Origin of the sequence: Candidatus Enterococcus avicola, assembly GCF_047470845.1 — a bacterium.
Lineage (GTDB): Bacteria > Bacillota > Bacilli > Lactobacillales > Enterococcaceae > Enterococcus_D > Enterococcus_D casseliflavus.
Window position 1 is genome coordinate 1 of the sequence record NZ_JBLGTY010000013.1, and the last position, 56,085, is coordinate 56,085.

The window sequence follows — 56,085 nt, forward strand, 5'->3', positions numbered from 1 at the left end:
TGTGATATTTCCTCCAGTGTGTTTTCTTATATTTTACACACCTTATCTTTTCTGTCTAGTTAAGTGTAGCCTATTCATATGATAGATAAAGCCAGCAAAGGGTGCTCCGCCGACAGCTATAGGGTCCCTTTCAACAATAAACCTATTCTCGTCAAAAAAACCTCGAGTATCATTATAGTTATTGTCTAGCTTAAAAGCAAAAGCATCCCTCAATCCTCCAATTCCAAACGCATTGCCTTCGTGACCTCTTATGTGAGTCTCAGAATTGTGAAAGCCAAACGCCATCCCATCAGCACCATTCAGTTTAGCCCCTATATTAGCTCTACCTTTAAGCGTAAATGGCTGATCCAGACTAATTCTGTCTTTTAAGGTAACATAACCGACTGACCAAGTGATATCTTCTGTCAAGACTAATAGCCCAGTTTCTTCATTGTAAGTAGCAGTGCCTTGGACATCAAAGTGTTCTCTAAAATTGTTTTTGTCAATCGTCACTTCGACCATCTGATCACTTCTATCATCCACTTCCGCCTCTTTCGCTGCCTCATCCGAAGCCTCGTCTACTTCTTCCTCTGGTGCAGATTCCGCAGAATCATTTTCATCTTCGTCTTGATCAATATCTTCAATCACCGTGTTTTCAACTATCAGAAGCCGTTGTGACGCAGAATCGGCAACGATGATCTCATATTCTCCGATCGTATCCACAATAATCGGTAAGACAAAGGTGGTTTGTGGGGTCTCGCTGATCAGCTGCCACACACCTTCGTTTTCTGTTTCTACAGCAGTTAGCCCCTCAATCAATGATTCCTGATCGATGATTACTTGTTCAGGCAAAGCGAGGTCCACCGTTTCAAGGGCATCTTCTGAGTAGAAGATAAAATCTAGTACATGATCGACTTCTCCTTGGATCATTTCTTCTGGAAAAGAAATTTCTCCGATTACGTCTTCAGCTGATTTTTCCTCTTGCTCATTCTCTGGGGTCCACGAAAAAATCGTCTCGGCATTCATGATCGTGAACGTCGTAATCAGTGGGAGTAAGACAAGCAAAACCAGCAATCCTTTATTTTTTTTACGAAAAAATGAGTTCATCCCATTCACTCCTAAATGTCATTCTCTTGTTTGTTTAATGGACGCTATCCCCAGTCAGGGGATGCAACTTTTCCTTTTCGAATGATTTGTTTTAACACATATAAGTCAAGCGCGATAATTAGCAAAAGACCGCCTAGGATCACCCAATCCAATCGCTGAACGGTGTTAGTCTGAGGCAGTTCTCCCCCCGGCTTCACCGTGTCTTGCGGCGGACGTGGAACTGGTCCTGTTGGCGGTGACGGTACTGGGGGATCTAGCGGTTCATATACTCCTGTATACTGCACGGTCCCATCTGTTTCGGTTGATCGCAGCTCATTGCTGAAGCTTGTTATTGGAAAGCTGCAAGCGACCCATAAGACGAGAAAGCCTTTTAGAAGTTTTGCTCGAAAAGGCGCACCTTTGATGTTCATTCTCCCTCCTCCTTTTATAGAATTCACTTCAAAAACCATCGTTTTTGAGACGTGTTATTTTATTTTGAGCGATATTTTTAATAAGGCTGGTAAACCATGCTTTAAAATGGTTTTCTCCTGTATTTCTTGCAAATCCTTTTATAATCCCAAAAACGATGGTTTTCAAACATGTTCTATTTATTATATCGTTGTTTGACTTTTGATAAAATTCACATTCTTCATCGAATGGTGAATATTGTGAATCTTCGTTATCTTTCGTGGCTCATTCCTTCCAAAATACTCGTCATTCTATAAAAATCTATTGAAAATGACACGAATTCAAGTCATTTTTTTACTGCACACTTTATCTCAACCCTCATTCCCCCTTGCTTGTCACTTTACTTTTTTTCAAACAGCAAACTTTTCAAGTCGACTTTTAACGATACCTAAACCTATTTTTTTCTCTTTTTCCTAATAAAAAAACAAACAGCCGAATCATTCCATCAAAGGAATCCCTTTTGATGGAATGAAGCTGTTTGTTGATTTACATGTGAATAAAGAGAAAAATCCGTTTACAATTCTTCTGCTGTTAACGAAAACTGACGAACCGTCTCTGATAAAGCTTCCACTAAGAAAAGACAAGGGATTTGCGTCGTCAAATCTTCATACTTGTTGATGCGTTTTACATCAACTGAATAGTCCAAGACATAATCGGACATTCGTCCCAGAGTGCTATTGGCGTCACTGGTGATCGCTACCGTGGTGAAGTCTGGATTGTTACGAAACCCATTGACGACTTCAATGATCTCGGTAGTCGTTCCCGTGATGGAAAGGACGACGATCATATTATCCGAAGTATGCTTCAGCTTAGCAAAAATGGGGTACGTATTATCCACTAATGCATAGCTATTAAACCCAATCGTAGCAAAACGGCGGGCAGCGTATTCACACATGGAACCAGAGGCACCGATACCATAAAAAATGATGTTGTCGCATTCCAACATTCTTTCTGCGATCCGACGAATCTTTCCTTCAATATCTCGCGGAAAATGTTCAGCATTCAGGACATTCATGCTGCTATAAAAACTAACGGCATCTAATTCAGGAACTTTAAACTGGGTACGAAACTCCGTAAAGCTTTCGTACCCTAATTTACGGATAAAGCGCATGACCGAAGAAGCTGAAGTGTGTGATTCAAGCGCGATCTCCCGGACACGCATGTAAGGAATTTTATCACTTTGGCTGGACATGTAATGATAGATTGCACGATCGGTCTCTGATAACTCATTGAAATCGATTTTTCCAAAAAAAGACATGTTAAACGCTCCTATTTTTTTGTTCTCCTATCAATGTACCATAAGCTGGCAGAAACATCACAACTGTTTGACAAGGAACAATTCCATCGGCTGTTCAAATCCAGGTCTTGTCAAAAGTAACCCACCGGCATCTTGGTAACCGAGTTTGCGATAGAAATGCTGTGCCTGCTCGTCGACTTGTGTGGAAGTCAAGCAAAGAGCGTGGCCAGCTGCTTTTTGCTGTTGTTCCCAATAAGTAACCAACCGTTTCCCGAGTCCCTTGCCTTGATGCGCTTCTGCGATCACTAACATGGTACAAAAAGGAATCGTGTCCCAGAAAAAATTGTAGCGTAGCAACCCTACTGGCTGGTCGTCTGCAACTACAACATAAGCAGTTTTTTCCATTATCTTTTTGGCGAAGACTTCCGTTGGCAAGTGAGTATCCAAAGAAAACCAAAATGCTTGATCTGCAGCTACTGCCGGTCGAATCGTAATCACTGATGTTTCCTCCCTTCCTGCTGTCTTTTTTGTCTTATCTTAGAAAAATGTCTGTTTTAGTCACTTTCCGTCTTTTCGTATTCAGAAAGCAATGCTAAAAAGGCGTCGCCATACTTATCCAACTTATTTTGGCCAACTCCTTTGATCTGTAAAAACTCGATCGGTGTTTTTGGCTGGACTTCTGCCAGCTCTCGCAGTGTTTTATCAGAAAAAACCACATACGGCGGCAAATTTTGTTCTTGTGCGAGATTCAATCGTAAGGTGCGCAGTTGATCGAATAGCTCATCATCCACCACTAACTGTTTGACTTTGGTTTGTTTTCTATAAACTTTTGCTTTTCCAAGCAACACATCAATCCCCGCATTGGTCACACTTAACAACGGGTATTGCCCTTCAGACGGCAAAAGATACCCTGATGCTGTTAAATAATCGATCAGCTGATTGACTTCCTTTTGGGACCAATCTTTCATTAATCCATAAGTTGTTAACTTTTCAAAGCCCCACTGTTTGACTTTTTGATCGCCTGAGCCAGTTAGCACTTTCCCCACCAAGGCTTTCCCAAAGCGTTCGCCCATTCGTTTCACACATGACAACACTTTTTGTGTATCCACTGTGATATCCACTTGTTCTCTTTCATCAAGACAATTGCTGCAACGACCGCAATCGGGACCATCTTCTCCGAAATAACGCAAAATATAGCGCTGCAAACACAGTTGGGTATGTCCGTATTGGCTCATCTCCCGCAACTTCAAGTATTCGTTTTGGCGATAAAGAATGTCTGATTCGGATTGATCGATAAAGAATTGCTGGATCTGCATGTCTTGCGGCGCATAAAGCAAGATCGCATCACTAGGTTCCCCATCTCGTCCAGCACGTCCTGCTTCTTGATAATAAGACTCCAAATTACCTGGTATCTGGGCATGGATCACGAAGCGGACGTTGCTTTTGTTGATTCCCATTCCGAATGCATTGGTGGCTACCATCACTTGTAGGCGGTCATAGAGAAATTCTTCTTGGAAAAAGGAGCGCTCTTCTTCTGAAAGCCCGCCATGGTAATACCCGACTGACACGTGTTCATGCTTCAACAGGTGATAGATTCGTTCCACTTCTTTGCGGGTGCTGGCGTAAATAATACCTGATTGTCCTTGGTTCATTTTCAAATACGTCGTTATGTAGGTATCTTTTTGATCCTTGACGACTTGAAAAGCCAAATTTTCCCGCGCAAAGCCGGTCTTGACTTGATTTTCAGCTGGAATCGAAAGTAAATTTTCGATATCTTCGGCAACTTTGGGCGTAGCTGTTGCGGTAAGGGCTACGATCGTGGGCTTTTGTTCCCAATTGTCGATCGTTTCGGCGAGCCGCAGATAGCTCGGGCGAAAATCGTGGCCCCATTGGGAAATACAGTGGGCCTCATCAACGGCTAACAAAGCGATCGGCATCTGCCGCAGCGAATAGCGAAAAGCTTCTGAGTCCAGACGTTCTGGAGAAACGTACAGCAGCTTGATTCGTCCTTGGCGAGCTTCTTGCAAGCGTTGATTGATCTGTGCTCCGGTCAAGGAAGAATTGATGTAAGCAGCAGGGATCCCCATATCAACGAGGCTGTCTACTTGATCTTTCATTAAAGAAATCAAAGGGGAAATCACCAAGGTGACCCCATCCAGCAAGAGCGCTGGCAACTGATAACAAATCGATTTCCCGCCACCAGTAGGCATGATTCCCAAAACATTTTGTTGTGTTAAAATAGATTGAATAATCGTCTCTTGACCTTCACGAAACTGTGAATAGCCAAAATGTTCTTTTAAGACTGTTTGAATAGTTTGCATAATACCCTCTTTTCCATTTCCTTATTATACGCAATTAAGTACGCAAAGAAAACGGCATTAAGAGAACTTTCGCTTTTTATTCGCTTTTCATTGAAATCAACCAAAGGAGTCTTCTACTATGAAAAAAGTTGTGATTATCGGCGGTGGGATCATTGGATTGACCCTCGCCAATTATCTTGATAAAACCAAATTTGACGTGACTGTCGTTGATTCACTTATCGGACAAGCAACGTCTGCTAGTGCTGGCATCATCTCCCCTTGGCTCTCCAAACGCCGCAATAAAAAATGGTACCAGCTTGCACAAGACGGTGCCGCGTTTTTCCCACAATTGGTGCGGGATTTTGCATTAGATGAATCCATCTATGCCCCCTGTGGCACGTTGGTGGTGCGTCCCGAAAACGCGCTTCAGGAGCTAACAGATCTGGCTGTAAGTCGCCGCAAAGAAGCCCCAGAAATCGGCGAGATCGAGTTACTGACAGGACCACAAACCAAAGAGGCACTGCCATTATTGAAGGAAATGCCCTCATTACGGATCTCAGGGGGTGGTCGTTTAGATGGTCGTGCTTATCTTGCGCACGTAAAAGGAGTTGCCTTACAGCAGCAAGTGACTTTTATCGAAGAAAAAGCCGAGATTTTAAGAAAGGACAGCCACTGGCAAATCAAAGCAAAGGATCAACTCCTTGAGGCGGAGGTTCTTTGTCTGACAGCTGGACCTGGATTGTTAGACTTGTTATCACCTTTGGGGTATCACGTTGATATTCGTCCGCAAAAAGGCCAATTGCTTTCCTTTGCTGCCAACTTGCCGACAGATAATTGGCCAGTCGCCATGCTAGAGGGTGAAGGCGACTTGATCCCCTTCTCAAATGGTCAAATTTTATTAGGCGCTACGCATGAAAATGATGCTGGTTGGGATCTGACGCCTACGAAAGCTGCCAAGCAGCAATTGATGACAGGAATCGGTGCTTTTCTTGAAGATCCCGAAGCACTCTTTGCCACGCCTGTGACCATGCGCGTTGGCACACGTGCCTATACTTCTGATTTTGCGCCGTTCTTTGGGGAAGTACCTGATGAAACGAATTTGTTCGCCGCCAGTGGACTTGGTTCTTCTGGGTTAACGACCGGGCCTTATATCGGTTATCTCCTAGCCAATCGGATCAATGATGGACGATCTCAAACCAAAAACTTCTCGAGCTACACAAAACCGATGACAGAATATATCAAGAAGCGTCTTTGACAGAAGACTAAAAAACCACCAGAACCGCTAGGGTCTGGTGGTTGTCATTGATAGTCTTGCAAAATTACGGTACAGTCTTCTAGCTGATCGCTAAACATATTCTCCTGTTTCCCAATAATCGAGTAACATTTCATTGATGATCTCGCGATCCAGTGGTTCTCGGAAATCGTCATCAAAGGCATCTTCGATCGGAACGTCGCCAACAGCTTTGATACAAACTGGAACGACGGGATCTGGGTGATCTTCTGTGGTCAACACTTTTTCAATTTTGATCTTATGTGTCCAATCTGCCCCCATATCATAAATGTAGGTCATGGACTTGCAATACTGAAAATCTTGGTCAATACCGGAAGCATCCGTTGGTACGGAATTGCCTAAGCCGATCGATTTCGAACCGGCAATAAACAAGTACAAATGTTGATTCATCCACTCAAAGGCAATCTGGATCAAAATATGCAGCTGCTCATAAGTCAGCCCTGCAGGAATGATCAAACGACGCCAAATTGGCGGACGGTATCCTTCTAAATCAATACGGATCTGATAGGCGACTGGTCTATTCGCCGCTTCATCAAAGGCCGTATGTTTCGTTGGAAATGGGACGATTTTTGGCGAGATTGCAGCAATACGCGGGTCATCAACGGGCAATAGTTCATGTTCTTCAGGATCGGTGTCTTGAATCATCGCTAACATCGCTTCTTTCTTTTCAGCTGACCAAAACTGGGGTTTGGACATCCGTGCGAAAAAGATAGGTTGTTTTTCAGCCAATACAAAGGCGATTTCTTGGTATTGTGATTTGGTGATATGCTTTTCTTTATACATGCAGTAATAAAAGTCTTCAATGGCTGTTTTGGCAAACGGAAGAAAATTTAAACTGTACGGTACTTCTTGAGGCAGCATTTCGGTGTACACCGATTCGACAAAGACTTTGTCTTTTAATTTAGTCATGCCACCATCTGTTTCCGCGCAAAAGATCAAGTAAAAAACAGGATCTAAGTAGTGTTCAAGATCGTCGTCACTAACCACACTTGGTCCGCCATATAAATCAACGTGATCCATCATACGGTCAATCACTTTCGCTAATTTCTTCAATGTTTTTTCCAAAAAAATTCTCGCTCCTTCCTATCAAGTTTACTTTGACGAAAAGAGCGAGGATTGTCAATCTTTTTTTTAATGGGAAAGCATTTCCTGTGCAATTTCTAATCCGCTCATCCCAGTTGGATAATAGGTTGGCCAATGATCCATTTCTTCTAATAAGGCTTCATGACTATCATTGCCGAAGTAGATATGGAAATGATGGGACGCACTTGGTGCGATCATATGGTCGCTGAATTGGATGTATTTGAATGCCGCATCTTCGTCAGTGCTTTCAAACAAGAAACGTACGCCACGATTACCAGCGGAATAGTTCAAAATCTCTTTGCCAGTATACACATAATTTGCTTCTTTCTTCGTACCATCATCGAAGATAAACGTCATTGTATTGTCTGTGATCTTGATCTGAGCAACATCTGTTTGATAACCGGTCGTATAATACTCTTTGTATTCATCAGCCGTCATTTTCTTGTCCATTTTTGCTTTATAATCAAACACTTGGTCTAATGTTCCGTCTTGTAAAAATGGATACACGGATTGCCATTCCCCTGCCCAATCAGATAAGGGACGATCTTGAACATCTGCATCCTCGAAATAGCCGTTATAAACCGTTTTTTCTTTTTCGGCTTCCGCTATTTCTTTGTCATTTGCTACATCGGTCGTTTTTCTCAAGGCATCACGGTTTTGTTCCATGATCGAAATATAGTCTTCCCCGTTATCCATTTGTTCTTGGGTCAACCCTTCTAATGGATTCAAGACAGCCAGTTCGACACCTGCTTCTGAAGCTAACGTTCGTGCAATACTGTCTTTGGCATTTTCTTCAAAGTAAATCGTTTGGATACCTGTTTCTTGAACGAACTCTTTTAGTTCTGCGATTCGTGAAGCGGAAGGTTCCTCGCTTGGTGAAAGACCAGAGATCGGTACTTGGGTCAACCCATATTCCAATGCCAAATAACCAAAAGCTGCGTGCTGGGTCACGAAGTGATTTTGCGCTGGATTGCTAAACGCTTCTTCATAAGACGCATGGAGCTCTTGTAACTTCGCTAAATAATTCGCAGCATTTTCAGCAAAGGCTGTCGCTTTCGCTGGATAAGCCTCACTTAGTTGGTCACGGATCGCCTCTACTTGTTTCATGGCTAAGCTTGGTGCTAACCAAACATGGGGATCCAATTCATGGGAATGACCATCATCGCCATGATCGTGGTCATGATCATGATCCTCGTCTCCTGGAAGCAAGACCATTCCTTCTGTGGCTTTGACCACTGTCACATCGCCATCATTTAACGTAGCTTCAATCGAAGGAACCCACATTTCCATGTTTTCATTGTTGTAGACAAAGACATCCGCATCTTGGATCTTTGCCATGTCCTTTGCAGAAGGTTCGTAGTCGTGGGAATCAGTGCCTGCGGGCATCAATAATTCGACCTGCCCTTCCTCCCCTACGACTTGGCGTGTAAAATCATACATCGGATAAAACGTGGCCATGACCTGAATTTGTTCATTCTCAGAAGAGGCGTTTCCTGACTGCTCCGTAGCGTCAGATCCACCTTGACCACAGGCAGCCAATACGAGGGCTACTGCTGATAACATCGTTATTTTAAAAAACTTCTTCATTTTCTAACTACACTCCTTTTATTTTTCCTCTTTTTCTTTCCCTTGGTAAAATACTGATAAATCAATTACGATTTATAAAAACAAAACGTAACGTTTACGTTTTACCATCGGTTTTATACTTTACACAACTATTTGCAACCTGTCAACCGCTTTTTCACTTGTTTTTTTATATGTAAAAACCTTCATATGTACTACCACAGATATCAGTGAAGAAATTTCCTTGAAAGACTTGCTCTGCTGATTTTTTTCAATCGTCGAACATCTCTTTTTATTGTCCTTTACTGGGTCCTGTGCTACACTCGAGGGGTAATTGAATAGAAGATTATCCACTAGGGGCGCTTTATGCTGAGATAGACGTAAGTCTGGTCCCTTAGAACCTGATTTGGTTAGTACCAACGTAGGGAAGTGGCAGCGCATGATTTTTCGCGTTCCCTTTTTTCTGTCTACGTGTGGATAGAAAAAGGAGGAACGCTTTTTTTGTAGACAGAAAAACCATCGAGAGGAGAAGAGAAAATGACAAATGAACCAATCGCCTGTGCCGCAGGCGGGATCGATATCACTGGGTGCCGAGTGAGTTTGTACCCCATGAAAGACCACTTCGCGCAACAAATCGTAGCGAGCATTGAGCGGACGGATACAACAGCTGTTTGGCAGCAAACCGATCTGTTCAGCACCCTTTTCCGAGGGGAAGCCCCAAGTGTTGTCGATGCGGCAGCTGGGCTATTTATCAACGCTTACGAATCCAAGACACACCTCGTGGGTGAGTTTACTTTTTCTAAGGGCTGTCCTGGCGATTCTGCAGGTGACGCGTTTTTGAATGGAGAACAGGCACAACCCAATAAAGCAAGCAATCTTATGAATGGTACGTTTGACGTGGATTGTAAATACTCGTTTTATATATTTGGGGAAAACAATTATATGGAAGAGATCGCCACCATCGTCCAACTGGCAGAAACCTATGGTTTGGCGCCTCGCTCCGCCCATTATGTCACGATGCTGACGGGAACGGCCAACCAACTCTTTGGGTATTTTGAAGCGGCATTAGCGTATGCCCATGACCATCTTCCCCATTATGTGTTAGAAGCAACGGTCTCAGTCAACAGTCCTTCCAAAAAGAAGGCGGTGTCGCATGACTAAATGGGTCTTAAAAGATGTCATTATGGTGGGGATCGCTTCGTTGATTTTTGGCGTGATCTATTTGGGCGCTGTTCATTTTGGGCTGTTGTTAGGTACGCTTTTAACACCCTTTGGTTTGTCTGTTTTAGCGAATGAGTTTATTTTCGGGGTATGGTTCATGGCAGCGGCTTTTGCTGGCTATGTGCTGCGCAAACCGGGCGCAGCGACGATCACTGAGATGATCGCCGCACTTTTAGAAGTGTTTATGGGGAATTTTTATGGACCGATTATTTTTATCAGCGGATTTGTACAAGGGATTGGAACAGAAGCTGGCTTTGCATTAGGTGGCTACCGTCGCTATGGCTGGTTCCCTTTGATCACTGGTGCCATTGGCGCCACGATCACGAGTTTTCTTTGGGGGATCATTCGGTCAAATTTCGTTGATTTGCAATGGCAGTTGTTGGTGGTGATTTTTATTATTCGCTTGCTTTCTTCTTTATTCTTTTCCGCCTTTTTGGTGAAGATCGTCTGTGACCATCTGACACGCATGGGCGTTCTCAACAGTTACCCGATTGCTGAAGACCAAACCATTAGCGCCAAACGAGAAGCGGCATGAGCCTGCTCGTGAAAAACGGCTGCTTTTTCGTGGATCAAAAACGGCTTGATCTGACACTGTCTTTAGCCCCCGGAGAAACAAAAGGAATCTATGGTGCTTCAGGAACAGGAAAAAGCACTCTTTTCCACCTCTTAGCGGGGCTTAACGAGAAAGGGTTTGAAGAAGGAACCTATACGATCGATGACCGAACGCTAAACCAGCTTTCCATTCAAGAAAGAAGCACATCGATCAGCTTACTGTTTCAAAATCCAGATATGCAATTTTGTATGGCCACGCCTCGAGAAGAACTACTGTTTTGTCTTGAAAATCAATGTATTCCCCAAGCCGACATGCCAAAAAAAGTAGCGGAATCCTTGACGTTTTGCGAGATCAGCCATCTTGCCGATCAGCCCTTTACGACCTTGTCTGGCGGTGAGAAACAGTTAGTAGCATTGGCTTGTTGTCTGATTTTAAAGAGTCGCTACTTGCTTTTGGATGAACCATTTGCCAATTTGGACGCTGACACAAGTCAAAAAATCATTCGAAAACTGCGACAGCTCCAAAAGCAACATGCCATTGGCATCTTACTGATCGACCATCAAATCAAAGAAACTGCTGACTGGGTAGCTGAGTGGCTGCTGATTGAAGAAGGATTCAGATCCGTCGATCAAGAAAAGATGCGCACACTCGATCAGGAGCTGCGCAGGTCACTACCGCCTGTTGAGATTAAGAAACTTTCTGCAAAAGAACGGCTATCTTTTCAAGATTTTCGCCTGCCGATCCGTAACCAAGCGATTGTTTTTCCAAATCTTACCTTTGATAGTGGGACAATGATTGGGCTTACCGGACGTAGCGGCAGCGGCAAATCTTCGTTTTTAAAAGCGATCTTGCAGCAGCAGGCGTACTCAGGAACCATTCGCCTGTGCGGGGATCCAATCAAGAAGCATCCCTCCCCTTTTCGGTCCATCAGCTGGATCATGCAAAATCCGCAGGACCAGTTTTTGGCTGCTACAGTGGCACAGGAGCTTAGTCAAGGACGTGCAGCGACCGAGAGTGACAAACTGCTGGAAAAATTGCGACTACAAAACAAGAGCACTCAGTCCCCTTTTCTACTCAGCCAAGGCCAGCAAAGACGCTTGGCAGTAGCAGCTTTATTGCAGCGACCAGTCAAATTACTGTTGGTGGATGAACCGACCTATGGCCAAGATGTCAAGCAAGCTTGGCAGGTCATGCAGCTGTTAGCCGAAAAAGCCGCAAGCGGCACCTTGGTTTTGATCGTTAGTCACGATGTCTTATTATTGGAAGCATTTTGTTCACAAATCATTGATTTTAATCATTATGAAAAGGAGGACATAGATGCGCACCCTCAACCCGACAGTCAAGTTATTCGCCATTTTAGGACTCGCCTTACTGGTTTCTTTTCAAAATAATTTCAGATTGAATCTGCTACTCTGTGTCCTGTTCTTTGCTGTTTCTGTAAGCGAACGCACTTTGAAAAAAAGCCTTTTGCTTGTTTCTGCATTGACCTTGGCAGCTGTGGGGGTCTTTTTCACCGGACTCCTTTACTACCAGGACAACCAAAGTGGCTCCTCCTCAGCAGCAGCTATGCGCTATGGACTTGACATGGCGAGCCGTATCTATTGCTTTGGTATGTTGGGCAGTTCTTTCAGTGTATCGACCACGATCAATGAGCTGATTTATTCGCTACAGCAACAGCTGCGACTCCCTGCCGTTTTTGCCTACGGTCTGCTCGCTGCGTTTCAAATTGCGCCCATCATTCCAGCCGAGTATCAGAATATCCGTAATAGCATGCGTTCTAGAGGAATCCCCGTCAATCCATTTTCATTCAAGATGCTGATCCCTTTACTGGTCAAATCGATTCGTTGGTCTGAGCTCTTGGCGACTGCGATGCTTTCAAGAGGATTTGACAGCGAGGCAAAGCGAACCTACGCCAAGTCATTTCGCATCACTTTCGCCGATATGCTCTTTCTATCTTTTTGTCTGATAATCGGCCTCGCTGGAACACTGCTCTTATGAAGGGGAAAAAGAGAAAAAGCCAAAGAAACGGCAGTGTTTCTTTGGCTTTTTCCTTCTTATGGCTAAGAGATGATTGATTTTTTTATGGATCCAGATTTGATTTGATAGAGCGTTACAAACAAGGTGGTCACTAAAATATACATTGCGAAAAGGAAATACATGTTTTTAAAAAGCTGGATCGTCGTTTGATTGAGCCAAGCCCCTACTTTAGGGATATAAAAAATGGGTTGCCCAATCAATTGGCTTTTTTGGATTTCTTTTGGTTCCATCTGGCTTTGGTTATCACCGATCGCATAAAGCACCGATTGGTTTTCTCCCACTGCAACGATTCGCCGTGTGCGCATCTGTCTGCCATGATCGACATAATAGGTCACTTCATTACCAACGACCAAATTGTCTTCTGAAGCCTTTTTAACAAAAAGTAATGTCCCTTCGGAATATGTAGGTTCCATTGCATCGCTGTTAACGATGGCCATTGTGAAACCAAACGCATGAGGAATCACGACCGCTAAAACAGAAATCAGCATAAACAACAATACAAAAAGTGAGAGCATGATACTTTGTTTTGGCAAAAGTTTCATTTTCTTTTCTCCTTCTAAGGCTCAGTTTCTTTTTGATTCTATAACATATTTAAATTTTTTTCAAATATTTAAAAACGATTCATTGAATTTTTATGCGTATTTTTTCTGATTATTATTTGACTTTATTTTACTATTTATATTATGCTAAAGGCGATTAAAAAACATAGGAGAAAAAGTATGCTTTTTTTAAATAACAAGTTCTTTTTTAAACGTTGGATTCCCTTTATCCTACTCGTTCTATTTTTGCTAGGAAGCATCGGTTTTTTTCTTATACTCTTCCTATCTCCTACTTCTGATAACCATACCGTGGAGAAGAAGGAAGATTGGATTTTTTATGCGGAAGACAATCCTGATTCTACTTTTATTAGCCGTTATGTGAAATATTTACCTAGCGTAAAAGCCAATGAGCGATTTGTCATGCAGCGAAAAATGACCAACGAATACAAATATCCAACGATGCTGCTGATTGGCGATCATCAACACATGACCGTCTATCTGGATGATCAAGAAATTTATACCAATGAAGCTGCCGAACATTCATTGACCTTCAACCATCCTGGCAAAACCTTATCTTTTATCACATTGCCAGAGGATTACGTTGGAAAGACGTTGAAGATCTACGTGACTAGTCCTTTCGACACCTATTCTGGCTTTCCAGCCGAAGTCTTTTTCGGTCCTGCCAATGCATTGATCGGTTATGTTTTTAGTCTATCAATTTTGAATATCTATATCCTCCTATTTACCGGTTTTATTTGTATCCTTAATTTATTTTATCTCTTCGTTTCTTTTATCAACCAAAGAAAGCTGAAAGTCTCTTCCATTTTATTCAGTGGCTTTGCCTTAAGTGCAGGTTTAGAAGCAGGCTTCGGGGATCTGCTGGGTGGACTGCTTTTTTCTCCCATCGTGAATTCATTTATGTTAAATTTTCTTTCGATTATTACGCCCATGTTTTTGATTGGGTTTTACTACACAAACATGCACTTCGTACGTAAGTATTATCAGAAATGGTTGTTTGTTCACTACTCCTTCGGGATCTTTGCCATGTTTTTGGCACTTTTTCAAAAACAAAGTTTGCCAGTCGTCATGAACTATCTGTTTTTGTTAAACATCACCAGCACCTTTGTGACTTCGTTTGCGGCGATTTATGAGGCGTTAAAAAAGAATCAATTTTATGTCCTTTGTGCACCTTGGATCGTTGTCGCGGCAATCGGTCATGGGTTCTTGTATATCCAGGATATTTTAGTCCTCCCGCAATCTGACATCAATTGGCGCTCGATCATCTTTTTCTTACTGATACTTATTTTTACTTGTTATGGGTTCCTCGAACTCTTTTTTGCCAGTGAAGGCAAAAATAAGCAGATCGACACAGCAGACATCAAAGTGCGATTGTATGAAAATCAGCAGGCGATCGGTCCAGATCAAACGGCACAATGGCAGCAAGTTTTACAAATCATCAAAAAGAGAACCCATACCATTAAAGACATGTTAGAAGACGAACAACTAGCGGCTGCGTATGAAGGTCTTTGCGAGATTGAAGAAGAAATCAAGCAGCAGCTAACGATCCCTGCGGTTGAAAAAGAATCGATCACGACGATGCTGCTTGCTGATTATCAACACACTGCCGCTCAAAAAAGGATCACGCTTACCTGCGATGACCTCACGGAACCACTGGAACGATTGGAAGAAAATGATCGTCTGTCCTTGATCGCCCATTGCTTAGAGTACGCCATCCGCTACACCTGTTCGGTCACAGATCCTCAAAATCGCAGGCTTTCGTTGAAAGTGACTGACACAAAAGAACAGCTACATATCGACTGTCAAATGCCGCTTTTGACAGAGGATGAGGCAGAAAAACTGCAAACTGATGAAGTAAAACGACAGGCGATCCATACCGATGTGCAAATGCTGGAACAAATTTGTCTTGTCTATCAAGGAAGTCTGCGTATCGAGGATTCAGATGGTTTTCATTTTTTGCGTTTAACACTTGCCGCTAAAGCGGATCTGCTGTCTTTTGACTGACTGCCTTTTCTCCGATACGTTAAACGGTCTATTTTAAGAAAAAGCGAAAAAACTCTTGCTTTTTTCGCTTTTTCGCTTTAGCATGATAAAGAACAGCAACAAGCATTGGAATAGTAATTTTATGATGGTCTTAGAGAGTCGATGGCAGCTGAAAAATCGACACCCGCTGATAAAATGAACCTACCCAATGGCAATGACCGCAAAACGGTCGGTGGAAAGGCCTTATCCTTTACGAGTTGGATTATCCCGATCGATAATCAACAAAGGTGGTACCGCGAAATCCAAGCATTTCGTCCTTTTTTAGGACGAGATGCTTTTTTATTTTTTTAAGGAGGAAAAACAATGACACAAAAAAATGATTTTACAGAATGGTATATCCAAACGATCCAAAAAGCCGAATTGATGGCTTACTCCCCAGTGAAAGGTTCCATTATTTTCCGTCCTGACGGTTTCGAACTTTGGGAACATATTCAAGAGGAGTTCAATCGTTTCTTGAAAAAAGAAGGCATTCGCAATGCATACTTCCCAATGCTGATTCCGCAAAATTTCTTTATGAAGGAAGCGGATCATATCGAAGGCTTTGCCCCTGAATTACCTTGGGTCACAGAAGTCGGCAACGAAAAACTGGAAGAACCTTTGGCCTTGCGTCCAACCTCAGAAACCATGATCGGCTCTGCCTTTTCTGATTGGATCAACTCCTACCGTGACCTGCCTTATGAAATCAATCAATGGGCAAACGTCTTTCGTTGGGAAAAGAAAACACTGCCTTTCTTGCGTACCTCAGAGTTTTTATGGCAAGAAGGTCATACCGCTCACGAAAATGAAGAAGATGCTCGTCAACGCACCATGAAAGTCTTAGATGAATATGCCCGCCTTTGCGAAGAATTTCTAGCGATCCCTGTTTATCGTGGACAAAAAACCCCATCTGAGCGCTTTGCGGGGGCAGTAGATACTTATTCGATCGAAGCGATGATGAAAGACGGCAAAGCAGTCCAAGCAGGAACCAGCCACTACATGGGGACAAAATTTGCTGAAGCATTTGATATTACGTATTTAACGAAAGAAAACAAGCATACCCATGCCCACACAACCTCTTGGGGTGTCTCTACCCGCTTGTTAGGTGCCTTGATCATGACCCATGGCGATGAAAATGGTTTAGTTTTCCCACCAACCATTGCACCAACCCAAGTTGTGTTGTTACCAGTCGGTCCTTGGAAAAAGAATCCAGCCATCTTAGAAAAATTAGAAGAACTGTATGCCAACTTTAAAGCCAAGGGCATTCGTGTTCGTTTGGATGATTCTGATAACTCACCTGGCTATAAATTCAATGAATGGGAACTAAAAGGCGCTTGCTTGCGAATCGAATGTGGCCCAAGAGATTTAGAAGCTGGCAAAGTCATGGTCAAAGTCCGTGACTTACCTGACAAGCAAACGGTGGCGCTTGAGGAATTAGAAGCGTTTGTTGACCAAGAATTACAAGCAATGACTCCACGTTTATTAGCAGCTGCGAAGGAACGAAACAAAGAAAATGAGTACACCAACATCGATACATTGGATGAACTAAAAGCCCATATCGAAACGTGCAAACAAGAAGACAAAGTGACTGGTTTTGTTTTGATCGGTTGGGACGGCTCGGAAGAAACCGAAGCCAAAATCAAAGAAGAAACTGCCTTTACTACCCGAAACATTCCGTTTGAAGCGCCAATGGAAAAAACGGTCGATATCGTCAGCGGGAAACCTGCCAAACACACCGTTTGGATCGCCCGCGCATACTAATAAAAAACGAAGCAGCCAGATGGAAAAGGCTGCTTCGTTTTTTGATTAATAAATCAATGAAAGAAAATCTTCAGGCGTGATGTTGCCAAAATATTTTTTGACATCAATGTTGGCAATGACTTGTGCCAAATCTTCTTTGGCATAACGAGTACCGATCAGGGCTTGTTCTACATCTGCAATGTCCCCTAGGCCGAAAAAGTCGCCAAAGATTTTGGCATCTGTGATTTTTCCTTCTGCCACATTTAAACGAACTTCGATGGAGCCGATCGGGAATCGATGACGGCGTTCGATATCAAAGGCTGGTGATTTGCCGTAATTCCAATCCCAGTTACGATAATACTTATCGGAAATCTCATTGATCTTGACCCAATCCTCTTCTGTTAGTTCATAGGTTTTGACGTCTTCCACGGAATCGACACCAAAAATCTTCAATAAGATTTCTTGACGGAACTCTTCAGTCGTCATGTCTTGCTTCTCTTTTGGCAAGAATGGTTTGATGTTGGTCACTCTTGAACGGATCGATTTGATGCCTTTTGATTCGATTTTGTCTTTACGGACTTTCAAGGCGTTGACTACTTCATTGATATCACTGTCAAACATGATCGTGCCATGAGCAAACATCCGGCCATTTGTTGCGTACATCGCATTCCCAGAAAATTTCATGTCATTGATCACAAGGTCGTTGCGGCCTTTTAGTTGCGCCCCTTCAACCCCCATCTCATGTAAAGCTTGGACGATTGGTTTGGTCAGTTTTTCAAAATCTCTGAAAGAATTCCCATCGTCAGGCATAATAAAGCTGAAATTCAAGTTTCCGAAATCATGATAGACTGCACCGCCGCCGCTGAAACGACGAACGACATGGATCCCATGTTCATCCACATACTCCTTATTGATCTCTTCGATCGTATTTTGATTGCGTCCAATGATAATCGATGGTTCATTAATGTAAAAAAGTAAGATGGGTTCATCCACTTTCATTTCTTGAAGAAGAAAAATCTCGATGGCTAAATTGATGCGTGGGTCATTCAGTTCGTTCGGTACAAAAAGCATACTATTCGTTCCTCCTAATTAGATGATTTCAATTATTTTTTGAACAGCCGCCAATTCAACGGGGATCCCATTGGCAGCTAGTGCAGCCTCTTCTCGTAACTGTTCTAAATCACCGTGTTGCGGCAAATGCGTCAACATTAATTTTTTTACCTGCGCCGCATGGGCAATCTCGCCTGCTTCTTTTGACGTAAAATGAGCCTTGTGCCGCTCATTGCCTGCAAAAAGATAGGTATCTGCCAAAAACAGGTCAGCTCCTTGTGCAAACGGAACAAAAGATTCTAAGTAGCCAGAATCGCCTGTAAAAACAAAAACCTTGCCTGTACTTTTCTCAACAAATCGCATGGCGTAGCAAGTGACTGGATGGATCGTTTTCATAAAGGTAATGGTAAACGGGCCCAATTCCAATGACTCCGTTTGGAGGTAATCAATTCCTTGAGTCACTCCAGGCATCGTCAGGCTTTCAAAATGAACTGTGTCCTCCCCATGTCCGTAGATTGGCAAAACCTGGCGTTCTTCGTTTCCTGGATATAATTGCCAATAGTATTGCAATACCCCTAGATCCGCAATATGATCGTGATGGTAATGCGTCAGAATCACTGCATCTAAGTCTAAGGGATCAAGGATTTTTTCTAGTTGGACCAAGGTGGTGCTTCCCGCATCAAGCAGCAAATGAAAGCCTTCCGACTCAATTAAATAGCCAGTAGTCCCTTCACCATTATACGGATAGGCACCTAAACAACCTAAGACAGTTATTTTCACTTGTGTTTCCTCCTCTTTGGCTCAAGCTGGTTTTCTACTTCTTTTATGCTATCACATCTCAGCTGATTTGACTAAAATCCGACCATTTTTTTGCAAAAAAAGATCGAGAAAACGAGAAAAAAACGACGTCTATTGGTAGAACCCTATGAATGAGTTTTTTACTCTATCTGCAGGGAGCCAGACCAATGGGCCGTCGTCTTTTTTGTTTATCTGATCATCGCTCGTTGTTCATTGATCAATTCCTCATAAAATACTGCATTGACTGCATAAGCGTAGGCGTTTGCCCATAGCATCCCGATCATCAGTGCCAAAAAGCCGAGAATAAACCAACCAATCAATGATAACTGTAGCCAAATGTATTGACCCAGATGTGGACGCAAGAGCGCAAAGGCCACTTTAATTGACTGAAGAACCCCTAATTCCGGTTGATCATAGCGCAGATAGATCGCTAATTGGATCACACCAGTAACGACTTGTGACAAAAAGAAGAACAAAATGATGGCGAGAAAAGTCCCGAGTACAAAAGCCAGGGAGCCATTAAACATCGCCAAATCAATAGAGATTCCCCGATTAAAATTGAATACCAAGTCCAAATATTGATTGAGTCCTGATAAGACAAACTGCGGCAAGAAAATCGCAAAACTCAAAAGATAATTTAAAAGCGCGCTCACTAAATTTAGTAGCAAAAACGGTACATACAGACGCTTATCAAAGACTAGAAAAATATCCCCCACCTTGATTCCTCTACCACGAACCAGATAGAGCGCCATGATACTCAATGCTACCGAAAACGCAAAGAAGACAAAATTGTCCAAGATCAGATCGATCCAGCTCCCTGCATTGTTTGCACCAAAAGAAGTCCCAATACTACTAAAAAGCGAGCTGACCACCGCTTGTACCGCAACCGTCGCTAAAATACTTAAGACGAACGTTCCCCAGAATCCGCGCAAGGAGTTTTTGGCGGTCTCTCGAATCATTGTATTTGATCTCATAGACTCACCTTAATAACTGCGCAATGCTTTAACGGTCTTATCGTCTAAGCGGCGAACCACTTCCGTCACAAGCTTGACTGTATTGAAGTAGTCATCCTCATGAATGACAGAAGTATGAGAATGCAGGTAACGAACTGGCACGGTAATAGCGATCGAAGGGACCCCATCACGAGTCAAATGCATTTGACCAGCATCGGTTCCTCCACCAGTGATCACGGTATATTGGAAAGGAATTTCCATCTCTTCTGCGACATCGATCACAAAATTCAATAATTTCTTGTGAGGAATCATGGAAGCATCGAAAATCAGGACTTGTGGGCCTTTGCCTAACACAGAATCCGCTTCTTTTGGTGTCATTCCAGGTGTGTCCCCAGCGGTACCAGTATCTAGTGCGATCGCGATATCGGGATTCACTAAGTGAGTGCTTGTTCGCGCCCCTCTTAGGCCAACTTCTTCCATCACGTCACTGCCAGCAAACAAGCAGTTGGGATGTCCTTCGGCTGCCAAGGTTTCTAATACCCGCAGTGATACCGCCGTACCGATGCGATTGTCCCATGCTTTGGCTAATAAAAATTTGCTGTCGTTCATCCGTTTGTATTGGATATAAGGGGTGATCATATCTCCCGGACGGATCCCCCAGCCTTTGGCTTCTTCTTCACTTGAAGCGCCGATATCAATGAACATATCTTTGATATCATACGGTTTATTTCGAGTCTCTGGACTCAAGACATGGGGTGGTTTTGAACCGACGACACCGTGGATCAATTTGCCTTCATTGGTTTTGATCTCGACTTGCTGTGCCAGCATCACTTGCCCCCACCAACCACCAAGGGTCTGGAATTCAATAAAGCCTTTTTCTGTGATTTTAGTTACCATAAAGCCGACTTCATCCATATGTCCCGATATAAAAATTTTCGGTCCACCGCCATCACCAACATGTTTGGCAATGACACTTCCTAAACCATCAAAAAAGATATCTTCAGCAAAGTCTTTGGCATATTCTTTAAAGACTTCACGCACTTCCTCCTCATTCCCAGGAACCCCACGTGCAGTCGTTAGGTCTATTAAAAGCTGTTCTTCTTTTTTCTCCATCTTGCTTCCTCCTTTGTCTCATTGATTATGATTATACCATTCTCTTAATCTGGTGCCAGAGGGAAATACAAAAAGATTGGTTAAATGAAAAAACGATCCTCGTTTTGTCGTGATCCTCAAGATTAGATTTTTTGGTCTAACTTGTAAGGTTCGCTTCAATTCTAAGGATCGTTTTATCAAGAATTCAATCAAGTTTCAATTATTCGCAGACACAGCTTGACGGTAATCAAATAGGCAAATAGATAGACGACTGCTGCAACTGCCGCAAACAAATGAGCCACCCAATACCCAGGACTGTCGATGATTTGGGTGAAGGTATTGATGGCAAAGACGGCATGCAAGATCGCCAGTAGCGTACCTGGCATAAAAATCCAGATGTTTTGCCAGTAAACGAGTTTGCGTACTTCTTTTCGGGTGTAACCTAGTTTGGTCAATAATCGGTAATTGTGTTTCTCCCGCTCGGTATTTGAAAATTGCCGAACGATCAAACTGCTGGATGTCGTGATCAAAACGATCACACCTACAAATAATGACACAAACAAAACGATTCCTGCTTGCCGCCGCACGCCGCGCATCGTTGTAAAACGATTCGCTAAGGTCAGTCGATATGCGGTCATCTGGTTATTCTCACTGGTGGAATCTCGGGCAGTCTCTGGATAAAAACGCACGCTTTTTTGGTCATCGCTAAACTCATAGGTCAAAGGATGCGTCCACTCAATCGGCAGCTCTTCATCTAGCAGCTGAGTCAAGCTCTCCGTTTGCACCTTGTCTGTTTGTAAATAAGCAACGCTATAGGTGAAGCCCTCAACTTGCTGGTACGCATCATCTTGGATGACAAGGACATTCGGCAAGGAATAGCGCAAGGCAGAATCCCCAAAATAATCCTGTTCTGCTTGAATGAGTTTGAACGTATGTTGACTGCCGATTTTGACCTCATCGCGATAGGTGATAAACGAACGAGTCACATCGTATTGACTGTCAAAAAGCACCGCTTGTTTATCGGTACTCAGTTGAATATCCGGGGCATCGGGAACCAGTTTTCGCAGACGCTGATAATCAGAAAAAGCGACCAGATTCACCATGATATTTTCAATATTTTCGTCTTGCAACTCTCCAAGGTAACGGGTTTGAACCGTCATATTGGTCATTTTATAGGGAATCGATTGTTCGGCAATAATCGGTGTATCGGCTTTTTCTAAAAGGTCCCGCAAGGTATCTGCCTGCTCTTCTGACACTTGAAAGGACGTTGGATAAATGCGGTTCGTTGCTTGATAGTTTAATGAGATGACCCCCATCGTTCCTCCGATCAGGGAGATTGCGATCGCTGTGATGATCGTCAAAAGCGCATAGCTTTTCCACGTTCTTTGCAAGTAAGCCCGCACGTTATTGTAAGCAATCAGTTTCGCCCCTTTGATAAGACGTTTTTTCGGCTTACTCAAAAAATATAACAATGCCGGCAACGAGCAATCAAAAAAAAGATAGGTTGCCGTCACACAACAAAACAGAATCAATAAAGGAATCCATAAAATTGCTGAAAAATCTTGTGTGTACGTGATATAGTTGGTCCACGTTTCCCGCAGGGTCAAAGACAAATAGTAGCCTACCCCCAGTAGAATCAGACCTAGAACCCCCATTAATGAACGAAACGGGGTCATTTTCATTTTCTTGATCGGTAAGCGGTATTCAGTCTTGATCAGCTCACTCATTGGGGTACGCCATACAAAAAGGATCACTTGAATACTCAAAATAATCATCGCCGCGATAAAGACAAAAACCGTTGAAAAAATCGATTGGGGCGAATTAAAGAAATGACTCGTTAAATTCAAGCCCATCGCTCGAATCAAAATCATAGAAAAAAATTTCGAAAAAATAATCCCCATAAAGATGCCGGTCACTAAAGAGAAAAAGTTCAATAGAAACGTTTCCCGCAGCAACAGCCAAGCCAGACGACCTTGCCGCAGCCCCAAAAGCTGGTAAACACTGATTTCTTTTTGCCGCTGACTAAGAAAAAAATGATTGGCACTCAGCATAAAAAACAAGACGACAAAGGCAACCACACTGCTGCCGAATCCTAAAACCCCTTCAATGCGTATATCTTGCTGGACCCGTTGATTCAGCAGACGATCATTCATCAAGGCGTTAAAGGAATAGAAAATCATCACGGCGGTCATCATACAAATAAAGTACACCATATAGTTGCGAAACTGCCGTAAAAAACTCCGCCAGCCGATTTTAAACAACATGGCGCGGACCGCCTCCAATCGTTGCCTGCATATCGATGATTTTTTCAAAAAATTCCTGACGCCCGCCTTTTTTGACGACTTCTGCAAAGAAGACACCGTCTCGGATGAATAAAATTCGGTTGCAGTAGCTGGCGGTGAAAGGATCATGCGTGACCATCAAGATCGTCGTTTTCTCTTGTTGATTGATTTGCGCTAAATACCGTAACAATTCTGTCGCCGCTTTTGAATCAAGGGCGCCAGTGGGTTCATCAGCAAAAAGGACCGCCGGACGACTAATGATTGCTCGAGCAGCAGCGACCCGCTGTTTTTGCCCTACAGACAATTCTTCTGGGTAGCGATCTAACAAGTGGTCGATTCCTAACAAATTGGCCGTTTGTTCAATGCGCTCTTGGGTTTCACTCACGGGCAAACGATCAATGGCAAGGGGAAGCAAGATATTGTCTCTGGCAGTCAACGTCTCTAAAAGATTAAAGTCTTGAAAGATGAAACCGATCTGCTGACGACGAAAATCACTGAGGGCTTTTTCCGACATTCGGGTAATGTCTTTGCCGTTGATATAGATCGAGCCTAAGCTAGGTCGCATAATTGAAGACAACAGATTCATCAAGGTCGTTTTCCCAGCACCGCTAGGCCCCATGACCCCGACAAATTCTCCTTGATCCACTGCAAAAGAAAGGTTATCTAATACTTTGGTTTGATTGAAACGAGTGCCGTAACTTTTGGTTAGATGCTTCACATCAATCATATTTTTCACATAGAACCCTCCTTTAATAAAATTCTCTCCTTATGGTAGCATACTTTTTCATTGAATACTTCTGCTTCAAAACAGAGAAAAAATAAATTTAAAAAAGTTTTTTATTCATTATGTGAAACATGGAACAACCAAATCCTTAATCTTATCAGTTTTCTCAGAAAACATCCCAATGAATATACACCATATATTGTGTATATCCAATTTACCAACCCTTATTCACCACTATATATAGTTGCTCATTTCTACAATTTGTTTTATTATATTGAGGAAGATAAGGAGTGGTAGAAATGATGAACATTAAGAGAAATCCTGAGCAAGGGTTGGAAAGACAGTCCGCTTTGCGTCAGTTAAAAATCGTAAAACGTGATGGACGGCTTGTCGATTTTGATGATCAAAAAATTTACGATGCGTTAGTGAAAGCCCTAAGAAAAATCAATGGCGAGCTTTCTCCCATCGACCACGAAAAAATCACCGAGATCGTTGACAGTGTCGATCACGAGATCGCGGAACGTTTTCGTACGAATGTAAAAATCTATGAGATCCAAAATATCGTCGAGCATATCTTATTAGCAAAAAACGAGTATGCCTTGGCTGAAGAATATATCAACTATCGGACCCATCGTGATTTCGAGCGCAGCAAAGCCACAGACATCAACTTTACGATCAACAAATTGATGAATAAAGATCAATCGGTCGTCAATGAGAATGCCAATAAAGATAGCAATGTGTTCAATACACAACGTGATTTGACCGCTGGGATCGTAGGAAAATCGATCGGTTTGAAAATGCTCCCTCCTCACGTGGCAAATGCTCACCAAAAAGGCGACATTCATTACCATGACTTGGATTATCATCCTTACACCCCAATGACCAACTGCTGCTTGATCGATTTTAAAGGCATGCTGAATAATGGGTTTAAAATTGGGAACGCCGAAGTGGAATCGCCAAAATCGATCCAAACGGCCACCGCTCAAATCTCACAAATCATTGCAAACGTAGCATCGAGTCAATATGGCGGCTGTTCTGCTGATCGAACAGATGAATTATTGGCTCCTTTTGCTGAGTTGAATTATCAAAAGCATCTAAAAGATGCCGAAGAATGGATCGAGTCGCCTGAACGTCGGGAAGCTTATGCGAAGAGCAAAACGCGCAAAGATATCTACGATGCAATGCAAAGTCTAGAATACGAAATCAATACGTTATTCACCTCAAACGGACAAACGCCGTTTACTTCCCTTGGCTTTGGTTTAGGAACCAATTGGTTCGAACGGGAAATCCAACGAGCGATTCTCCAAATTCGCATCAACGGGTTAGGCAGTGAAAAGCGTACCGCTATTTTTCCAAAATTGATCTTTAGTATTCGCCGTGGCGTCAACTTGGCCCCTACCGATCCGAACTATGATATTAAAGAACTGGCTTTAGAGTGTGCCACCAAACGGATGTATCCTGATATTTTGAATTATGATAAATTGGTTGAATTGACCGGCAGCTTTAAAGTGCCGATGGGCTGTCGTTCTTTCTTGCAAGGCTGGAAAAACGAACGTGGCGAAGAAGTCAATGTCGGTCGGATGAATCTAGGCGTCGTAACATTGAATATTCCTCGGATCGCCTTAGAAGCAAATGGTGATCAAGAAAAATTCTGGACGCTGCTGGAAGATCGTCTGCAAATCGTCAAGGATGCTCTTGTCTATCGGGTGGAGCGCTGTAAAGAAGCCAGTCCTGCGAATGCGCCGATCCTTTATATGTATGGGGCTTTCGGTGAACGTTTGGATCGCAAAGACAATGTGAATGAACTATTCAAAAACAAACGTGCTACTGTTTCTCTTGGATATATCGGTTTGTATGAAGCTGCTTCGGCTTTTTATGGTGGAACATGGGAACAAGATCCAGAAGCAAAAGCCTTTACCCTAGCGATCGTGAAAGAATTGAAAGCTCATGCAGATGCTTGGGGCGATGAATACGGCTATCATTTCAGCGTGTATTCGACGCCTAGTGAAAGCCTGACTGATCGTTTCTGCCGCTTGGATACCGAAAAATTCGGTGAAGTTGAAAACATTACCGACAAAGAATACTACACCAACAGCTTCCACTATGATGTGCGGAAAAATCCGACACCATTTGAAAAACTTGATTTTGAAAAAGAGTATCCAAAATACTGTTCTGGCGGGTTTATTCATTACTGTGAATACCCAGTCTTGCAGCAAAATCCAAAAGCGTTAGAAGCGGTATGGGATTACGCTTATGATCGGGTCGCCTATCTTGGAACAAATACCCCTATCGATCACTGTTATGAATGTGGGTATGAAGGAGATTTCAATCCAACCGAACGGGGCTTCGAATGCCCACAATGTGGCAATCATGACCCAAAAAGTTGTGACGTCGTCAAAAGAACCTGTGGGTATCTTGGAAATCCTCAAGCTCGTCCAATGGTCAATGGACGGCACAAAGAAATTTCTGCCCGGGTCAAACATTTGCAAGAATAAACGAAAAAGGAGTGCTAGAATTCTTCTACACTCCTTTTCTTGAAGACCAATCCCTGTAATTCATGATAGAAAGAAGTTTTCTTATGAGAAATCCGAAACCTAAAGAATGGCAAGCCAAAGAATATAGCCAAAATTATATTGCTGATTACAAAGCCTTCAACTTTGTTGATGGTGAAGGCATTCGAAATAGTTTATACGTGAGCGGCTGTCTCTTTGCTTGTGAAGGCTGTTTCAACAAAGCGGTCCAAAACTTTCGCTATGGTACACCTTTTACGCAAGAACTAGAGGATCGAATCATCGAAGATCTGCGGCATGATTATGTCCAAGGGCTGACCCTCCTGGGCGGCGAACCTTTCTTGAACACAACAGTCTGTCTGAAAGTCGTTGATCGGGTGCGTGCTGAATTTGGGCACAGCAAAGATATTTGGAGCTGGTCAGGCTACACCTATGAAGAATTGCTTTTGGAAACACCCGATAAATTGGAACTTTTATCCAAAATCGATATTTTAGTCGACGGTCGTTTTGAACTGAGCAAACGAAATTTAAACTTGCAGTTTCGCGGCAGCAGCAATCAACGAATCATTGATCTTGCTGCATCTCGGGAACAAGGAAAAGCGGTTATCTGGGCAAAGTGCAAAGATGCTGAAGCAAGCTACGAACAAATCAAAAAACAAATTTAAAAACTAAAAACACCGTGCATCTTGAGGTGACCCCAAAAGTTAGACCAAAAAATCGAACTTTTGGCGGTCACCTCCTCTTCCTTCAAAGATGATGCACGGTGTTTTTTTATGTTATCTCAACTCAGTGACCAAGTTTTTTACAGGTACTTACTTGCTTCACGAATCGTCAAAGGCGCCAGACTTGTTTGATAGCGAAGCAGAAAGTCTTGGACCCACTGAGGATTCGTCTTGGCATAATCCCGTAAGCTCCAACCAATGGCTTTGTTGATAAAGAATTCAGAACTCCCCAAATTATTGACGAGGACCTCTTCAAGCAGTGGTCGATCCATCTGTTCTTTTTGCAGCAGTTGATGGAGTATTGCCACACGCCGCAGCCACAGATTTTCCTCAAGACTCCAGCGAAGCATTTCAGCTTTTAATGCTGGCAGTCGGCGAACTAGTTTTCTGACAACCTCACTTAGGGCATCCACGCTATCCCACCAAGCTTTTGTTATGACTAGCTTTTCAATTTTTGCCAGATCGATGGCCGCTAGAAACGGCTCCATCACCACTAAATAATCAATCGCAAGGTATTGGTGTTCCCGATAGCTGCTTTGCCAACAAAGATCGATAAAGCCCCAATCAACCGTTTTCGTTTGTTTTGCTGCTTTGAAGGTCGCTTTCTCCTGCTGGCGGCGCAACGGCGTAGGAATGCCTAAAAAATCAAACTGATGCCGCATGTAGGCGGCCATTTTTTCACTTCGCTCCTGATCAGCCAACCCCACCATCGTGTCATATACTTGATAGAGTGTCATTTTGCTCCTCCTCTTCTGCCTACTGCTCGTCAGATAGTTGCCATAAGGGCAGTACGATATTTTCATAGGTCAGTGGATCAAGATTTGTGACGGTGATCCCCAAAAGACGGATGCCTTTTTCCAGACCTAAAATTTCTTCCCAAATCAGACTTGCTTCGGAAAATAGCTGTTCTTTTTTATGAACATAGGTTGGCAAGGTCACTCGCTTGGTGATCGTAGAGTAATCACTGTAACGAACTTTCAACACGACCGTCTTGCCATGTTTTTGTGTGCGCTTCAGTGATCTTTCGACTTCTTCTGCGATAGCCCGTAACTGGCTCAATACTTGTTCTTCACTGGTTAATGGATTGCCGTATGTATGCTCTTTTCCAACTGATTTCCGTTCTCTCGTCACACTAACTGGGGAATCATGGATCCCTCTAACTTTCCGATACAAGGAATACCCCATTTTGCCAAATTCACGAATCAGCGCCATCTCACTCCAGCCATACAGATCAGCTCCTGTAAAAATACCTAACTCATGCATCCGCGGAACAGTTTTCTTCCCGATCCCGTGAAATTTATCAATGGGTAATTGTTGCAAAAAGGCCACTGCCTCATCTGGCATCACCACCGTCAATCCTCGTGGTTTATGATAATCCGAAGACAGTTTTGCCAAGAATTTGTTGTAACTGACTCCTGCCGAACAGGTCAGATGAGTCTCTTGCCAGATGTCTCGTTGAATCAAACGAGCGATCTTAATTGCTGAAGGACAATTGATCTTGTTGACTGTGACATCTAGATACGCTTCATCAATAGAAACTGGTTCGATGATGTCGGTGTACCGATGAAAAATTTCTCTGACTTGCTGGGACACTTCACGATACTTTTGATGATTTCCCGGTTTAAAAATCGCTTGCGGACAAAGCTCATAGGCTTTTTGCGCACTCATTGCCGAGTGGATGCCATATTGTCGTGCCAGATAATTGGCGGTCGTGACCACTCCTCGTCCGCCAGTATCACTTGGGTGACGGGCAATGACGAGGGGATGCTTGGCAAGCTCTGGATCATCCCGTTCTTCCACCGAAGCAAAAAAAGCATCCATATCAATATGAATAATTTTGCGGCTCGTATCATTTTTTAAGGGAAATTGCAGTTCCGACATCGTTGTTCACCTCACTTCTTATTATAAACGAACAGAGGTTCCCTATCAAGCAAGGAATCGAGGGAAGCACGCAAAAAGGACCAATCTTCATTGGTCCTTCCTTCTACATTCACTGCTTTTGCGGCCCTCTTCATGGTCCAAGAAGTTCTACTATAAGGCAGCTTCCCCTCGTTCATTAGTGCGAATCCGAATCGCTTCTTCCAACGGGTAGACGAATATTTTGCCGTCACCGACTTCATCTGTCCGACAGATCGATACAATCAGCTCAATCACCGCATCGACTTTTTCATCTGCTAAAACAAAACGGACATTTACTTTTGGTAAAAGAGTTGTGATCACTTCTTGGCCACGAATAAACTCTTTGAGGCCTTTTTGATTGCCACAGCCCAGCACTTGACTGACTGTCATGCCGCTGATCAAATCAGACTGATCCAAAGCGGCCTTTAGTTCTTCTAATTTTTCTTGGCGAATAATCGCTTCAACTTTTTTCATGACTGCTCCTCCACTCTTAAGAGTCTAACCCCATAAAGGTAGGATAGGCCGTTTCGTCATGTTCGACCCGATCCATCCCCACTGCTTCTTCTTGTTGCGATACGCGAATCGGCATTACCCATTTGATCAAAGTGATAATGACAAAGGATAAGATACCTGCAAATAGAATCGTAAATACGATACTTTCGGCTTGTGCGAGAAAAAGATCAACGCCGCCATAGAGCAATCCTGACCGTCCACCCACTGCTGGATCCGCAAAGATCCCCGTCATCAAACCGCCAAAGATCCCGCCTACGCCATGGCAGCCAAAGGCATCCAGCGCATCATCTAATCCTAGACGATGTTTGATGACAGAAATAAAGAAGTAGCAAAACGGACTGACTAAAGCGCCAATGATAAAGGAAGACCAAAGCGAGACAAATCCCGCACCTGGTGTGATGGCAACTAAGCCCACGACGGCTCCAGTACACGCACCAACGATCGTCGGTTTGCCCAACACGATTTTTTCGATCAGCATCCAAGAAAGCATCGCACTGGCTGCTGCCGTATTCGTGGTCATTAGGGCGTGGATCGCTAGACCATCAGCTGCTAACGCAGAGCCAGCATTAAAGCCAAACCAGCCAAACCATAAAAGGCCAGCACCTAGTACAACAAAGGGAATATTATGAGGACGATATTCGGTTTGATGAAATTCTCGCCGCTTACCGACAACGATCGCTAAGACTAACCCACTGATACCCGAACTGATATGAACGACATTGCCTCCTGCAAAATCGATCGAGCCGATCGCATCTAAGAAACCGCCGCCCCATACCATATGTGCCATTGGAAAATACACGAGAACTAGCCAGAAGCCGATAAATAGGAAAATAGCTGAGAAACGCATTCTGCCCACGACAGATCCAGTAATGATCGCCGTTGTGATCAAGGCAAACATCATTTGAAAGGCCGCAAATAACCCTTCAGGAATCCCTTCTCCTTCTGTCATCGAGACATGATTGAAAAAGACTTTATCTAAATTCCCAATAAATGAGCCTGTGCCGCTAAAAGATAAGGTATACCCTAAAGCGACCCATAGCACAGACGCCAAGCCCATCGTACAAATCACCATCATCATGGTATTGAGGATGTTTTTGCGACGTTCCAATCCTCCGTAAAAAAATGCCAATGCTGGAGTCATAAGAAAAACCATGCCGCTACAAATTAAAATAAATGCAATATTCCCTGTGTTCATTTTTGACGCCTCCTTTTCTTTATGTTAGCTATCCTAACATCATATTTTCAAATAATCTAGATTTTTCTGAGAAAACCGTGAATTTTCTGAAAATAGCTAACTATTCATGTCAGATAATTTAACACAAGTCCGAAAAAAGACAAAAAAATACCGAGAGAATTCTCGGTATGATTACGTTTCTAATTGATGGTAGGCTTGATAAACAAGCTGTTTCTTCACTTGATTGCGTTTAGCCACTTCTTTGATGGCTTCTTTCGAAGACAAGTCTGCCTCTTCCATCAAGGCTGCCACCTGTTCAGCATAGCTTCCTTCATAAACGACTTCAGGGATTTCAGAAGCGCCTTCCACTAATAGACAGCATTCCCCTTTGATTGGTTGTTGGTCGAGGTATTCAATCAATTCTGAAAAGGTCCCTCGCAAATATTCTTCGTGGATTTTTGTCAATTCACGGCAGATAACTGCTTGACGTTCTCCCAATACCTCTTTCATCGTTTCGATCGTCGCTGCGATTCGATACGGTGACTCATAAAACATCATCGTAGCTTTTTGGCTTGCCAATTCACTTAACGCTTGCTTTTGTTCTTTTTTCTTACGAGGTAAAAAGCCATAAAAAAGATTCGGCTGCGGTGATAAGCCAGAAGCGATCAGCGCGGTCAAACCAGCCGTAGGTCCTGGGAGCGCAATCACTGCGATTCCTTCGACCAAGCACGCCTTGACTAATTCATGACCTGGATCACTAATGGAGGGCATACCAGCATCACTGCATTGGGCAATAGTCTTGCCCATTTGCAGCTGTTCTATCAGCTGTGGCACCCGTTCTTTATAATTGTGTTCATGTAAGCTTTTTTGCGGTGTCGCAATCTCAAAATGATTCAACAATTTCTGGGTATTTCGAGTATCTTCACTTGCGATCAGGTCCGCTTCTTTTAAAATTTTGACACATCGGAACGTCATATCTTCCAAGTTACCGATCGGTGTTGGAACAAGATACAGTTTTCCAGTGTCTTGTTTATAACTTTGCTGCTTTTGCATGTACTGCTCCTTTCGAAAAAAAGACCAGCAGAAACTGATCTTTTTTCTAACGAACCGCTTCGTCTGTCAGCTATTTGCCGCTTTCACGATAGATCACTTCTAGACAAAACGCACAAGGTTCGTCATGTTCTCTGCGAGAACCGTATAAGTCATAACAAACATGAAATCCTTCTTCGTAAATCTTTTCTAAATTCATCCGTGATTTAGAAAGCTCTTGTTTGACCGATTCAGCGGGTGCATCTGCCACTTGGTTCAACTCACGAATGTGTTCACGTAAGCGTTGATTTTCCAATTCTAATGTCGTGTTTTTTTCGACGATTTCTTGCAAAGACTGCTTCATTTCCGCTAGATTATTCAAGGAATTTTGCAACTCCACTTCTAACTGATTCAATCCGTCATATATTGATCGTTTGTCCATGCTCATTATGGTCACCTACTTATTTTGTCACTAGTTCTTCATAATCATACTCGATTGGTGTTTGCCGATCATGCAAACGGACTTTGATCACTCGGCTCAACAGATCCAGCCCGACCACACGTCCTTTGCCATCTGGCGTTTCAACTTCCTTGCCGCGATCCGGCAATTCTTTTTTTGCACGCTCATACTCTTCACTTTCGTACTTAAGACAACACATCAAACGACCACATAACCCTGAAATCTTTGCAGGATTTAAGGAGAGTCCTTGATCCTTAGCCATCTTGATGGACACTGGGATAAAATCGCCTAAAAACGTCGCACAGCATAGTTTGCGACCGCAGGGTCCAACTCCGCCTAGCGCCTTTGCTTCATCCCTGACACCAATTTGGCGCAATTCGATCCGTGTATGAAATTCACTTGCCAAGTCTTTGACCAACTCACGAAAATCAACGCGGCTTTCTGCCGTGAACGAAAAAATCAGTTTTGTGCGCTCAAAGGTATATGCCACCCGAATCAGCTTCATTGGCAGCTGGTGTGCTCGAATTTTTTCTTTCCCGATTTTCAACGCTTCGTCTGCTGCTTTTTGATTGGCGGCAGCTTGCTCTAAATCTTTTTTCGTCGCTCGACGCAGGATCGGTTTGACTGCTTGAGGCAAATCGCTCTCATTCATTTTTCTGCTTTTTGTAACCACCGTGGCAAGACATTTGGCATCTTGTGATTCCACGATGACTTGTTCATTTATGGTATAGGTCTGTTTTTTTGGTGTGTAAAAATAAATCTGGCCCACGTCATGATAACGCACTCCGACAACTTCGATCATCTCTGGTCTCCTTTTCCGGCTGCTGCGTTTTATCCATAGATGATTTTCACGGAAAATTGTTCTGCCACTCCTTGGAAAGACACATTGGCTTGCAATTTTTTTTGTGCTTGCAATGCGGCTTCAATGGCACGATTGATCTCTTTTCCCCATAAACCTTGTGCCAACAATCGATCTCGTTCCTCTTGAAAGTAAAATAACAAGAGCAAAAAGATTTCTGATTGCTGATTTTTTTCTTTTGCTAGACCCAATAATTTTTTCTGAACAAAAATAAATGCTTGCGGGTCTTTCTTCAAAAGGTAATTCACCCAACGCTTAACAGCATCCTTAGTTTCATTAAACCATTCATCCTGCGAGATTTCAACTGCTTTATGATAACTATTCGTCAAGTGGCTCAGAAGTCGACTCGTCTCTTTGGAAAGTCCTTCTTCTTGGAGCTTCTCCTGTAGTTTTTCTTTTGACAGCTGCGAAAAATGAATGATCTGACAGCGAGACTGAATCGTCGGCAAAATACGTCCTAAACTCTCAGTTTCTAAAATCGCCAAAAAGTTTCCCACCGGTTCTTCCAAAAACTTTAATAGGCTGTTGGCAGCGCTGTTGTTCATTTTGTCAGCTTGAGACAAAATAAAGATTTTCAGACGACTTTCAAAGCCGCTTTTTGAGAACTCCTCTTGCAGCTGCCGAATCTGGTCGACTTTGATCATCTGCCCATCCGGCTCGATTTGGATGACGTCAGGATGCTCTCCTTGGGCGATCCGCAGACAATTGCTGCATGTGCCGCACGGGGCTTCTTCTTGCACATTGGTACAAAAAAGGCGTTTTGCGAGCCACAGACTTAATTCGTGCTTGCCAGTCCCCTTGTCCCCTTCAAAAAGATAAGCATGAGCAATGCGCCCATGCTTGATACTTTTTTTTAGTTGGGCAAAAACAAGAGGCTGATATTCTTGTAGAAATAACTCCTCCATGAAAAGCTCCTTTTTTAATATTGATGGAATCCGTCAACCGGTAGCACGAACACAGTTGCTCCGCCGACTTCGACTTCGACTGGATAAGGAACTTGACCGTCTAAGGAAATGTCTAAAGACATCGGTGTCGAGACATATTGTTTTCTTGATTGACAGGTTTTTTTGATCAATTCTAATGCATCTTGTACCCGATCGTCTTCAATACCAATGATAAACGTACTGTTGCCAGCCTTTAAAAACCCACCCGTTGATGACAATTTTGTAGCACGGATATTGGCATCAATAAACTCATTTGCCAAACGATTACTGTCTTTGTCTTGTACGATTGCCATAATTAATTTCATGGGACCATCTCCTTTGTGTTATCCAACCTACTCTAGATTGACTTGAAGTAAGCAGGATACGATTCAACGATTGCTGAATAGCTGGATTCAACAACTTCTTGTAACCCCATTCTAGCATCAATCTTATGAATGCGTACAGGATTTTCTTCCGCCAGCTTAAGATACGCATGACGAACCCGTTGATGAAACTCCAATCCTTCCGAATCTAAGCGGTCATATTGATGTGCGCGGTTTTCTTGGATGCGACGCAAGCCAGTATCAGAGTCAACATCTAGATACAAGGTAAAATCAGGCGTCGTTCCTTCCGTCGCAAACTCGTTGATCCGTGCGATCTCAGGAATCCCGATGCGGCGTCCAGCTCCTTGATAGGCAAGCGAACTGTCAACAAAGCGGTCACAGATCACGATGTGTCCAGCATTCAATGCAGGCAGGACAACCTCAATCAAGTGTTGGCGGCGGGCCGCTGCATAAAGTAAGGCTTCCGTCCGCTCATCCATTTCTTCATTTCGCGGATCTAAAATAATTTTACGAATCTTTTCAGCGATTTTAACTCCGCCAGGTTCTCTTGTTTTCACGATTTTTCTTGTTGCTTCAAGCTGTAACCGAGGATACAACTCTTCGATCACACTGGTTTTTCCAGCACCATCCGGTCCTTCGATGGTTATAAACAATCCATTCACCCTAATTGCCTCCAATATCTTTATAATTCTCGGCGACCTTCTACTGCTTTTAGCAAGGTCACTTCATCCGCGTATTCAATATCGCTGCCCACAGATAAGCCATGAGCCAAACGCGTGACTTTAATACCAGCAGGCTTGATCAAACGTGACATATACATCGCCGTTGCTTCACCTTCCGTGGTCGCATTGGTCGCAATAATCACTTCTTTGACCTGATCATCATGCAGCCGCTGTATCAGCGATGCAATGTTGATATCTTCTGGACCTGTCCCTTCCATCGGGGATAACACGCCATGTAGCACATGATAAAGTCCATGATACTCCCGGACTTTTTCTAGTGCCATGACATCTTTAGGCTCTTCAACCACTAAAATCGTTTCTTTGTCTCTTGTTGGATCACTACAGATCTCACAAGGATCTTCTTCAGTTATATTTCCGCAAATACTGCAAAAGTGCAAATCTCGTTTGACACTAAGCAACGATTTGGCAAACTCATTGACGACTTCTTCTTTCATATCGATTGTATAAAATGCCAAACGTGTCGCGGTTTTTTGTCCGATTCCCGGCAGTTTCATGTAACTGTCGATCAATCGGGCGATCGGTTCAGGATATTGCACCGTCATTTCTCCTTTTATAGACCCGGAATGTTTCTTGTATATTTGCCCATCGTTTGTTCCGATTCTTTTTCAATTTTCTTCAATCCGTCATTGACAGCTAAAATGATCATATCTTGCAGCATTTCCACATCGTCAGCATCAACGATCGCTTCATTGATAGTAATGTCTTGTAATGTTTTATCGCCAGTAAAGGTCGCTTTGACATAGCCATTTGTCGATTCGCCGATAAATTGTTTGCTGTTCAGCGCTTCTTGTTCTTTCATCATTTCTTTTTGCATTTTTTGCATTTGTTTCATCATGCCTTGCATATTTCCCATGCCTCGCATCATTATCAATCACTCCATTTTCATTAATTTTCTTCAATGCTGGTTAATTCACCAAATAACTCTTGCGCTTTTGTTACTAAGTCGTCATTTTCAGGTTCGACAGGAGCGGCTTCGGTCTCTTCTTGGTCTACTTCAATTTCCGAATCTGCCGTTGCTTGACCGCCGGCCAAAAACTCTTGCCGTAGTGCTGGCCAACTTTCTTTTGTGATAAACACAGCCTGTGGGGCGTAGTCTTTGATCATGCGAGACAATTGATTATGGATCATCAATTGAAACTCTTGGTCGTTACTTGCTCGCTGGCATAAGATCTCATAGTCAAAAGCGATCACGACGCCCGATTCGCTGGCAGCTTTTGCTTCACTGGAATGCAGCATCGCTCTTTGCGTCACGGAAAGAGACATCAAAAGATCGTCCCAAACATTGCGAACGTTTGCCAAGTCTTTCTTCGTTGCACTTTTCAGTACTTGGAACACGCGTTCCTTTGGTAAACGGAACGTAGTGGTCGCCTTGGCTTTCTTCACTGGCGCAGTGGTTTCCGCAACGGCACCTGCCGGTCGATTCTCCTGCAGTCGTTGCACCTCTGCCTGAAGTTTTTGCAATGCTTGCCGTAACTGCGCCACTTCTTGACTATTATCAGCTGAATTGCTAGCAACAGCAGCACTTTCTGGATCATTGGCTAATTTGACCACAGCCACTTCCAGATAGATCGTAGGATTGTTCGTAAATCGTACTTCATTTTGCGTATCGTTTAAGACCGTGATCCAGTGATAGATTTTTGCTGGCGGGGTATTTTTTGCCAGCGTTTGAAACGCTTCAGTCAATTGCAGCGACTTTTCAGATAGCAGCTGCGGCGCTTGTTGATACATCAGCAAGTCTCGACAATAAACCAACAAGTTTTCCAATAAACGTCGGGCTTCTTTACCAGAGGCTAATAACTCCCGCAAGGTCGCTAACGCATCGGCAACTTCTTTTTCCCCGCAAGCTTGCATCAGACGGTCCATCATTTCATAGGACAAGCTGCCCGTCACTTCAAGAGCATCTTGGGTCGTTACGGTTCCATCACTAAAAGCGATCGCCTGGTCGGTGATACTCAAGGCATCCCGCATACCGCCTTCTGCGGCTCGCGCAATGATCTGTAAAGCTTCTGCTTCGTAATTGATCTCACTAGTAGTAAGGACCGTTTCTAAATGACCCACGATATCTTGCGTATTGATCCGTTTGAAATCAAAACGTTGGGTTCGAGAAATGATCGTTGCTGGAATCTTATGGGGCTCTGTTGTTGCCAAAATAAAGACAACATTTTTCCGTGGTTCTTCCAATGTTTTTAGTAAAGCGTTGAATGCGCCTGTTGACAGCATGTGCACTTCATCAATGATATAAACTTTGTATTCAGCTTGGGTCGGTGCATAGTTCGCACGATCACGAATAAAGCGAATTTCTTCTACACCGTTGTTGCTTGCCGCATCGATTTCGATCACGTCTTCTTGCGTCCCTGCTGTGATTGAGCGACACATATCGCACTCATTGCAAGGCTCACCGTTGACCTGGTTCGGACAATTGATGGATTTGGCAAAAATTTTCGCTGCACTTGTTTTCCCGGTTCCTCGAGGACCCGTAAATAAATAGGCATGCGAGATCTGGTTTTGATCGATTGCATTTTTTAAGGTTTGGGTAATTGCTTTTTGTCCGACAACATCATCAAAACGCTGAGAACGCCAAACACGATATAATGCTTGATAAGCCATAGTTTTCCACACTCATTTCAAAATTCGCTACCTTCTATTATACGTAATATCAGCCAAAAAAACCACCGTTTGCGTGGGGGAATCTCAAAAGAAATGGAAATTTAATCCGCAATCTCCAATTTGTCTCTTTTATTCAAATCCACCTTCTAAAGAACCGTTTATTGATGGATTTTGCGAAAAACTCCTCTCCAACTTTAGACTGATAACGTAAATCTCACCTCCTATGGTATAATGAATCTATGTTCATCTATTGTGATGAAAACAATTTAAAGGAGGACTGAAAATGGGTATTATCAAAGCGGCAACAAGCGCAATTGGCGGCGGATTAGCAGATCAATGGCTAGAGGTGATCGAGCCTGACAATATGAGCGATTCGACAGTAATGACAAAAGGTGTCAAAGTGCGGCGTAATGACAAACGCGGTTCCAACAGAAAAGGCACGGAAGATGTCATCACTGATGGCTCAGTGATCCATGTCTATCCGAATATGATGATGTTATTGGTTGATGCCGGGCGAATCATCGATTATACCGCCGAAGAAGGCTACTATACAGTGAAAAACGAATTAGCGCCTTCAATGTTAAACGGTTCATTGAAAGATGCGATTTCTGAAACGTTTGACCGCTTTAAGTTTGGTGGCGTTACACCGCAAAAACAACAAGTTTTTTATATCAATCTACAAGAAATCAAAGGGATTCGCTTCGGTACTTCCTCGCCTTTGAATTATTTTGACAACTTTTACAACGCAGAACTTTTCTTGCGGGCGCACGGAAACTATTCCTTACGAATTACCGATCCAATTTTGTTCTATACGAATGCGATCCCAAAAAACAAAAGTCAAGTCGATATCAACGACATCAACGAGCAGTACTTAGCTGAATTTTTGACCGCCCTACAAACAGCGATCAACAAAATGTCGGCTGATGGCGAACGAATTTCTTACGTTCCATCTAAGAGCATGGAATTAAGCAAATATATGGGAACAGTTCTTGATGACAGCTGGCGAGAACTCCGAGGAATGGAAATCGTTTCGGTTGCCGTCGCAAGCATCTCTTATACGGATGATTCCGTAAAATTGATCAACATGCGGAACCAAGGGGCAATGTTAGGCGACCCTTCGATTCGTGAAGGCTATGTTCAAGGTTCGGTAGCTCGTGGTATGGAATCTGCCGGTAGCAATGCCGCTGGCGCTACGACTGGGTTTGTTGGCATGGGCATGGGGATGAACGCTGGTGGCGGTTATTTGAACCAAGCGTCACAAAACAACCAACAGCAGATGCAGCAGCAACAAGCACCTGCACAAAGCAACGCAGATCATTGGGACTGCCCACAATGCGGCACATCTAATACTGGTAAATTCTGCAGCAATTGCGGCACGCCTAAACCAACGAGCGATGGACCAAGTCTGAAAATGAAATGCAGCGATTGTGGTGAAGTGATCGATTTAGCCAACGGCATTCCAAAATTCTGTCCGAATTGCGGCAAACCTTTCAAAGGTGTCCCAGTAGACTAATTGAGGAGGATTGCTGATGGATGTTATCACACATAAGTGCCCCAATTGCGGGGGCGCTTTAACCTTTGATCCTGGCGATCAAAAATTTCATTGTCCATTTTGTCTGAGTATTTTTACTGAAGACGAAGTCACTGCCTTTGAAGAAAAGCAAAAAGAAGCGCAAATGGCCGCTGATTCTTCTGTAGATGCCACGGCTGCCTCAGTGACGGAGCCGAGCCTTGAAGAAGAAGTGCAGCAACAAGCCAATGCACAAGCGGGACAGATGGACCTTTTCACCTGCCCCAGCTGCGGTGCTGAAATCGTGACGGATGCAACGACGGCCGCAACCTATTGCTACTTTTGCCATAACCCGGTCGTTTTATCTGGACGGCTTTCGGGAGAATTTTTGCCAAACAAAGTCCTTCCCTTTGCGATCGAAAAAGAAGAAGCAACGCAAAAGTTTTTAGAATGGGCGCAAAAGAAAAAATTCGTCCCACGGGATTTCTTCGACCAAGCACAAGTAGAGAAATTGACTGGCGTATACTTCCCTTATTGGGTCGTCGATGCCGAGATGAACGGCTCCCTCTCAGGAATGGGTACCTCCTTGCGTATTTGGCGCGTTGGTGATATTGAATATACTGAACACAAACAATACGATGTCTTGCGACGAGGAAAAATCAAGGTGAATGAATTGCTCAAGCATGCGCTGTCAAAAAACGTCCAACAAAAAATGGTAACTGGCGTTCAGCCGTTTCCCCTTGAAAAAGCTGTTAATTTTCGCAGTCAGTATTTAGCCGGCTTCCAAGCAGAAAAAAGAGACATTGAATACATTGATCTTTCCGACGAAGTCAAAAACGAATTATCGGGGTATGCTGAAAACCTGCTAGCAGGTACCGTCAATGGCTATACTAGTTTTAAACGCAACAATCGATCCATCAATCTAACAAAAGAAGAAAACAATTACGTTTTGCTTCCTGTATGGCTAGTGACCTATCGAGCCGATGATGAAAACAAGAGTGCCTTTTATTATGCGATGAATGGGCAAACAGGAAAAGTCAGCGGTGTTTTACCGATCAGTTACAAACGCTTGGGAATCGTCAGTGGCGCAATTTTCGCGGCAACGACCATCCTCGCATTGATTGGAGCGTATTTCTTATGAAAAAACTATCTTATTTGTTGCTTCTGCTGGTTGGCTTTTTCTTCACCACCCTGCCCGCCTTTGCAACCGAAGAGACAGTCGCAGACCACGCTGGACTTTTTACCGAACAAGAAATCCAGAAGTTAAATGAAGAAGCAGAAGCGCTGAATGCGAAAATCAAAGGCGAAGTGTTTATTCAAACAACGAACAGCAACACGGGAGATATCGAGTTGTATACTAATCGGTATCTTTCGAGACGAATCGGCAACGACAACAACGGATCCGCTTTGGTGATCGATATGTCGCAACGTAAATTTCACGTTTCGACTTCTGGAAATATGATCGATTACCTCACCGATCCACGTCTAGACAATCTTCTTGATGCGGTATTTGACCAGATGGCAGAGGGAAATTATTACCAAGCGGCATTGGTCTATCTGCAAAAAGCAGCTGGTTTTGTGGAAGCAGGTGTTCCTGCCGATCACTATCGTATCGATCGTGATACTGGAAAAATTACTTATTACAAAGTGATGACGCCACTAGAAATTGCTATTTGCTTAGCGATCGCAGCAGTGATCAGTATCGCCTTTTTCATCATTGTTAAATCCCGTTATCAATTAAAAATGGGCGGCTACAAATTTAACTATCTAGAAAAATCAAGTATTGATCTGACTCAAAAAGAAGATCGCTTAGTCAACTCCTTTGTCACAACCAGACGCATCCCCCGTCCTTCGGATAATAGCGGAGGCGGCGGTGGTGGCGGTTTTTCTGGCGGCGGAGGCGGCAGTACGACCCACTCTTCTGGCGGCGGTACTTTCGGCGGCGGCGGACGCAGTTTCTAATCGTTAAATAGTTGTTTTGAATGTAAAAAAGAGTTCCTTCAAACGGGAACTCTTTTTTTTGCTGCTATTCATACCATGAATCGACAAGATCCTTTAGCTATCGTCACAATGATTTTGACCCTATCGCAGGTAATGATATAGAGATCCTTTTGATAATTTCAAATGAACCTCATCGATTTTACTTGAGTATGCTTTTTATTCAAATTATTTCCTTAAACACAGAGAAATCAATATTGCCACCGGAGACCAAAGCCACAGTTTTCTTTCCTCGAAGTAAATGATCGATCTGTCCGCTTAAAATCGCCGCTGTACTTAATGCACCAGCACCTTCTGCAATGACTTTTTCCTTCAAAGCCAAGTAATGGATCGCTTGTTCGATGTCGGATTCTTCAACTAAGACCGTTTCATCGATACGGGTCTTTAAAACATCATAGGTCAGCTCCCCTGCCAAAGCGACATCACAGCCGTCGGCGATCGTTCTACTGCGGCGATTGGCTACCAGCTTTTGCTGCCAGATCGATGCGATCATACCATAAACGCCATAGGATTGAACGCCGATGATTTTGACTTCTGGACGAAGTTCTTTTAAGGCTAAAGCCATCCCAGCGATCAACCCACCACCGCCGATGGGAATAATGACATTATCAACATCTGGAAGATCCTCTAACAGTTCGATCGCAATCGTTCCTTGCCCCTCCATTACTGCACGATCATCAAAGGGAGAGACAAAAACTTCGCCACTTTCTTTCATGGCGTCTACTGTCAGTTGTTTGGTTTCATCAAACGTCTCTCCTGCTAAAACGACTTGTGCGCCATAGCTTCTTGTCGCCTCTATTTTTGTTTTAGCAGCCGTTAATGGCATAAAGATTCGGACATTGATCCCCAGTAACGATCCTGCGAGAGCAACACCTTGCGCATGATTTCCTGCAGAACATGCGATGACACCGCGAAGCTTTTCTGCATCAGTCAATGAAGCGAGCTTGTTATACGCCCCCCGCGCTTTAAAGGAGCCGGTACGCTGTAGATTTTCTAATTTCAAAAATATCGCGCCCTCTTTTTCTTTGCCTAAAATATTACTTGGTGCAAGTGGTGTATGGATCATGATTGGTTTCAATCGTCGATACGCAGCAGCGATTCCCAGACTGTCCGTCAACACTTCCTCAATCACAAACGTTCCCCCTTTTTTGTTTTTTTATACTCTCATTGAAGCACAGAACTTGTAGAAAAACAAACTGGGGAACTCGTACAAGCAAAGAGCACTTCCCTATCCTTTACACGTCAATGTCACCAACTATTCTTACAGAAGAATTTTCAGAAAATAATGACATTTCTTTTCTGAAGTGCTATACTTAGAAAAATTAAAAAAGGGTGTGAACGAATGACAATCGATTGGTCAAATTTAGGGTTTTCTTATATCAAGACGCCATGGCGTTTTTTGGCAACATGGAAAGACGGTTCTTGGAATGAAGGCGAACTTACCGAGGATAATTATCTGCATATCCACGAGGGATCAACCGCTCTTCATTATGGACAACAATGTTTTGAAGGACTAAAAGCCTACCGAAGAAAAGATGGCGGCATCAATTTGTTCCGTCCAGACGAAAATAGCAAACGGATGAATCGCAGTGCCTATCGCCTGCGCATGCCAGAGGTTCCTGAGGACTTTTTCTTAGATGCGGTAAAACAAGTAGTAAAAGCAAATCAGGAATATGTTCCACCTTATGGCAGCGGCGCCACCTTGTATATTCGTCCTCTATTGATTGGGGTCGGAGAAAACATCGGTGTCAGTCCAGCACCAGAGTATATTTTTACGGTTTTTTGTATGCCTGTCGGTCCTTACTTTAAGGGCGGATTGACACCGACCAATTTCATTGTTTCTGATTATGATCGCGCGGCACCAAATGGTACTGGCGCAGCCAAAGTTGGTGGAAATTATGCTGCGAGTTTGTTGCCTGGATACGAAGCCCATCAGCGGAAATTTTCCGACTGCATCTATCTGGATCCAGAAACGCATACCAAAATCGAAGAAGTCGGTTCTGCTAACTTTTTCGGAATCACGGCTGACAATGAATTTGTGACACCAAAATCTCCTTCTATTTTGCCAAGTATCACAAAATATTCATTGCTGCATCTAGCGCAACACTCATTAGGATTGACCCCTGTTGAAGGCGATGTTTATCTCAATGAGCTGGATCGGTTTGTCGAAGCGGGTGCCTGCGGAACAGCTGCTGTTATCTCCCCAATCGGCGGGATCCAAAACGGTGAGGATTTTCATGTGTTCTATAGTGAAACGGAAGTTGGTCCACAAACAAAAGCATTGTATGATCAATTGACCGGCATTCAATTTGGAGATATTGCGGCCCCAACAGGTTGGATCTTTGATGTCCCATTGAAATAGCCACACCCATAGACCATTATAAAACGAACGGTCCACTGTGATCGTTCGTTTTATTCTCTTTCCGCCAACCAATTCCTTTCCATCAGGAGAGAATTGATTGCCACAACTCTTTCGACTTGTTACAATCATAGCAAAGGGAGGCGTAATGATGGGTAAACGACTCGGCTATTCTTTGCTTGCAACAGCATTGTATTTGGTGGTTTCCAATATCGGTAATCTCGTTTTTGGTATCAACCGCAGCTTTAGCTGGACCACAACATTGTGGGAAGCATTTTTCTTTTTTATTTTTGTGTTCCTATTCCAACAATTCCGAAAAAAATAAGCAGTGATCCTCGCTAGTAAGAAACGGGGATCGCTGCTTATTCCTTTTGCAGGAATTTCATTTACAAAAAAAAGCGCCAAATCCCTTCATACAAAAGGATTTGACACTAAGAAAAATTATTTAACTGTTACTGAAGCGCCAACTTCTTCTAAAGCTGCTTTCAATGCTTCAGCTTCGTCTTTAGAGATGCCTTCTTTAACTGCTGAAGGAGCTCCGTCAACGACTGCTTTCGCTTCTTTCAAGCCTAAGCCAGTTGCTTCACGAACTGCTTTGATAACTTTAACTTTTTGATCGCCAGCTGCAGTCAATTCTACAGTGAATTCAGTTTGTTCTTCAGCAGCACCAGCATCGCCAGCTCCACCAGCTACAGCTACAGGAGCTGCAGCAGATACGCCAAATTCTTCTTCGATAGCTTTAATTAAATCGTTTAATTCTAAGATTGTCGCGCCTTTTAGCTCTTCGACAATGTTTTCAATGTTCAATGCCATTTTGTTTTCCTCCATTTAAGTAAGTAGTTTAGTTTTTTAATACTGAAAAATCATGCGGCAATTATGCTGCATCTTCTTCTTTTTCTGCCACTGCTTTGACAGCGTAAGCCACGTTGCGGATAGGTGCTTGTAGCACAGATAGCAACATAGAAAGAAGTCCTTCGCGGTTTGGCAATTTCGCCAATGCAGTAATTTCTTCCAATGAAGAAACTTTGCCTTCGATGATACCGCCTTTGATTTCTAAAGCTTTTGCGTCTTTTGCGAAATCGTTAATGATTTTTGCAGGTGCAACAACGTCTTCGTTACTGAATGCTACGGCAGTAGGACCAGTGAATACTTCACCTAAACCTTCTAGACCAGCTTTTTCAGCAGCACGAGAAAGAATTGAGTTTTTGATAACTTTCATCTCAACGTTTGCATCACGCAATTGTTTACGTAAGCGAGTTACTTCATCAACAGTTAGTCCACGGTAGTCAACAACGACTACAGATGCGGCTGCAGAGAATTTTTCACTCACTTCATCAACGATCGCGGATTTTTTAGCGATAGCTGCTTCACTCATTTATATTTCACCTCCTGATTTTGATGGAAGAGTTTCTTCGAAACGAACGGTTCCTTTGTCTTAAAAAAAGACAATAAAAAACTCTATGCCACCGTAGACATAGAGGGACTATTGAAGGGTCTCAATAAACGTCCTCGGTAGGGAATTAAGGCAAATGCCACCTACTGTCTTCGGTACAGTTAAACTTTTAACCTTGACTACCTTACCATAGATAAGGCAGTCAAGTCAATAAAAGTTTTAAATTTTTTTATTAAATTAGAAAGAAGCTTGTTCTACATGGATCCCAGGTCCAAATGTTGTTGTAACTGAGATATTTTTCATGTATTGACCTTTTGCTGCTGAAGGTTTAGCTTTCAACAATGTTTCATGGATTGTTTTGAAGTTTTCGATTAATTTGTCATCTTCAAATGAAACTTTTCCGATTGGTACGTGGATGTTTCCAGCTTTGTCAACACGGTAAGTTACTTTACCAGCTTTAACTTCGTTAACTGCTTTTGTTACGTCCATTGTTACTGTACCAGTTTTAGGGTTAGGCATCAAACCTTTAGGGCCTAACACACGACCTAATTTACCAACAGTAGCCATCATGTCAGGCGTTGCAACAACAACGTCAAAATCGAACCAGCCACCTTGGATTTTTTGAACCATATCGTCGTCACCAACGAAATCAGCACCAGCTGCTTCTGCTTCTTTGGCTTTATCGCCTTTAGCAAAAACTAAAACTGTTTGTGTTTTACCAGTACCGTTTGGTAATACAACCGCGCCACGGATTTGTTGATCCGCTTTTTTAGGGTCTACATTTAATTTGTAAGCAACTTCAACCGTTGCGTCGAATTTTGCAATATTTGTTTCTTTTGCCAAAGCTACTGCTTCTTCAACTGAATAAGCTTTTGTAGCATCAACTTTTTTCAATGCTTCTTGCATTTTTTTGCTTTTTTTAGCCATTTTGTTTCCTCCTTGATGTGGTTATAACGGTAGAACCTCCCACGTGTCCCATATTTTTCAATATGAAGCCGACTGAGAAGCTACTTCCTTAGGGCTGTAATTATTCTACAGTGATCCCCATGCTTCGTGCAGTTCCTTCAACCATGCGCATTGCTGCTTCAACGTCAGCTGCGTTTAGGTCTTCCATTTTCAATTCAGCGATTTCTTTTACTTGATCGCGTGAAACTTTTGCAACTTTTGTTTTGTTTGGTTCACCTGAACCTTTTTCAACGTTTGCTGCTTTTTTCAACAATACTGCTGCTGGTGGTGTTTTTGTAACGAAAGTAAATGAACGGTCTTCGTATACAGAGATCACTACTGGAATGATCAAACCTGCTTGATCAGCTGTACGAGCATTGAATTCTTTAGTGAATCCCATGATGTTGATACCCGCTTGACCTAGCGCAGGACCTACCGGCGGAGCTGGTGTTGCTTTACCTGCAGGAATTTGCAATTTAACGATTTTTTCTACTTTTTTTGCCACGAGACATACCTCCTTGAGTCCGTGATGTGGTTAATTGGAGATCCAAATTTCTCCTCCCACTTTGGTGATTCATGTGCACACACAAAAAACGTGTGACGAAAGCACACTGGAATATTATAGCATCTTTAAGGAATAATTCAAGGTTTTTCAGCATATTTTTTTGAAAAAATACTCACCATCGCTTTTCGTCATTCCTTTGATAAAAAAATAAATAAAAATCCCTTGCTTTTGGTCTGCTTTTTTCATTCTCTCATTTTTTTATGCTACACTACTACTGGAATTCTTCCCTATTCGTTTACTACTATCGAGGTGAAAAAAATGGAACAATTAAAATACCGCAGTGTATTTGATATAATCGGTCCCATCATGGTGGGTCCCAGCAGTTCTCATACAGCCGGTGCGGCTCGGATCGGAAAAATCGTTCGCAGTATTTTTGGTGAACAGCCAGACAGTGTTGATATCCTTTTGTATGAATCGTTTGCCAAAACCTATCGCGGTCATGGAACCGATATTGCGTTAGTTGGCGGTCTTTTAGGCATGGAGCCAGATGATGCTCGCCTAGCAGACTCTTTAAAAATCGCTTATGAGAAAGGGATCGAAGTCCTATTCGTTCCTAAAAAAGAAAAAGCGGAACATCCAAATATGGTCAAGATGATTTTGACAAAAGGTAGCCACAAACTTTCTGTCACTGGTATCTCGATCGGTGGTGGCAATATTCAAATCTCAGAGCTTAACGGCTTCAAAATTTCTCTGACGCTGGGTACGCCAACTTATGTGATCGTTCATCAAGATGTTCCAGGAATGATTGCAAAAGTAACCAATTTACTATCAGAGGCTCAAATCAATATCGGTACGATGACCGTAACAAGAGAAGCTGTTGGTGATAAAGCAATCATGATCATCGAAGTCGATCAGCGCAATGATCAGCTGGCGCAACAAATCAAAGTTTTGCCACACGTTTACAGCGCTGCGTATTTTGATTAAAGGAGAAAAGGCACATGTTCTATACAATAGAAGAATTAGTAACAGAGAGTAAAAATTATCCTTCCGTTGCAGAGATGATGATTGCGATCGAAGCTGAAAATACTGGCCGTAGTCGCGAACAGATCCTTGCAATCATGGAAAAGAATTTAGTTGTTATGGAACAATCAGTCGCTGAAGGTGTCGCTGGTGTAAAATCGGTGACGGGATTGACCGGCGGCGATGCGACACGCATGAACGACTACCTTGCTGCCGGTGATTTTTTAAGCGGAGAAACCATTCTACAAGCGGTCCAAAATGCCATTGCAGTCAACGAAGTCAATGCGAAAATGGGCTTGATCTGTGCAACACCGACTGCCGGTAGTGCGGGTGTTGTTTCTGGTGTCTTGATGGCCGTACGTGAACGTTTGGCACTGACTCGAGCGCAACAAGTCGACTTTTTGTTTACAGCCGGCGCCTTTGGTCTAGTGATTGCCAACAATGCCTCGATTTCTGGAGCCGAAGGCGGTTGTCAAGCGGAGATCGGTTCTGCTAGCGCAATGGCAGCGGCAGCTTTGGTTTGTGCAAAAGGTGGCACCCCTCACCAAGCGGCTCAAGCGGTGGCGATCACCCTCAAAAATATGATGGGCTTGATTTGTGACCCTGTCGCGGGCTTAGTCGAAGTCCCATGCGTGAAGCGCAATGCCCTGGGATCTTCCCAAGCCTTTATCTCTGCCGACATGGCACTGGCAGGAATCGAAAGTGTTATCCCACCTGATGAAGTGGTCTTAGCGATGTATCAAGTCGGTCGCCAAATGCCTAGCATTTTCAAGGAAACGGCTGAAGGCGGTCTAGCCATGACACCGACTGCCCAACGCTTGCAGGCAGAAATCTTAGAAGCCAATCGTTGATTTTTTTAGAAACGAACACGAATAAAAACCAACCAAGAACAACCAATCGTTGCTTGTTCTTGGTTGGTTTTCATTTTCCCATGATTTCCAGCGACGAAAAGACAAGTAATCCACACTTGTTAAACAAGTAACAAATGACATTGGCGATTTTTCTACTCCCACTCGCCTAACCTATAGTGTTTCTTTTGGGCAACGGGTTTTAATACCTTCACAGGCTCGGAAAATTTAGGTTTTCCTTCTCTTTGATCCATTGGGACCAATGGCTGCTCGCTTTTTTGTGCTTTCAAGTCCATTTGTGGTTTTTCTTCCTGGGTAGCTTGTGCCTGATCGGCTGATTTTTGCCAGAGCTGTTTGCTGAGATCCAATAAGGGAATGATCATCATGGCGACGAGCCCGCCAGAAAAACCATTGTTATACAGATTCAAACCTCCATGTAAGAAATCAATATTCAGTACCATTGAGGCGTGGACAAAACCGACCACCAAGCCGCCTTTCCAGCCATAGGCATTCGTTACTGCACAGAGCATCATCGCAAAAATCGCTGACGTGACTGTAACCGTCTCGTTGATGGTGTATACGCTCAATAGATTGGCGATCGTCACCCCTGCCAATAAAGGCAGCGAGTTAAACACATGAGAACCACAAGCAGAAAAGCCGATGACACAAAAGATCGCACCGATAACTGGTCCATTTAAAACCGCTCCAATACTGACAACGTAAGCCACTAACAAGAATGTCATTAACCCCATATTGATCATCGTATTACAAACGCCAGTATCCCTTAAAATATCTCGCTCGATTTTGCCACTATGCGACCAAATCGCTCGCATATTCAATCGTTTTTTCTTGATCGCCATCAACAAGCCATAGCCGACGAATACCCCTCCTAAAACTAGCATCATAAAAATCAATCGAGGTTGCTGCTCTTGAGATACTAATGTTCTTAGCTCGATCGTCAAGCCAAACATTCGGCAGATGGCAGCGACCAGTGTACATAGCATCCCTGAAGTAAATCCCGCACTGTATAGACTGACGCTTTGAAACAGCGCTTGAAAGTATAAGGCCATAGGAACCATCAAAAAACCGGTGAAGATCCCAATGCCATACCCCATCACTAGACTAAAGTATGGTGGCAAGGAATCATTGAAAGCAAAATAGCTGACGATTGGGGAAACCGATGACCCATAGAGGGCGATCAACAGAAATTTTTTCAATGGTTCGTTCATAAAATACGAATACAGTCGAACGCCTAAAAATATTGGGATAAAATTCAGGAGATTTTTTCCAAAAAAACCATAGCCAGTCACCATGAAGATCGCAGAGACTGCACCGCCCGTGATCGGTACCCGATAGTGATAGCAAATCGAGATCGCTACAAAGGTCATCAGACTGCTATTTAACAAAGCCGTCCCTACCGAGGTCATGGCAATATAATCGGTGACTAAATGACTTTCCGAAAACAAAATCAACTTGAGCTCTTCGATTGCCACCATTGGATCAAAAAACAACATAGCAAAGAAAAATAGCAGCAAATTGAAAAGAAATAACAAGCTATATCCATTATGTACAGAGATCATCCCTTTACCAGGGGGATGAAAATCATTGTGAAACTTTACTCTAAAAAAAGTGACTAGTTTTGACATAGGACCCCTTCCTCTTATAAAGCGCTTACTGATTTTGAGAAAAAAAGTGGGCCAACGAATTGGTCCACTTTATTCTCATTACTGTTATTTTACCGTAAAAGAGTCATTCTTGCTAGTGAATCCAGTAGTTAAATCTTATCTACTTGCTCAAAATCAAGTTCTGTACTCGTTTCACGACCGAACATATCGATGTTCACTTTTAGTTTTTGTTTTTCTTCATCGATTTCTGCTACTTGTCCTTCTAGACCAGAAAACGCACCTTCGATGATTTTGACGGTTTCGCCAATTTCTACTTCCAGTTCAACCGTCCGAGTGCTCATACCGATCGAACGTAAAATTGAATTGATTTCTTCTTGTAATAAGGGCGCTGGCTTGCTTCCTGCACCATGGGAACCAACGAAACCTGTTACCCCAGGAGTATTACGTACAACGTACCAGGATTCATCCGTCATGACCATTTCAACTAATACATAGCCAGGAAATGTTTTATGAACGATTTCTTTGGTTTTGCCGTTTTTTTCTTCTGTTTCTACTTCTTCGGGAACGACGACACGGAAAATATAATCACCCATACCCATGCTTTGTGCACGTGACTCTAGGTTCGCTTTTACTTTGTTTTCATAGCCAGAATACGTATGCAGTACATACCAATTTTTTTCAAAAGATTCCATTTTTTTCGGACTCCCCATCTTTTTGTAAAATAAAAAAACCTCAGCTGCACCGAAGTTTTTCCTCAAAGCGATTATAGCATGATTTGCGATAAATGACTAGCGCTATCAGTAAGAAGTCTTACTTTAGGATCCAATTGAAGACTGTTTGAATCAGTGTGTCCATCACAAAGAACATCAATGCAAAAATAATGGTTGTTTGAATCACCACAAAGGTATCTTTACGTAATTGCTTTTTTGATGGCCAAGAAACGTTTTTCATTTCTTCAACAACATTTTTCAAAAATTTCATTTGATTCCCTCCTTACTTCGTTTCACGATGCAACGTATATTGATTACAATACTTGCAAAATTTGTTGATTTCAAGGCGTTCGCCTTTTTTACCTTCACTGACTGATTTTGAATAGTTGCGGGATCCGCAGACAGAACAAGCCAAAGCAGCTTTTTTTGTTGCCATCTTAGTGTCCTCCCCCTTTTTATAAAGTTTTCCAACACTAAAAATACCATTTATTTAAGAATGTGTCAATTTTTGATTTTCTGTCGTAAAAATATAGTTTCTTCTAATTTTGTGGTATGATAATGGTGTTAAATGGGTATTTGGGAGGGAAAATTATGTTATTAAAAACAATGGTTTACAAAAAACGCGATTTAACAACGGTAAAAGAAACAGCTACTTTAGAAGAAGCACTGGCAATTTTGGAAGAATCTGGTTATCGTTGTGTGCCTATCCTAGATGAATCAGGCAAGATTTTCAGAGGAAATATTTATAAAATGCACATTTATCGCCACAAAGCAAACGGCGGCGACATGACTTTGCCAGTCACTTATCTACTAAAAAATGCGACCAAATTTATTTATGTCAATTCTTCTTTCTTTAACGTTTTCTTCACGATCAAAGAATTGCCTTATATTGCTGTATTAGATGAAAACAATCAATTTTATGGCATCTTGACACACAGTTCTTTGTTGAACATGTTGTCACAGTCATGGAGTGTTGAGCAAGGAAGCTATGTGTTGACGATCGCATCAACTGGTCAACAAGGCGACTTAGCAGTCATCGCAAAAATAATCGCAAAATACAGCAGTATTGCCAGCTGTATCACACTGGATATCGGTAAAGATGAATTTATCCGTCGTACGATGATCACTTTACCAGCGAACACATCAAAAGAATTATGCGACAAGATCGTTTCTCAACTGGAAGCAAAAAATTTCAAAGTTGTGGAGATCGAAGACCTAAAAGCAGAATAAAATAAAAGATCATTCCTAAGAAAGAAAGGAATGATCTTTTTTCTTGTTTTTTGAGAACCATCAAAGCAAAAAACAAGATTTTTTTTTAAACGCGTTTATCGAAACGAACGGCACGATTGATGATATACATCACAGGTGCAGTGATCGTCATCACGATAAATTCACTCAATGCCGTTGTTGCAAAGGTTGGCCAGAAAGGTAATGCTAAGGTGATGTTTAGCATAATCGCAATCAGGAACATGCTTAATGAAAAAACAATTGTATTAAATGCGAGTCTTAAGAAAACATTTGGAATCTTCTTATGTACCAAGGCAGTTGCTCCTAAGGCTAAAAAGCTTCCGAAACCGCCGAATACGACATCCAAGATCCCCATTCCAAAGAACAAGTTATACACAACGACCCCACCGACGACACCCCACATCAATTTTCTGTTGAAAACGACTAAGTGATTCAACCCTTCAGATATTCTGAATTGAATCGCTCCTGAGGCGACTGGTGCGACCAGAACCGTTACAGCAACATAAAGTGCCATAATGATCCCATTGGCTGCGACGACACGCAAACGTTGATTGGTTAGATTTGTTGATTTTTCCATTTGATCCCTACTTTCTCCGAGTTTTGATTACGCGGGATGGTTGATGAACCGCGGTGCGCTTCGCACAAGTACTTATTATACACATTAATAGCCATATATCAATGTTAAACCAGCCAAATCCTTTTCTAAATCACCTTAAAAGCTTTTTTTAAGTCAAGTTTCTCAGCGATTGCCATTCATTCAGTGCTTCTTTATTCTACTTAAACAAGCTAGTCACGGCTCATGAGGTAGCTTTTCTTTTTGGCTTCCAATAAAAGGCATACTTTTGGAAAGCAAACTCAATGAGAAATACTCTTACAAAGCCTACGCTTACTAATAAAAAAGTACCGCTAGTCATGCTGATCTTTCAGATAGAAAACTAAAAAAAGAAGGGAGAGAAGCACTTGTAATCGATGTCGCAAATCACGTGATGGATAATCATATTTTTTTACTTTAAAGAGGTACGCAATAAATATGTTACAATATACTCAAATAAACAAAAGTAAAAGGATGAAAAGGTGTAATAATGAAAAAAATAGCGATAAACTTAACAACTCTCCTTCTGATGGTCATAGCTGTTGGTTGTGGAAATGGTAATGGTAATGAAAATATCACAAAAGAAGACTTACAAAAAAATGACTGGCTTATTGAGATAGATGATGATGATGGTGAGTATGCAGTGATGACAGCCACATTTAGTGAAACGAATCTTACTATTGGTACCGATAATAGCTCGCTACAATCAGAAGAAGATGATGAACTGGAAGAGCTTGGAGTAGCTTTTGACGGGGTAGTCTGGGAAGAATTCGAGTATACCTACAACTATACCCTTGAAGACAATCAGCTAGTGATGCAAGATCCAGAATATGAAACTGAGATGTCCTACTTCTTCCTTGAAAGAGATGGTAAAAATATTATTTTTACATTTATTGAGGGAATGAACGATGAAGATGGTAGCTTTGTGCTGACACCTCGCTAAAAAAAGGATCAGCCTATAAAGCGGGCAGCCAGTAAACTTACTTTGTGAATCCTCATATCTAGCATAAAAATACTATGGAATAAAAAAACTCCTTTCCCGCTGAGGGGAAGGAATTGTTTATAGTGATCGAACCAGTTTCAAGTGCCCGATTGTGTACACATTGACTGAGTCCTTCTCTATTTAGCAGGTCGAAAGCCCGCTTTGTAAGCTTCCACCTCTGTCTTGAACATACGAATCGGACTGGTCGTTTTCTTATAGTATTGACTGCCCGGCAGGTGATAAATCTTTTGTTTTGACCCTTTGATCAACCCTTTGCCCCGTTTATCTACATATTTTTTTCGTCCATCTCGAAAGCCATTATTCGTCGTTCCAGGTGCTTTCCCACCTTTTTTTACCAGCTTGATCTGAATTGCTTCCAATTGAAAGCCAAAGCCAGAAGTTCCTGAGGACTGGCCGTTTTTTGCCCAGCCCATCCAGCCAAATTGTTGTGCATTGACTCGATAATAGACATCATAATACTTAGCGATCTCACCGGTAAGTTTGATTTGGATCGCTTCCAAACGCTGCCCCTTACCGCTCGTACCAGATAGCGCACCATTTTTTCTAAAAGATTTTTCCCATCCTTGTTTCTGAATGGATGTTTTATATTCAATACTTCCTTTATATTTTTCGTTTGTAATTTTTATTTTGATTGCTTCAAGTCGCTTCCCTTTTCCTGTAGTCCCTGACGTCTGAGCGTTTGTTTTCCATGATTGCCACCCTTGAGACTGGACATTCGTTTGATAGCTCACACTCGGTGAAGAAGCAGCGAAAACTGTCACTGGAAAAACAACAAAACCAAGTAAGAAAACAAGTAATACAGAAACTTTTTTCATTTTATCCCCTCCTTATTTTTGATTATCTCAATATAATATCTAAAAAACAAACTTTTTATAAACAATAAGTAGTTTTTTATCAAAACAACTTATATAAATGATAACAGGACTGAAAAATCAAAAGAAGGATCGCTCATGGAAAGGAGCTTTAAACGAGGAATGCGAAAATCAATTCATTTTAAGTTAGGTTTACTTATTGTATTCCTTTCAATACTCAAAGTTGATAAGTGCATAGGATAAAACTAGCTTTTCGACTACTGGTAGAATGTACCTCTCAACGCACGATGAAAGAATCGTTGTTCATTTTTCTGAAAATCTAAAATATGAGTGCTTGCGATATGGTATAATCTATTTCGTTGAAATTGTTTTGAGAGGATGGCATGATTGAAATTATTTGGATTGACCTTTGGCTTAAGAAATGTAAAAACTGGCATTAGTGTATTTCTATGTATTTTGATTAGTTTTCTTTTGAATCGTGAAACGTATGTTGTATCGACGATCACAGCTGTTTTCACATTACGAGAAGACCATGAAAACACTGTCAAATACGGGAAACATCGGATTGCCGGCAACAGCTTTGGCGCAATCGCTTCCGTGTTTTGTATTGCGATATTTAACTTTTTCGGACATTCCTCCGTTATACAAATCATTGCGATCCCTTTAGTGATCATGTTGATGATCGCTTTATTGGTCAAATTTGATTACTCCGAGGGAACAGTTGGCGCCTGTGCCACACTATTGACGATTTTATTTATGATTCCTCAAACTGAATCATACTTGTATGCCTTTAACCGGATTATTGACAGCTTCATAGGCATGACGATCGCCATACTGGTAAATCGCTTTTTTCCATTCCCCAATAAACGCACTGCACAAACGAAGGCAACACCGAGTCAGAGCGATTCGGTTTGAAACAAAGCAGAAAAAGAACCCCATCTCAAAACGGCATTGAGATGGGGTTTTAAAAATGGATCAATTACTGAAAAATACTTGTTGGTCTTCAACTAATGGATAAGCGATCGGTACATTGCCTTCCAAATCTTCTTTATTCATATCGACTGCAACGATCTGACTATTTTCATACGTACGATAGTAATAGATCCCTTTGTCTGTATTGCAGCAAGAAGTATAAATCGTGTATTCATAGTTTTCATTTCCAGTATCACATAGTCCTTTTTGCTGTTCGACAGAACCTAGAATATGGAAAAACTGACTAATGCTTTCGGATTCAGATTCTCCAGAAACGGAATTCAATCGGGTAAATGCCGCTTTGACAAAACGAGACATCGAAGAAAGATCTCCTGGCAGACCTAAGCCCCCCATTCCACGACTGTACTCATCAAAATCCAGCTTGTCAGAAAAATGCGTTTCTGGTGTTTTCGATGATAACACACGGTAGTTATTCAAATTGAATAACTGGTAGTCAAATGGCGGATTATTCGTTAAGACCCCGACCGGATTTTCATGAATATGAAGACCATCACTCATACTCTCAACAACGATGGCACTCTTTTTATCAGCAATCACCCAATGCAATGGTGATAATGGTAGTTCTTCACTAAAATTGATTTTTACCAGATTAACCTTCGCCAACAGGGCTTTTGCCTCTTCCACGGTAGCGCATTGTCCTAGTAACCATGGGATGAATTCAAAAGGCGTGACATTTTCTTTCCCCTCTTGGAACTCATTGTATACAGC

At 42.6% G+C, this 56,085-nt stretch carries 58 protein-coding genes, 1 riboswitch and 2 other annotated features (1 of these 61 only partly in view); of the genes, 19 read left to right on the forward strand and 39 right to left on the reverse strand.

Annotated features, from left to right (window positions below; all coding sequences use genetic code 11):
- Positions 1-42: 42 nt before the first annotated feature.
- The 5 genes from ACI3E5_RS11385 to recQ all read right to left on the reverse strand — a co-directional run bounded on the left by ACI3E5_RS11385 (position 43) and on the right by recQ (position 5,091).
- Positions 43-1,086: a lectin-like domain-containing protein gene (locus ACI3E5_RS11385; RefSeq protein ID WP_498821714.1), complete on the reverse strand. Its 1,044-nt coding sequence runs from the start codon at positions 1,084-1,086 to the stop codon at positions 43-45.
- Between the two features lie 44 nt (positions 1,087-1,130).
- The gene (locus ACI3E5_RS11390; protein ID WP_325844998.1) at positions 1,131-1,496 is read right to left on the reverse strand and encodes an EF2685/EF0750 family sortase-dependent surface protein; all 366 of its coding nucleotides are present in this window, start codon (positions 1,494-1,496) and stop codon (positions 1,131-1,133) included.
- A gap of 551 nt (positions 1,497-2,047) precedes the next feature.
- On the reverse strand, positions 2,048-2,791 hold the full coding sequence (locus ACI3E5_RS11395; protein WP_015509932.1) for a MurR/RpiR family transcriptional regulator: 744 nt from the start codon (positions 2,789-2,791) through the stop codon (positions 2,048-2,050).
- A gap of 57 nt (positions 2,792-2,848) precedes the next feature.
- Positions 2,849-3,268, reverse strand: coding sequence for a GNAT family N-acetyltransferase (locus ACI3E5_RS11400; RefSeq protein ID WP_325844995.1), 420 nt, complete (start codon positions 3,266-3,268; stop codon positions 2,849-2,851).
- Positions 3,269-3,324: 56 nt separating this feature from the next.
- Positions 3,325-5,091, reverse strand: coding sequence for a DNA helicase RecQ (recQ, locus tag ACI3E5_RS11405; protein ID WP_325844994.1), 1,767 nt, complete (start codon positions 5,089-5,091; stop codon positions 3,325-3,327).
- Between the two features lie 118 nt (positions 5,092-5,209).
- Between recQ and ACI3E5_RS11410 the strand changes: the two genes are divergently transcribed.
- On the forward strand, positions 5,210-6,325 hold the full coding sequence (locus ACI3E5_RS11410; protein WP_325844993.1) for an NAD(P)/FAD-dependent oxidoreductase: 1,116 nt from the start codon (positions 5,210-5,212) through the stop codon (positions 6,323-6,325).
- Positions 6,326-6,415: 90 nt separating this feature from the next.
- Here ACI3E5_RS11410 and ACI3E5_RS11415 read toward each other — a convergent pair whose 3' ends face one another.
- Both ACI3E5_RS11415 and ACI3E5_RS11420 read right to left on the reverse strand, forming a co-directional pair.
- Entirely contained in the window at positions 6,416-7,426 is a 1,011-nt protein-coding gene (locus ACI3E5_RS11415; protein WP_015509935.1) for a plasmid pRiA4b ORF-3 family protein, read from the reverse strand.
- 66 nt (positions 7,427-7,492) lie between these two features.
- Positions 7,493-9,031, reverse strand: a complete 1,539-nt coding sequence (locus tag ACI3E5_RS11420; protein WP_325844991.1) for a metal ABC transporter solute-binding protein, Zn/Mn family — start codon at positions 9,029-9,031, stop codon at positions 7,493-7,495.
- Positions 9,032-9,352: 321 nt separating this feature from the next.
- Positions 9,353-9,452: riboswitch (TPP riboswitch) on the forward strand.
- 92 nt (positions 9,453-9,544) lie between these two features.
- On the opposite strand from ACI3E5_RS11420, the gene ACI3E5_RS11425 reads away from it, so the two are divergent.
- From ACI3E5_RS11425 to ACI3E5_RS11440, 4 genes are read left to right on the forward strand one after another with little or no spacing between them, the layout of a single operon-like run.
- Entirely contained in the window at positions 9,545-10,168 is a 624-nt protein-coding gene (locus ACI3E5_RS11425; protein ID WP_325844990.1) for a YkoF family thiamine/hydroxymethylpyrimidine-binding protein, read from the forward strand.
- Positions 10,161-10,763 (forward strand): ECF transporter S component, encoded by a 603-nt coding sequence (locus tag ACI3E5_RS11430; RefSeq protein ID WP_010749530.1) that lies wholly within the window; start codon positions 10,161-10,163, stop codon positions 10,761-10,763. Before ACI3E5_RS11425 ends, ACI3E5_RS11430 begins: the two co-directional genes overlap by 8 nt.
- A complete protein-coding gene (locus tag ACI3E5_RS11435) occupies positions 10,760-12,172 on the forward strand; it encodes an ABC transporter ATP-binding protein (protein WP_325844989.1) in 1,413 nt (470 codons plus the stop codon). Before ACI3E5_RS11430 ends, ACI3E5_RS11435 begins: the two co-directional genes overlap by 4 nt.
- A complete protein-coding gene (locus ACI3E5_RS11440; protein ID WP_017144391.1) occupies positions 12,099-12,779 on the forward strand; it encodes an energy-coupling factor transporter transmembrane component T in 681 nt (226 codons plus the stop codon). Before ACI3E5_RS11435 ends, ACI3E5_RS11440 begins: the two co-directional genes overlap by 74 nt.
- A 62-nt stretch (positions 12,780-12,841) precedes the next feature.
- On the opposite strand, the gene ACI3E5_RS11445 is transcribed toward ACI3E5_RS11440, so the two are convergent.
- The gene (locus ACI3E5_RS11445) at positions 12,842-13,360 is read right to left on the reverse strand and encodes a S24/S26 family peptidase (RefSeq protein WP_010749528.1); all 519 of its coding nucleotides are present in this window, start codon (positions 13,358-13,360) and stop codon (positions 12,842-12,844) included.
- 177 nt (positions 13,361-13,537) lie between these two features.
- On the opposite strand from ACI3E5_RS11445, the gene ACI3E5_RS11450 reads away from it, so the two are divergent.
- Together ACI3E5_RS11450 and proS are read left to right on the forward strand one after the other, a co-directional pair.
- A complete protein-coding gene (locus ACI3E5_RS11450) occupies positions 13,538-15,379 on the forward strand; it encodes a hypothetical protein (protein WP_498855871.1) in 1,842 nt (613 codons plus the stop codon).
- Between the two features lie 96 nt (positions 15,380-15,475).
- Positions 15,476-15,680 (forward strand) — a binding site (T-box leader).
- 41 nt (positions 15,681-15,721) lie between these two features.
- On the forward strand, positions 15,722-17,155 hold the full coding sequence (proS, locus tag ACI3E5_RS11455; RefSeq protein ID WP_325844987.1) for a proline--tRNA ligase: 1,434 nt from the start codon (positions 15,722-15,724) through the stop codon (positions 17,153-17,155).
- A gap of 45 nt (positions 17,156-17,200) precedes the next feature.
- Here the strand turns inward: proS and lplA are convergent, their stop codons facing one another.
- From lplA to ACI3E5_RS11485, 6 genes are all read right to left on the reverse strand, one after another.
- Positions 17,201-18,205 carry a lipoate--protein ligase gene (lplA, locus tag ACI3E5_RS11460; RefSeq protein WP_015509943.1) on the reverse strand — a complete coding sequence of 335 codons (1,005 nt, stop codon included), beginning with the start codon at positions 18,203-18,205 and terminating at the stop codon, positions 17,201-17,203.
- Between the two features lie 18 nt (positions 18,206-18,223).
- Entirely contained in the window at positions 18,224-18,964 is a 741-nt protein-coding gene (locus ACI3E5_RS11465) for an MBL fold metallo-hydrolase (RefSeq protein WP_005229857.1), read from the reverse strand.
- A 206-nt stretch (positions 18,965-19,170) separates the two neighbouring features.
- On the reverse strand, positions 19,171-19,956 hold the full coding sequence (locus ACI3E5_RS11470) for a DUF975 family protein (RefSeq protein WP_225001005.1): 786 nt from the start codon (positions 19,954-19,956) through the stop codon (positions 19,171-19,173).
- A 9-nt stretch (positions 19,957-19,965) separates the two neighbouring features.
- Positions 19,966-21,048, reverse strand: a complete 1,083-nt coding sequence (locus tag ACI3E5_RS11475) for a M42 family metallopeptidase (protein WP_010749523.1) — start codon at positions 21,046-21,048, stop codon at positions 19,966-19,968.
- A gap of 188 nt (positions 21,049-21,236) precedes the next feature.
- Positions 21,237-23,291: an FtsX-like permease family protein gene (locus ACI3E5_RS11480; protein ID WP_325844986.1), complete on the reverse strand. Its 2,055-nt coding sequence runs from the start codon at positions 23,289-23,291 to the stop codon at positions 21,237-21,239.
- Positions 23,281-24,045, reverse strand: coding sequence for an ABC transporter ATP-binding protein (locus ACI3E5_RS11485; protein WP_325844985.1), 765 nt, complete (start codon positions 24,043-24,045; stop codon positions 23,281-23,283). The genes ACI3E5_RS11480 and ACI3E5_RS11485 overlap by 11 nt, the downstream gene beginning before the upstream one ends.
- Positions 24,046-24,332: 287 nt before the next feature.
- Between ACI3E5_RS11485 and nrdD the strand changes: the two genes are divergently transcribed.
- Positions 24,333-26,528, forward strand: a complete 2,196-nt coding sequence (nrdD, locus tag ACI3E5_RS11490) for an anaerobic ribonucleoside-triphosphate reductase (protein WP_034869343.1) — start codon at positions 24,333-24,335, stop codon at positions 26,526-26,528.
- Positions 26,529-26,611: 83 nt separating this feature from the next.
- A complete protein-coding gene (nrdG, locus tag ACI3E5_RS11495; RefSeq protein ID WP_005229836.1) occupies positions 26,612-27,208 on the forward strand; it encodes an anaerobic ribonucleoside-triphosphate reductase activating protein in 597 nt (198 codons plus the stop codon).
- A 137-nt stretch (positions 27,209-27,345) separates the two neighbouring features.
- Here nrdG and ACI3E5_RS11500 read toward each other — a convergent pair whose 3' ends face one another.
- The 13 genes from ACI3E5_RS11500 to dnaX all read right to left on the reverse strand — a co-directional run bounded on the left by ACI3E5_RS11500 (position 27,346) and on the right by dnaX (position 37,816).
- Complete coding sequence (locus tag ACI3E5_RS11500) at positions 27,346-28,002, reverse strand: DNA alkylation repair protein (RefSeq protein ID WP_325844984.1); 657 nt, start codon at positions 28,000-28,002, stop codon at positions 27,346-27,348.
- Between the two features lie 19 nt (positions 28,003-28,021).
- Entirely contained in the window at positions 28,022-29,146 is a 1,125-nt protein-coding gene (gene dinB / locus ACI3E5_RS11505; RefSeq protein ID WP_005229832.1) for a DNA polymerase IV, read from the reverse strand.
- Between the two features lie 150 nt (positions 29,147-29,296).
- Complete coding sequence (locus ACI3E5_RS11510) at positions 29,297-29,638, reverse strand: P-II family nitrogen regulator (RefSeq protein WP_005229830.1); 342 nt, start codon at positions 29,636-29,638, stop codon at positions 29,297-29,299.
- A gap of 16 nt (positions 29,639-29,654) precedes the next feature.
- A complete protein-coding gene (locus tag ACI3E5_RS11515; protein ID WP_498821723.1) occupies positions 29,655-30,872 on the reverse strand; it encodes an ammonium transporter in 1,218 nt (405 codons plus the stop codon).
- A 171-nt stretch (positions 30,873-31,043) separates the two neighbouring features.
- Positions 31,044-31,904, reverse strand: coding sequence for a 16S rRNA (cytidine(1402)-2'-O)-methyltransferase (rsmI, locus tag ACI3E5_RS11520; RefSeq protein ID WP_325844982.1), 861 nt, complete (start codon positions 31,902-31,904; stop codon positions 31,044-31,046).
- 70 nt (positions 31,905-31,974) lie between these two features.
- Positions 31,975-32,322 (reverse strand): DNA replication initiation control protein YabA, encoded by a 348-nt coding sequence (locus tag ACI3E5_RS11525; RefSeq protein WP_026008088.1) that lies wholly within the window; start codon positions 32,320-32,322, stop codon positions 31,975-31,977.
- Positions 32,323-32,341: 19 nt separating this feature from the next.
- Positions 32,342-33,142 (reverse strand): PSP1 domain-containing protein, encoded by an 801-nt coding sequence (locus ACI3E5_RS11530; RefSeq protein WP_005229821.1) that lies wholly within the window; start codon positions 33,140-33,142, stop codon positions 32,342-32,344.
- 29 nt (positions 33,143-33,171) lie between these two features.
- The gene (gene holB, locus ACI3E5_RS11535; protein WP_087627663.1) at positions 33,172-34,104 is read right to left on the reverse strand and encodes a DNA polymerase III subunit delta'; all 933 of its coding nucleotides are present in this window, start codon (positions 34,102-34,104) and stop codon (positions 33,172-33,174) included.
- 14 nt (positions 34,105-34,118) lie between these two features.
- Positions 34,119-34,448, reverse strand: coding sequence for a cyclic di-AMP receptor DarA (gene darA, locus ACI3E5_RS11540; RefSeq protein WP_005229817.1), 330 nt, complete (start codon positions 34,446-34,448; stop codon positions 34,119-34,121).
- Between the two features lie 32 nt (positions 34,449-34,480).
- Entirely contained in the window at positions 34,481-35,128 is a 648-nt protein-coding gene (gene tmk, locus ACI3E5_RS11545) for a dTMP kinase (protein ID WP_005229815.1), read from the reverse strand.
- A 20-nt stretch (positions 35,129-35,148) separates the two neighbouring features.
- On the reverse strand, positions 35,149-35,745 hold the full coding sequence (recR, locus tag ACI3E5_RS11550; protein ID WP_005229813.1) for a recombination mediator RecR: 597 nt from the start codon (positions 35,743-35,745) through the stop codon (positions 35,149-35,151).
- Positions 35,746-35,759: 14 nt separating this feature from the next.
- Positions 35,760-36,074, reverse strand: a complete 315-nt coding sequence (locus ACI3E5_RS11555; RefSeq protein WP_005229811.1) for a YbaB/EbfC family nucleoid-associated protein — start codon at positions 36,072-36,074, stop codon at positions 35,760-35,762.
- Positions 36,075-36,094: 20 nt separating this feature from the next.
- Entirely contained in the window at positions 36,095-37,816 is a 1,722-nt protein-coding gene (gene dnaX, locus ACI3E5_RS11560; protein ID WP_498821726.1) for a DNA polymerase III subunit gamma/tau, read from the reverse strand.
- 283 nt (positions 37,817-38,099) lie between these two features.
- Between dnaX and ACI3E5_RS11565 the strand changes: the two genes are divergently transcribed.
- Genes ACI3E5_RS11565 through ACI3E5_RS11575 form a run of 3 tightly spaced genes read left to right on the forward strand, consistent with a single transcriptional unit; the run spans position 38,100 to position 41,288 of the window.
- Positions 38,100-39,329, forward strand: a complete 1,230-nt coding sequence (locus tag ACI3E5_RS11565) for an SPFH domain-containing protein (RefSeq protein ID WP_498821728.1) — start codon at positions 38,100-38,102, stop codon at positions 39,327-39,329.
- Between the two features lie 16 nt (positions 39,330-39,345).
- Positions 39,346-40,467, forward strand: a complete 1,122-nt coding sequence (locus ACI3E5_RS11570; protein ID WP_015509952.1) for a TFIIB-type zinc ribbon-containing protein — start codon at positions 39,346-39,348, stop codon at positions 40,465-40,467.
- Positions 40,464-41,288, forward strand: a complete 825-nt coding sequence (locus ACI3E5_RS11575) for a TPM domain-containing protein (RefSeq protein WP_325844977.1) — start codon at positions 40,464-40,466, stop codon at positions 41,286-41,288. The genes ACI3E5_RS11570 and ACI3E5_RS11575 overlap by 4 nt, the downstream gene beginning before the upstream one ends.
- Positions 41,289-41,487: 199 nt before the next feature.
- Here ACI3E5_RS11575 and ACI3E5_RS11580 read toward each other — a convergent pair whose 3' ends face one another.
- The gene (locus ACI3E5_RS11580; RefSeq protein ID WP_087627667.1) at positions 41,488-42,456 is read right to left on the reverse strand and encodes a pyridoxal-phosphate dependent enzyme; all 969 of its coding nucleotides are present in this window, start codon (positions 42,454-42,456) and stop codon (positions 41,488-41,490) included.
- Between the two features lie 210 nt (positions 42,457-42,666).
- Here ACI3E5_RS11580 and ACI3E5_RS11585 point away from each other — a divergent pair, with 210 nt between their 5' ends.
- Both ACI3E5_RS11585 and ACI3E5_RS11590 read left to right on the forward strand, forming a co-directional pair.
- Positions 42,667-43,686, forward strand: coding sequence for a branched-chain amino acid aminotransferase (locus ACI3E5_RS11585; protein WP_005229799.1), 1,020 nt, complete (start codon positions 42,667-42,669; stop codon positions 43,684-43,686).
- Between the two features lie 148 nt (positions 43,687-43,834).
- Positions 43,835-44,008, forward strand: coding sequence for a hypothetical protein (locus ACI3E5_RS11590; protein WP_005231922.1), 174 nt, complete (start codon positions 43,835-43,837; stop codon positions 44,006-44,008).
- 116 nt (positions 44,009-44,124) lie between these two features.
- Here ACI3E5_RS11590 and rplL read toward each other — a convergent pair whose 3' ends face one another.
- The 4 genes from rplL to rplK form a co-directional block, all read right to left on the reverse strand.
- Positions 44,125-44,496: a 50S ribosomal protein L7/L12 gene (rplL, locus tag ACI3E5_RS11595; protein ID WP_003127081.1), complete on the reverse strand. Its 372-nt coding sequence runs from the start codon at positions 44,494-44,496 to the stop codon at positions 44,125-44,127.
- A gap of 61 nt (positions 44,497-44,557) precedes the next feature.
- Positions 44,558-45,058: a 50S ribosomal protein L10 gene (gene rplJ / locus ACI3E5_RS11600; protein ID WP_016610861.1), complete on the reverse strand. Its 501-nt coding sequence runs from the start codon at positions 45,056-45,058 to the stop codon at positions 44,558-44,560.
- 65 nt (positions 45,059-45,123) lie between these two features.
- Positions 45,124-45,250: a sequence feature (ribosomal protein L10 leader region), on the reverse strand.
- Between the two features lie 63 nt (positions 45,251-45,313).
- Positions 45,314-46,003 (reverse strand): 50S ribosomal protein L1, encoded by a 690-nt coding sequence (rplA, locus tag ACI3E5_RS11605; RefSeq protein ID WP_005229790.1) that lies wholly within the window; start codon positions 46,001-46,003, stop codon positions 45,314-45,316.
- A 100-nt stretch (positions 46,004-46,103) separates the two neighbouring features.
- Positions 46,104-46,526, reverse strand: a complete 423-nt coding sequence (gene rplK, locus ACI3E5_RS11610; protein ID WP_005229787.1) for a 50S ribosomal protein L11 — start codon at positions 46,524-46,526, stop codon at positions 46,104-46,106.
- A gap of 318 nt (positions 46,527-46,844) precedes the next feature.
- On the opposite strand from rplK, the gene sdaAB reads away from it, so the two are divergent.
- Together sdaAB and sdaAA are read left to right on the forward strand one after the other, a co-directional pair.
- Positions 46,845-47,510, forward strand: a complete 666-nt coding sequence (sdaAB, locus tag ACI3E5_RS11615) for an L-serine ammonia-lyase, iron-sulfur-dependent subunit beta (protein ID WP_005229781.1) — start codon at positions 46,845-46,847, stop codon at positions 47,508-47,510.
- Positions 47,511-47,524: 14 nt separating this feature from the next.
- Positions 47,525-48,397 carry an L-serine ammonia-lyase, iron-sulfur-dependent, subunit alpha gene (gene sdaAA / locus ACI3E5_RS11620; RefSeq protein WP_010749448.1) on the forward strand — a complete coding sequence of 291 codons (873 nt, stop codon included), beginning with the start codon at positions 47,525-47,527 and terminating at the stop codon, positions 48,395-48,397.
- A 152-nt stretch (positions 48,398-48,549) separates the two neighbouring features.
- Here the strand turns inward: sdaAA and ACI3E5_RS11625 are convergent, their stop codons facing one another.
- The 4 genes from ACI3E5_RS11625 to rpmG form a co-directional block, all read right to left on the reverse strand.
- Positions 48,550-50,040 (reverse strand): DUF1576 domain-containing protein, encoded by a 1,491-nt coding sequence (locus tag ACI3E5_RS11625; protein ID WP_325844976.1) that lies wholly within the window; start codon positions 50,038-50,040, stop codon positions 48,550-48,552.
- A 128-nt stretch (positions 50,041-50,168) separates the two neighbouring features.
- On the reverse strand, positions 50,169-50,711 hold the full coding sequence (gene nusG, locus ACI3E5_RS11630) for a transcription termination/antitermination protein NusG (RefSeq protein WP_005229769.1): 543 nt from the start codon (positions 50,709-50,711) through the stop codon (positions 50,169-50,171).
- Between the two features lie 118 nt (positions 50,712-50,829).
- Positions 50,830-51,000: a preprotein translocase subunit SecE gene (secE, locus tag ACI3E5_RS11635; RefSeq protein ID WP_005229766.1), complete on the reverse strand. Its 171-nt coding sequence runs from the start codon at positions 50,998-51,000 to the stop codon at positions 50,830-50,832.
- Between the two features lie 12 nt (positions 51,001-51,012).
- Positions 51,013-51,165, reverse strand: a complete 153-nt coding sequence (gene rpmG / locus ACI3E5_RS11640) for a 50S ribosomal protein L33 (RefSeq protein WP_005229764.1) — start codon at positions 51,163-51,165, stop codon at positions 51,013-51,015.
- A 155-nt stretch (positions 51,166-51,320) separates the two neighbouring features.
- Here rpmG and cbpA point away from each other — a divergent pair, with 155 nt between their 5' ends.
- A complete protein-coding gene (cbpA, locus tag ACI3E5_RS11645; RefSeq protein ID WP_005229762.1) occupies positions 51,321-51,959 on the forward strand; it encodes a cyclic di-AMP binding protein CbpA in 639 nt (212 codons plus the stop codon).
- 85 nt (positions 51,960-52,044) lie between these two features.
- Here the strand turns inward: cbpA and ACI3E5_RS11650 are convergent, their stop codons facing one another.
- Positions 52,045-52,554 carry a QueT transporter family protein gene (locus ACI3E5_RS11650; protein ID WP_005229760.1) on the reverse strand — a complete coding sequence of 170 codons (510 nt, stop codon included), beginning with the start codon at positions 52,552-52,554 and terminating at the stop codon, positions 52,045-52,047.
- A gap of 505 nt (positions 52,555-53,059) precedes the next feature.
- Between ACI3E5_RS11650 and ACI3E5_RS11655 the strand changes: the two genes are divergently transcribed.
- A complete protein-coding gene (locus tag ACI3E5_RS11655; protein WP_074932913.1) occupies positions 53,060-53,512 on the forward strand; it encodes a hypothetical protein in 453 nt (150 codons plus the stop codon).
- 176 nt (positions 53,513-53,688) lie between these two features.
- Here the strand turns inward: ACI3E5_RS11655 and ACI3E5_RS11660 are convergent, their stop codons facing one another.
- Entirely contained in the window at positions 53,689-54,387 is a 699-nt protein-coding gene (locus tag ACI3E5_RS11660; protein ID WP_270288077.1) for a sunset domain-containing protein, read from the reverse strand.
- Between the two features lie 384 nt (positions 54,388-54,771).
- Between ACI3E5_RS11660 and ACI3E5_RS11665 the strand changes: the two genes are divergently transcribed.
- The gene (locus tag ACI3E5_RS11665) at positions 54,772-55,299 is read left to right on the forward strand and encodes an FUSC family protein (protein WP_074535165.1); all 528 of its coding nucleotides are present in this window, start codon (positions 54,772-54,774) and stop codon (positions 55,297-55,299) included.
- Between the two features lie 60 nt (positions 55,300-55,359).
- Here the strand turns inward: ACI3E5_RS11665 and bsh are convergent, their stop codons facing one another.
- Positions 55,360-56,085 carry the 3' portion of a choloylglycine hydrolase gene (gene bsh, locus ACI3E5_RS11670; RefSeq protein ID WP_325844973.1) on the reverse strand. It continues 249 nt past the right edge of the window, so 726 of the gene's 975 nt are visible here — the last part of the coding sequence; its start codon lies beyond the right edge, outside the window — the gene reads right to left on this strand; it ends in the stop codon at positions 55,360-55,362.

What these genes read in the sequence shown, in the direction of transcription:
- ACI3E5_RS11385 (WP_498821714.1), bottom strand. Translation starts at nt 1,086, where the DNA reads ATGAACTCATTTTTTCGTAAAAAAAATAAAGGATTGCTGGTTTTGCTT.
- ACI3E5_RS11590 (WP_005231922.1), top strand. Translation starts at nt 43,835, where the DNA reads ATGGGTAAACGACTCGGCTATTCTTTGCTTGCAACAGCATTGTATTTG.
- ACI3E5_RS11480 (WP_325844986.1), bottom strand. Translation starts at nt 23,291, where the DNA reads ATGTTGTTTAAAATCGGCTGGCGGAGTTTTTTACGGCAGTTTCGCAAC.
- ACI3E5_RS11585 (WP_005229799.1), top strand. Translation starts at nt 42,667, where the DNA reads ATGACAATCGATTGGTCAAATTTAGGGTTTTCTTATATCAAGACGCCA.
- nrdG (WP_005229836.1), top strand. Translation starts at nt 26,612, where the DNA reads ATGAGAAATCCGAAACCTAAAGAATGGCAAGCCAAAGAATATAGCCAA.
- dnaX (WP_498821726.1), bottom strand. Translation starts at nt 37,816, where the DNA reads ATGGCTTATCAAGCATTATATCGTGTTTGGCGTTCTCAGCGTTTTGAT.
- nusG (WP_005229769.1), bottom strand. Translation starts at nt 50,711, where the DNA reads ATGGAATCTTTTGAAAAAAATTGGTATGTACTGCATACGTATTCTGGC.
- ACI3E5_RS11525 (WP_026008088.1), bottom strand. Translation starts at nt 32,322, where the DNA reads ATGGACAAACGATCAATATATGACGGATTGAATCAGTTAGAAGTGGAG.
- cbpA (WP_005229762.1), top strand. Translation starts at nt 51,321, where the DNA reads ATGTTATTAAAAACAATGGTTTACAAAAAACGCGATTTAACAACGGTA.
- ACI3E5_RS11555 (WP_005229811.1), bottom strand. Translation starts at nt 36,074, where the DNA reads ATGATGCGAGGCATGGGAAATATGCAAGGCATGATGAAACAAATGCAA.
- ACI3E5_RS11410 (WP_325844993.1), top strand. Translation starts at nt 5,210, where the DNA reads ATGAAAAAAGTTGTGATTATCGGCGGTGGGATCATTGGATTGACCCTC.
- dinB (WP_005229832.1), bottom strand. Translation starts at nt 29,146, where the DNA reads ATGTCGGAACTGCAATTTCCCTTAAAAAATGATACGAGCCGCAAAATT.
- recQ (WP_325844994.1), bottom strand. Translation starts at nt 5,091, where the DNA reads ATGCAAACTATTCAAACAGTCTTAAAAGAACATTTTGGCTATTCACAG.
- ACI3E5_RS11530 (WP_005229821.1), bottom strand. Translation starts at nt 33,142, where the DNA reads ATGATCGAAGTTGTCGGAGTGCGTTATCATGACGTGGGCCAGATTTAT.
- ACI3E5_RS11430 (WP_010749530.1), top strand. Translation starts at nt 10,161, where the DNA reads ATGACTAAATGGGTCTTAAAAGATGTCATTATGGTGGGGATCGCTTCG.
- ACI3E5_RS11570 (WP_015509952.1), top strand. Translation starts at nt 39,346, where the DNA reads ATGGATGTTATCACACATAAGTGCCCCAATTGCGGGGGCGCTTTAACC.
- ACI3E5_RS11515 (WP_498821723.1), bottom strand. Translation starts at nt 30,872, where the DNA reads ATGAACACAGGGAATATTGCATTTATTTTAATTTGTAGCGGCATGGTT.
- lplA (WP_015509943.1), bottom strand. Translation starts at nt 18,205, where the DNA reads ATGCTTTTTGTACCGAACGAACTGAATGACCCACGCATCAATTTAGCC.
- ACI3E5_RS11475 (WP_010749523.1), bottom strand. Translation starts at nt 21,048, where the DNA reads ATGGAGAAAAAAGAAGAACAGCTTTTAATAGACCTAACGACTGCACGT.
- rsmI (WP_325844982.1), bottom strand. Translation starts at nt 31,904, where the DNA reads ATGCAAAAGCAGCAAAGTTATAAACAAGACACTGGAAAACTGTATCTT.
- rplJ (WP_016610861.1), bottom strand. Translation starts at nt 45,058, where the DNA reads ATGAGTGAAGCAGCTATCGCTAAAAAATCCGCGATCGTTGATGAAGTG.
- rpmG (WP_005229764.1), bottom strand. Translation starts at nt 51,165, where the DNA reads ATGGCAACAAAAAAAGCTGCTTTGGCTTGTTCTGTCTGCGGATCCCGC.
- ACI3E5_RS11575 (WP_325844977.1), top strand. Translation starts at nt 40,464, where the DNA reads ATGAAAAAACTATCTTATTTGTTGCTTCTGCTGGTTGGCTTTTTCTTC.
- ACI3E5_RS11420 (WP_325844991.1), bottom strand. Translation starts at nt 9,031, where the DNA reads ATGAAGAAGTTTTTTAAAATAACGATGTTATCAGCAGTAGCCCTCGTA.
- ACI3E5_RS11390 (WP_325844998.1), bottom strand. Translation starts at nt 1,496, where the DNA reads ATGAACATCAAAGGTGCGCCTTTTCGAGCAAAACTTCTAAAAGGCTTT.
- ACI3E5_RS11625 (WP_325844976.1), bottom strand. Translation starts at nt 50,040, where the DNA reads ATGTCAAAACTAGTCACTTTTTTTAGAGTAAAGTTTCACAATGATTTT.
- ACI3E5_RS11425 (WP_325844990.1), top strand. Translation starts at nt 9,545, where the DNA reads ATGACAAATGAACCAATCGCCTGTGCCGCAGGCGGGATCGATATCACT.
- rplL (WP_003127081.1), bottom strand. Translation starts at nt 44,496, where the DNA reads ATGGCATTGAACATTGAAAACATTGTCGAAGAGCTAAAAGGCGCGACA.
- nrdD (WP_034869343.1), top strand. Translation starts at nt 24,333, where the DNA reads ATGATGAACATTAAGAGAAATCCTGAGCAAGGGTTGGAAAGACAGTCC.
- ACI3E5_RS11395 (WP_015509932.1), bottom strand. Translation starts at nt 2,791, where the DNA reads ATGTCTTTTTTTGGAAAAATCGATTTCAATGAGTTATCAGAGACCGAT.
- ACI3E5_RS11660 (WP_270288077.1), bottom strand. Translation starts at nt 54,387, where the DNA reads ATGAAAAAAGTTTCTGTATTACTTGTTTTCTTACTTGGTTTTGTTGTT.
- sdaAA (WP_010749448.1), top strand. Translation starts at nt 47,525, where the DNA reads ATGTTCTATACAATAGAAGAATTAGTAACAGAGAGTAAAAATTATCCT.
- ACI3E5_RS11470 (WP_225001005.1), bottom strand. Translation starts at nt 19,956, where the DNA reads ATGAGATCAAATACAATGATTCGAGAGACCGCCAAAAACTCCTTGCGC.
- ACI3E5_RS11565 (WP_498821728.1), top strand. Translation starts at nt 38,100, where the DNA reads ATGGGTATTATCAAAGCGGCAACAAGCGCAATTGGCGGCGGATTAGCA.
- ACI3E5_RS11500 (WP_325844984.1), bottom strand. Translation starts at nt 28,002, where the DNA reads ATGACACTCTATCAAGTATATGACACGATGGTGGGGTTGGCTGATCAG.
- ACI3E5_RS11650 (WP_005229760.1), bottom strand. Translation starts at nt 52,554, where the DNA reads ATGGAAAAATCAACAAATCTAACCAATCAACGTTTGCGTGTCGTCGCA.
- ACI3E5_RS11435 (WP_325844989.1), top strand. Translation starts at nt 10,760, where the DNA reads ATGAGCCTGCTCGTGAAAAACGGCTGCTTTTTCGTGGATCAAAAACGG.
- secE (WP_005229766.1), bottom strand. Translation starts at nt 51,000, where the DNA reads ATGAAATTTTTGAAAAATGTTGTTGAAGAAATGAAAAACGTTTCTTGG.
- rplA (WP_005229790.1), bottom strand. Translation starts at nt 46,003, where the DNA reads ATGGCTAAAAAAAGCAAAAAAATGCAAGAAGCATTGAAAAAAGTTGAT.
- ACI3E5_RS11445 (WP_010749528.1), bottom strand. Translation starts at nt 13,360, where the DNA reads ATGAAACTTTTGCCAAAACAAAGTATCATGCTCTCACTTTTTGTATTG.
- ACI3E5_RS11655 (WP_074932913.1), top strand. Translation starts at nt 53,060, where the DNA reads ATGAAAAAAATAGCGATAAACTTAACAACTCTCCTTCTGATGGTCATA.
- ACI3E5_RS11450 (WP_498855871.1), top strand. Translation starts at nt 13,538, where the DNA reads ATGCTTTTTTTAAATAACAAGTTCTTTTTTAAACGTTGGATTCCCTTT.
- proS (WP_325844987.1), top strand. Translation starts at nt 15,722, where the DNA reads ATGACACAAAAAAATGATTTTACAGAATGGTATATCCAAACGATCCAA.
- holB (WP_087627663.1), bottom strand. Translation starts at nt 34,104, where the DNA reads ATGGAGGAGTTATTTCTACAAGAATATCAGCCTCTTGTTTTTGCCCAA.
- sdaAB (WP_005229781.1), top strand. Translation starts at nt 46,845, where the DNA reads ATGGAACAATTAAAATACCGCAGTGTATTTGATATAATCGGTCCCATC.
- ACI3E5_RS11510 (WP_005229830.1), bottom strand. Translation starts at nt 29,638, where the DNA reads ATGAAAAAAGTTGAAGCGATTATTCGCCAAGAAAAATTAGAAGAACTA.
- ACI3E5_RS11440 (WP_017144391.1), top strand. Translation starts at nt 12,099, where the DNA reads ATGCGCACCCTCAACCCGACAGTCAAGTTATTCGCCATTTTAGGACTC.
- darA (WP_005229817.1), bottom strand. Translation starts at nt 34,448, where the DNA reads ATGAAATTAATTATGGCAATCGTACAAGACAAAGACAGTAATCGTTTG.